At 40.8% G+C, this 54,197-nt stretch carries 74 protein-coding genes and 6 pseudogenes (2 of these 80 running past the window's edge); 3 read left to right on the top strand and 77 right to left on the bottom strand.

Annotation, left to right across the window (positions count from 1 at the left end; all coding sequences use genetic code 11):
* The 17 genes and pseudogenes from DWY07_RS10545 to DWY07_RS10625 all read right to left on the bottom strand — a co-directional run.
* Positions 1-250 carry the 5' portion of a glycoside hydrolase family 32 protein gene (locus DWY07_RS10545; protein ID WP_117823047.1) on the bottom strand. Its footprint begins 1,229 nt before the window's first position, so only the first 250 of its 1,479 coding nucleotides appear in the window; the start codon lies at positions 248-250; its stop codon lies off the left edge, out of view.
* 21 nt (positions 251-271) lie between these two features.
* On the bottom strand, positions 272-1,291 hold the full coding sequence (gene rbsC, locus DWY07_RS10550; RefSeq protein ID WP_008402271.1) for a ribose ABC transporter permease: 1,020 nt from the start codon (positions 1,289-1,291) through the stop codon (positions 272-274).
* Between the two features lies 1 nt (position 1,292).
* Positions 1,293-2,792: a sugar ABC transporter ATP-binding protein gene (locus DWY07_RS10555; protein WP_008402270.1), complete on the bottom strand. Its 1,500-nt coding sequence runs from the start codon at positions 2,790-2,792 to the stop codon at positions 1,293-1,295.
* Between the two features lie 168 nt (positions 2,793-2,960).
* On the bottom strand, positions 2,961-3,977 hold the full coding sequence (locus tag DWY07_RS10560) for a sugar ABC transporter substrate-binding protein (RefSeq protein WP_117808616.1): 1,017 nt from the start codon (positions 3,975-3,977) through the stop codon (positions 2,961-2,963).
* 473 nt (positions 3,978-4,450) lie between these two features.
* Positions 4,451-6,553, bottom strand: a complete 2,103-nt coding sequence (locus DWY07_RS10565) for a LacI family DNA-binding transcriptional regulator (protein WP_242997340.1) — start codon at positions 6,551-6,553, stop codon at positions 4,451-4,453.
* 232 nt (positions 6,554-6,785) lie between these two features.
* Positions 6,786-6,914, bottom strand: a pseudogene (locus DWY07_RS10570) (linear amide C-N hydrolase); the annotation flags it as partial.
* 32 nt (positions 6,915-6,946) lie between these two features.
* Positions 6,947-7,153 carry a GNAT family N-acetyltransferase gene (locus DWY07_RS13530; protein WP_226801024.1) on the bottom strand — a complete coding sequence of 69 codons (207 nt, stop codon included), beginning with the start codon at positions 7,151-7,153 and terminating at the stop codon, positions 6,947-6,949.
* Positions 7,154-7,228: 75 nt separating this feature from the next.
* On the bottom strand, positions 7,229-7,714 hold the full coding sequence (locus DWY07_RS10580) for a hypothetical protein (RefSeq protein WP_242997341.1): 486 nt from the start codon (positions 7,712-7,714) through the stop codon (positions 7,229-7,231).
* A gap of 4 nt (positions 7,715-7,718) precedes the next feature.
* Positions 7,719-7,874 carry a hypothetical protein gene (locus DWY07_RS13455; protein WP_242997342.1) on the bottom strand — a complete coding sequence of 52 codons (156 nt, stop codon included), beginning with the start codon at positions 7,872-7,874 and terminating at the stop codon, positions 7,719-7,721.
* 549 nt (positions 7,875-8,423) lie between these two features.
* Entirely contained in the window at positions 8,424-8,798 is a 375-nt protein-coding gene (locus DWY07_RS10590) for a desulfoferrodoxin family protein (protein WP_117823240.1), read from the bottom strand.
* Between the two features lie 27 nt (positions 8,799-8,825).
* Positions 8,826-9,770, bottom strand: a complete 945-nt coding sequence (locus tag DWY07_RS10595) for an L-lactate dehydrogenase (RefSeq protein ID WP_117823053.1) — start codon at positions 9,768-9,770, stop codon at positions 8,826-8,828.
* A 27-nt stretch (positions 9,771-9,797) separates the two neighbouring features.
* The gene (gene rbr / locus DWY07_RS13535) at positions 9,798-10,979 is read right to left on the bottom strand and encodes a rubrerythrin (protein WP_117823055.1); all 1,182 of its coding nucleotides are present in this window, start codon (positions 10,977-10,979) and stop codon (positions 9,798-9,800) included.
* A complete protein-coding gene (locus DWY07_RS10605) occupies positions 10,972-11,379 on the bottom strand; it encodes a transcriptional repressor (RefSeq protein WP_008402256.1) in 408 nt (135 codons plus the stop codon). The genes rbr and DWY07_RS10605 overlap by 8 nt, the downstream gene beginning before the upstream one ends.
* Before the next feature lie 127 nt (positions 11,380-11,506).
* Entirely contained in the window at positions 11,507-12,256 is a 750-nt protein-coding gene (gene yaaA / locus DWY07_RS10610; RefSeq protein WP_117823057.1) for a peroxide stress protein YaaA, read from the bottom strand.
* Positions 12,256-12,711, bottom strand: coding sequence for a thioredoxin-dependent thiol peroxidase (bcp, locus tag DWY07_RS10615; protein ID WP_117823059.1), 456 nt, complete (start codon positions 12,709-12,711; stop codon positions 12,256-12,258). The genes yaaA and bcp overlap by 1 nt, the downstream gene beginning before the upstream one ends.
* 3 nt (positions 12,712-12,714) lie before the next feature.
* Positions 12,715-12,924 (bottom strand): DUF6219 family protein, encoded by a 210-nt coding sequence (locus DWY07_RS10620; protein ID WP_008402252.1) that lies wholly within the window; start codon positions 12,922-12,924, stop codon positions 12,715-12,717.
* Between the two features lie 188 nt (positions 12,925-13,112).
* On the bottom strand, positions 13,113-13,886 hold the full coding sequence (locus tag DWY07_RS10625; RefSeq protein ID WP_008402250.1) for a DUF134 domain-containing protein: 774 nt from the start codon (positions 13,884-13,886) through the stop codon (positions 13,113-13,115).
* A gap of 118 nt (positions 13,887-14,004) precedes the next feature.
* Between DWY07_RS10625 and DWY07_RS10630 the strand changes: the two genes are divergently transcribed.
* A complete protein-coding gene (locus DWY07_RS10630) occupies positions 14,005-14,664 on the top strand; it encodes a Crp/Fnr family transcriptional regulator (protein ID WP_226801021.1) in 660 nt (219 codons plus the stop codon).
* Positions 14,665-14,785: 121 nt separating this feature from the next.
* Here DWY07_RS10630 and DWY07_RS10635 read toward each other — a convergent pair whose 3' ends face one another.
* The 44 genes and pseudogenes from DWY07_RS10635 to dinB all read right to left on the bottom strand — a co-directional run bounded on the left by DWY07_RS10635 (position 14,786) and on the right by dinB (position 42,338).
* Positions 14,786-16,477 carry an FAD-dependent oxidoreductase gene (locus DWY07_RS10635; RefSeq protein ID WP_008402248.1) on the bottom strand — a complete coding sequence of 564 codons (1,692 nt, stop codon included), beginning with the start codon at positions 16,475-16,477 and terminating at the stop codon, positions 14,786-14,788.
* 1 nt (position 16,478) lies between these two features.
* On the bottom strand, positions 16,479-16,799 hold the full coding sequence (locus DWY07_RS10640; protein ID WP_117808620.1) for a rhodanese-like domain-containing protein: 321 nt from the start codon (positions 16,797-16,799) through the stop codon (positions 16,479-16,481).
* 12 nt (positions 16,800-16,811) lie between these two features.
* Positions 16,812-17,117, bottom strand: coding sequence for a thioredoxin (gene trxA, locus DWY07_RS10645; RefSeq protein WP_008402246.1), 306 nt, complete (start codon positions 17,115-17,117; stop codon positions 16,812-16,814).
* Between the two features lie 92 nt (positions 17,118-17,209).
* Positions 17,210-17,428 (bottom strand): annotated as a pseudogene (locus tag DWY07_RS10650) (SDR family oxidoreductase); the annotation flags it as partial.
* A 15-nt stretch (positions 17,429-17,443) separates the two neighbouring features.
* Entirely contained in the window at positions 17,444-17,581 is a 138-nt protein-coding gene (locus DWY07_RS13470) for a hypothetical protein (protein WP_242997343.1), read from the bottom strand.
* A gap of 29 nt (positions 17,582-17,610) precedes the next feature.
* Positions 17,611-19,221, bottom strand: a complete 1,611-nt coding sequence (locus DWY07_RS10660; RefSeq protein ID WP_117500105.1) for a recombinase family protein — start codon at positions 19,219-19,221, stop codon at positions 17,611-17,613.
* Positions 19,222-19,332: 111 nt separating this feature from the next.
* Positions 19,333-19,521 carry a transposon-encoded TnpW family protein gene (locus DWY07_RS10665; RefSeq protein ID WP_002569233.1) on the bottom strand — a complete coding sequence of 63 codons (189 nt, stop codon included), beginning with the start codon at positions 19,519-19,521 and terminating at the stop codon, positions 19,333-19,335.
* A complete protein-coding gene (locus DWY07_RS10670; RefSeq protein ID WP_009255551.1) occupies positions 19,518-20,372 on the bottom strand; it encodes an ATP-binding protein in 855 nt (284 codons plus the stop codon). The genes DWY07_RS10665 and DWY07_RS10670 overlap by 4 nt, the downstream gene beginning before the upstream one ends.
* Positions 20,369-21,118 carry a phage replisome organizer N-terminal domain-containing protein gene (locus DWY07_RS10675; protein ID WP_006555734.1) on the bottom strand — a complete coding sequence of 250 codons (750 nt, stop codon included), beginning with the start codon at positions 21,116-21,118 and terminating at the stop codon, positions 20,369-20,371. The genes DWY07_RS10670 and DWY07_RS10675 overlap by 4 nt, the downstream gene beginning before the upstream one ends.
* Entirely contained in the window at positions 21,108-21,320 is a 213-nt protein-coding gene (locus DWY07_RS10680) for a hypothetical protein (protein WP_058966390.1), read from the bottom strand. The genes DWY07_RS10675 and DWY07_RS10680 overlap by 11 nt, the downstream gene beginning before the upstream one ends.
* Before the next feature lie 184 nt (positions 21,321-21,504).
* Positions 21,505-23,127, bottom strand: coding sequence for a relaxase/mobilization nuclease domain-containing protein (locus tag DWY07_RS10690; protein WP_117823242.1), 1,623 nt, complete (start codon positions 23,125-23,127; stop codon positions 21,505-21,507).
* Entirely contained in the window at positions 23,099-23,494 is a 396-nt protein-coding gene (gene mobC / locus DWY07_RS10695) for a plasmid mobilization relaxosome protein MobC (RefSeq protein WP_009255338.1), read from the bottom strand. Before mobC ends, DWY07_RS10690 begins: the two co-directional genes overlap by 29 nt.
* Positions 23,495-24,027: 533 nt before the next feature.
* Entirely contained in the window at positions 24,028-24,453 is a 426-nt protein-coding gene (locus DWY07_RS10705) for a hypothetical protein (protein ID WP_117823063.1), read from the bottom strand.
* A 42-nt stretch (positions 24,454-24,495) separates the two neighbouring features.
* Positions 24,496-24,693 (bottom strand): helix-turn-helix domain-containing protein, encoded by a 198-nt coding sequence (locus DWY07_RS10710; RefSeq protein WP_117465429.1) that lies wholly within the window; start codon positions 24,691-24,693, stop codon positions 24,496-24,498.
* Positions 24,671-25,171, bottom strand: a complete 501-nt coding sequence (locus tag DWY07_RS10715) for a sigma factor-like helix-turn-helix DNA-binding protein (RefSeq protein ID WP_003533431.1) — start codon at positions 25,169-25,171, stop codon at positions 24,671-24,673. Before DWY07_RS10715 ends, DWY07_RS10710 begins: the two co-directional genes overlap by 23 nt.
* Before the next feature lie 116 nt (positions 25,172-25,287).
* Positions 25,288-25,992 (bottom strand): zf-HC2 domain-containing protein, encoded by a 705-nt coding sequence (locus DWY07_RS10720; RefSeq protein WP_005946129.1) that lies wholly within the window; start codon positions 25,990-25,992, stop codon positions 25,288-25,290.
* Positions 25,985-26,497, bottom strand: a complete 513-nt coding sequence (locus tag DWY07_RS10725; protein ID WP_055185245.1) for an RNA polymerase sigma factor — start codon at positions 26,495-26,497, stop codon at positions 25,985-25,987. Before DWY07_RS10725 ends, DWY07_RS10720 begins: the two co-directional genes overlap by 8 nt.
* A gap of 240 nt (positions 26,498-26,737) precedes the next feature.
* A complete protein-coding gene (locus tag DWY07_RS10730; protein ID WP_008402226.1) occupies positions 26,738-26,998 on the bottom strand; it encodes a Maff2 family mobile element protein in 261 nt (86 codons plus the stop codon).
* A 129-nt stretch (positions 26,999-27,127) separates the two neighbouring features.
* Positions 27,128-28,030, bottom strand: a pseudogene (locus tag DWY07_RS10735) (TraM recognition domain-containing protein); the annotation flags it as partial.
* Between the two features lie 147 nt (positions 28,031-28,177).
* A complete protein-coding gene (locus tag DWY07_RS10740) occupies positions 28,178-28,624 on the bottom strand; it encodes a hypothetical protein (RefSeq protein ID WP_226801020.1) in 447 nt (148 codons plus the stop codon).
* 112 nt (positions 28,625-28,736) lie between these two features.
* Positions 28,737-28,901, bottom strand: coding sequence for a transposon-encoded TnpW family protein (locus DWY07_RS10745; RefSeq protein ID WP_004853612.1), 165 nt, complete (start codon positions 28,899-28,901; stop codon positions 28,737-28,739).
* A 266-nt stretch (positions 28,902-29,167) separates the two neighbouring features.
* The gene (locus DWY07_RS10750) at positions 29,168-30,391 is read right to left on the bottom strand and encodes a virulence-associated E family protein (RefSeq protein WP_008402223.1); all 1,224 of its coding nucleotides are present in this window, start codon (positions 30,389-30,391) and stop codon (positions 29,168-29,170) included.
* Positions 30,392-30,407: 16 nt separating this feature from the next.
* Positions 30,408-31,043 (bottom strand): CHC2 zinc finger domain-containing protein, encoded by a 636-nt coding sequence (locus tag DWY07_RS10755; RefSeq protein ID WP_008402222.1) that lies wholly within the window; start codon positions 31,041-31,043, stop codon positions 30,408-30,410.
* Positions 31,044-31,313: 270 nt separating this feature from the next.
* The gene (locus tag DWY07_RS10765) at positions 31,314-31,982 is read right to left on the bottom strand and encodes a hypothetical protein (RefSeq protein WP_117808631.1); all 669 of its coding nucleotides are present in this window, start codon (positions 31,980-31,982) and stop codon (positions 31,314-31,316) included.
* A 165-nt stretch (positions 31,983-32,147) separates the two neighbouring features.
* Positions 32,148-32,732 (bottom strand): hypothetical protein, encoded by a 585-nt coding sequence (locus DWY07_RS10770; protein WP_117823065.1) that lies wholly within the window; start codon positions 32,730-32,732, stop codon positions 32,148-32,150.
* A 66-nt stretch (positions 32,733-32,798) separates the two neighbouring features.
* Complete coding sequence (locus tag DWY07_RS10775; protein WP_008402216.1) at positions 32,799-33,119, bottom strand: type II toxin-antitoxin system RelE/ParE family toxin; 321 nt, start codon at positions 33,117-33,119, stop codon at positions 32,799-32,801.
* Positions 33,119-33,421 carry a type II toxin-antitoxin system RelB/DinJ family antitoxin gene (locus tag DWY07_RS10780; RefSeq protein ID WP_172681925.1) on the bottom strand — a complete coding sequence of 101 codons (303 nt, stop codon included), beginning with the start codon at positions 33,419-33,421 and terminating at the stop codon, positions 33,119-33,121. Before DWY07_RS10780 ends, DWY07_RS10775 begins: the two co-directional genes overlap by 1 nt.
* 54 nt (positions 33,422-33,475) lie before the next feature.
* Positions 33,476-33,853, bottom strand: a pseudogene (locus DWY07_RS10785) (site-specific integrase); the annotation flags it as partial.
* 118 nt (positions 33,854-33,971) lie between these two features.
* On the bottom strand, positions 33,972-34,706 hold the full coding sequence (locus DWY07_RS10790; protein ID WP_008402212.1) for a MerR family transcriptional regulator: 735 nt from the start codon (positions 34,704-34,706) through the stop codon (positions 33,972-33,974).
* A 133-nt stretch (positions 34,707-34,839) separates the two neighbouring features.
* Positions 34,840-35,133 (bottom strand): hypothetical protein, encoded by a 294-nt coding sequence (locus DWY07_RS10795; protein WP_004853536.1) that lies wholly within the window; start codon positions 35,131-35,133, stop codon positions 34,840-34,842.
* A 222-nt stretch (positions 35,134-35,355) separates the two neighbouring features.
* On the bottom strand, positions 35,356-35,826 hold the full coding sequence (locus DWY07_RS10805) for a hypothetical protein (protein ID WP_015567916.1): 471 nt from the start codon (positions 35,824-35,826) through the stop codon (positions 35,356-35,358).
* 205 nt (positions 35,827-36,031) lie between these two features.
* A complete protein-coding gene (locus DWY07_RS10810) occupies positions 36,032-37,267 on the bottom strand; it encodes a site-specific integrase (protein ID WP_117823067.1) in 1,236 nt (411 codons plus the stop codon).
* A gap of 34 nt (positions 37,268-37,301) precedes the next feature.
* A complete protein-coding gene (locus DWY07_RS10815; protein ID WP_242997351.1) occupies positions 37,302-37,466 on the bottom strand; it encodes a DUF6290 family protein in 165 nt (54 codons plus the stop codon).
* A gap of 96 nt (positions 37,467-37,562) precedes the next feature.
* Positions 37,563-37,775, bottom strand: coding sequence for a DUF6462 family protein (locus DWY07_RS10820; protein ID WP_117823069.1), 213 nt, complete (start codon positions 37,773-37,775; stop codon positions 37,563-37,565).
* A complete protein-coding gene (locus DWY07_RS10825; RefSeq protein ID WP_117823071.1) occupies positions 37,768-38,199 on the bottom strand; it encodes a type II toxin-antitoxin system PemK/MazF family toxin in 432 nt (143 codons plus the stop codon). Before DWY07_RS10825 ends, DWY07_RS10820 begins: the two co-directional genes overlap by 8 nt.
* Before the next feature lie 3 nt (positions 38,200-38,202).
* Positions 38,203-38,571 carry a recombinase family protein gene (locus DWY07_RS10830; RefSeq protein ID WP_022204741.1) on the bottom strand — a complete coding sequence of 123 codons (369 nt, stop codon included), beginning with the start codon at positions 38,569-38,571 and terminating at the stop codon, positions 38,203-38,205.
* 11 nt (positions 38,572-38,582) lie between these two features.
* Positions 38,583-38,912: a helix-turn-helix transcriptional regulator gene (locus DWY07_RS10835; RefSeq protein WP_055062802.1), complete on the bottom strand. Its 330-nt coding sequence runs from the start codon at positions 38,910-38,912 to the stop codon at positions 38,583-38,585.
* Entirely contained in the window at positions 38,902-39,123 is a 222-nt protein-coding gene (locus DWY07_RS10840) for a terpene synthase (RefSeq protein WP_117823073.1), read from the bottom strand. Before DWY07_RS10840 ends, DWY07_RS10835 begins: the two co-directional genes overlap by 11 nt.
* Complete coding sequence (locus DWY07_RS10845) at positions 39,117-39,524, bottom strand: recombinase family protein (RefSeq protein WP_117823075.1); 408 nt, start codon at positions 39,522-39,524, stop codon at positions 39,117-39,119. Before DWY07_RS10845 ends, DWY07_RS10840 begins: the two co-directional genes overlap by 7 nt.
* Before the next feature lie 149 nt (positions 39,525-39,673).
* Positions 39,674-40,021 (bottom strand): helix-turn-helix transcriptional regulator, encoded by a 348-nt coding sequence (locus tag DWY07_RS10850; protein ID WP_117823077.1) that lies wholly within the window; start codon positions 40,019-40,021, stop codon positions 39,674-39,676.
* A 169-nt stretch (positions 40,022-40,190) separates the two neighbouring features.
* Positions 40,191-40,394, bottom strand: coding sequence for a hypothetical protein (locus tag DWY07_RS10855; RefSeq protein ID WP_242997344.1), 204 nt, complete (start codon positions 40,392-40,394; stop codon positions 40,191-40,193).
* 176 nt (positions 40,395-40,570) lie between these two features.
* A complete protein-coding gene (locus DWY07_RS10860) occupies positions 40,571-40,825 on the bottom strand; it encodes a hypothetical protein (RefSeq protein ID WP_004611568.1) in 255 nt (84 codons plus the stop codon).
* A 7-nt stretch (positions 40,826-40,832) separates the two neighbouring features.
* On the bottom strand, positions 40,833-41,075 hold the full coding sequence (locus DWY07_RS10865; protein ID WP_004611567.1) for a DNA-binding protein: 243 nt from the start codon (positions 41,073-41,075) through the stop codon (positions 40,833-40,835).
* A gap of 15 nt (positions 41,076-41,090) precedes the next feature.
* The gene (dinB, locus tag DWY07_RS10870; protein WP_117823081.1) at positions 41,091-42,338 is read right to left on the bottom strand and encodes a DNA polymerase IV; all 1,248 of its coding nucleotides are present in this window, start codon (positions 42,336-42,338) and stop codon (positions 41,091-41,093) included.
* A gap of 235 nt (positions 42,339-42,573) precedes the next feature.
* Here dinB and DWY07_RS10875 point away from each other — a divergent pair, with 235 nt between their 5' ends.
* On the top strand, positions 42,574-43,308 hold the full coding sequence (locus DWY07_RS10875; protein WP_117823084.1) for an XRE family transcriptional regulator: 735 nt from the start codon (positions 42,574-42,576) through the stop codon (positions 43,306-43,308).
* Positions 43,309-43,391: 83 nt separating this feature from the next.
* Complete coding sequence (locus tag DWY07_RS10880) at positions 43,392-43,592, top strand: helix-turn-helix transcriptional regulator (protein ID WP_004611564.1); 201 nt, start codon at positions 43,392-43,394, stop codon at positions 43,590-43,592.
* A 60-nt stretch (positions 43,593-43,652) separates the two neighbouring features.
* Here DWY07_RS10880 and DWY07_RS10885 read toward each other — a convergent pair whose 3' ends face one another.
* The 16 genes and pseudogenes from DWY07_RS10885 to DWY07_RS10965 all read right to left on the bottom strand — a co-directional run.
* Entirely contained in the window at positions 43,653-43,982 is a 330-nt protein-coding gene (locus tag DWY07_RS10885) for a helix-turn-helix transcriptional regulator (protein WP_117823086.1), read from the bottom strand.
* A 327-nt stretch (positions 43,983-44,309) separates the two neighbouring features.
* Positions 44,310-45,599 carry a DNA sulfur modification protein DndB gene (locus tag DWY07_RS10895; RefSeq protein WP_181983916.1) on the bottom strand — a complete coding sequence of 430 codons (1,290 nt, stop codon included), beginning with the start codon at positions 45,597-45,599 and terminating at the stop codon, positions 44,310-44,312.
* Positions 45,600-45,911: 312 nt separating this feature from the next.
* Positions 45,912-46,280, bottom strand: a pseudogene (locus DWY07_RS10900) (hypothetical protein); the annotation flags it as partial.
* A 247-nt stretch (positions 46,281-46,527) separates the two neighbouring features.
* Positions 46,528-47,046 (bottom strand): O-acetyl-ADP-ribose deacetylase, encoded by a 519-nt coding sequence (locus DWY07_RS10905; protein WP_117823094.1) that lies wholly within the window; start codon positions 47,044-47,046, stop codon positions 46,528-46,530.
* 20 nt (positions 47,047-47,066) lie between these two features.
* A complete protein-coding gene (locus DWY07_RS10910; protein WP_117823096.1) occupies positions 47,067-47,426 on the bottom strand; it encodes a YccF domain-containing protein in 360 nt (119 codons plus the stop codon).
* A gap of 1 nt (position 47,427) precedes the next feature.
* On the bottom strand, positions 47,428-47,646 hold the full coding sequence (locus DWY07_RS10915; protein WP_117823098.1) for an aspartate dehydrogenase: 219 nt from the start codon (positions 47,644-47,646) through the stop codon (positions 47,428-47,430).
* Positions 47,633-48,106: a YaiI/YqxD family protein gene (locus DWY07_RS10920; protein ID WP_117823100.1), complete on the bottom strand. Its 474-nt coding sequence runs from the start codon at positions 48,104-48,106 to the stop codon at positions 47,633-47,635. Before DWY07_RS10920 ends, DWY07_RS10915 begins: the two co-directional genes overlap by 14 nt.
* A gap of 149 nt (positions 48,107-48,255) precedes the next feature.
* Complete coding sequence (locus DWY07_RS10925; protein ID WP_347465496.1) at positions 48,256-48,501, bottom strand: VOC family protein; 246 nt, start codon at positions 48,499-48,501, stop codon at positions 48,256-48,258.
* Positions 48,498-48,932, bottom strand: a pseudogene (locus DWY07_RS13605) (DUF4186 domain-containing protein); the annotation flags it as partial. The pseudogene DWY07_RS13605 and the gene DWY07_RS10925, both read right to left, overlap by 4 nt.
* A 37-nt stretch (positions 48,933-48,969) precedes the next feature.
* Complete coding sequence (locus DWY07_RS10940; protein WP_117823102.1) at positions 48,970-49,323, bottom strand: hypothetical protein; 354 nt, start codon at positions 49,321-49,323, stop codon at positions 48,970-48,972.
* 18 nt (positions 49,324-49,341) lie between these two features.
* Positions 49,342-50,244 carry a hypothetical protein gene (locus DWY07_RS10945; RefSeq protein ID WP_117823104.1) on the bottom strand — a complete coding sequence of 301 codons (903 nt, stop codon included), beginning with the start codon at positions 50,242-50,244 and terminating at the stop codon, positions 49,342-49,344.
* Between the two features lie 2 nt (positions 50,245-50,246).
* Positions 50,247-51,239, bottom strand: coding sequence for a hypothetical protein (locus DWY07_RS10950; RefSeq protein WP_147340251.1), 993 nt, complete (start codon positions 51,237-51,239; stop codon positions 50,247-50,249).
* An 8-nt stretch (positions 51,240-51,247) separates the two neighbouring features.
* Positions 51,248-51,802 carry a hypothetical protein gene (locus tag DWY07_RS10955; protein ID WP_117823108.1) on the bottom strand — a complete coding sequence of 185 codons (555 nt, stop codon included), beginning with the start codon at positions 51,800-51,802 and terminating at the stop codon, positions 51,248-51,250.
* Between the two features lie 10 nt (positions 51,803-51,812).
* The gene (locus DWY07_RS10960) at positions 51,813-53,816 is read right to left on the bottom strand and encodes an AAA family ATPase (RefSeq protein WP_117823110.1); all 2,004 of its coding nucleotides are present in this window, start codon (positions 53,814-53,816) and stop codon (positions 51,813-51,815) included.
* Complete coding sequence (locus tag DWY07_RS13230) at positions 53,813-53,962, bottom strand: hypothetical protein (RefSeq protein WP_181983917.1); 150 nt, start codon at positions 53,960-53,962, stop codon at positions 53,813-53,815. Before DWY07_RS13230 ends, DWY07_RS10960 begins: the two co-directional genes overlap by 4 nt.
* On the bottom strand, positions 53,946-54,197 hold the 3' portion of the coding sequence (locus DWY07_RS10965) for a DEAD/DEAH box helicase family protein (RefSeq protein WP_117823112.1). The gene runs 1,914 nt beyond the window's last position; the window shows 252 of its 2,166 coding nt (coding positions 1,915-2,166); its start codon lies off the right edge, out of view — the gene reads right to left on this strand; the stop codon is at positions 53,946-53,948. Before DWY07_RS10965 ends, DWY07_RS13230 begins: the two co-directional genes overlap by 17 nt.

The following is a 54,197-nucleotide window of genomic DNA, read 5'->3' on the forward strand; positions in this document are numbered from 1 at the left end:
TGACTGATCCAGTCCATACTCCTGATGCATCCGGCTCGTCGCCCTCGCCCGGATAGAGCGCTGTAGGAAGCTCCTCCCAGTGCACCAGATCATCTGATACACTGTGGCTCCATGTTGTTCTGAGTCTTGCCGGGTACACTGTTGTTCCCGGAGGGGAAGTCAGTGAGAATATATGATATTTGCCCTCGTGGTAGAAAGGTATTGCATCTCCCGTGGAATCCGCGAAGGACATCTTTCTAAAAATCTCCATATTATCATTCCTCTCTTTCTACTAGTTTGCTGCAAGTTTCTTCTTTTTGAGGAGCTCAAGCTTGCCCTTCTGTCCATCAAGGAGTACCGCACATGCGATGATGAGACCCTTGATGATGAGCTGCCAGTATGATGACACTCCGATAAGGTTAAGACCATTTGAGATGATTCCGATGACCATGGCACCAAATACTGTTCCACTGATCCTTCCTTTACCACCTGTCATAGAGGTTCCGCCAAGTACACAGGCCGCGATGGCATCAAGCTCGTATCCGCTTCCAACTGAAGGCTGGCCTGAGTACATTCTTGAACAGAGTACAAGTCCTGCGAATGCTGAGAGAAGTCCTGATATTGTAAACACTATGATCTCTATCTTCTTGATAGGTACACCTGAAAGTCTTGCAGCCTCGCGGTTACCACCTATCGCGTATACGTATGTTCCGAACTTTGTCTTACTGAGGATGAAGCTGAACAGTATGATGAGCACTACCATGTACACTACCGGAAGTGGAATCACATTGAACAGATATCCTGTACCGATCTCGATGAAGAGCTTGTTTGTGATACGTGTTGACTGTCCACCTGTGTAGACATAAGCTATACCACTTGCTATGTTCATCATGGCCATTGTGATGATGAATGCAGGCACCTTGAAATTGGCTACTATGAAACCACTTACAAAGCCAGCCGCTGTGCCGACCAGAAGGCCTGCTGCTATTGCTACACCGAGAGGAAGTCCCTGATTAACTATAAAACCTACGGTCAGAGTTCCCGACATAGCTACTATCGATCCAACTGACAGGTCAATGTGACCAAGTATGATTATGAGTGTCATTCCAAGTGCTATGTATGTGTTGATCGATATCTGTCTAAGCACTGATATGATGTTGTTGGTCGTTAAAAACTTGTCTGTGGCAAGTGCTACGGCCACACACATGATTATCAGAACCACTATGATTCCTATGTTGCCCTTGACTATGGATGTCAGGGGATTGTTTTTTAATATAGAAGTTGCTTTTGAATTCTTCTTTGTCTCGCCCATATTATTCGATACCTCCTGCAGCGTATTTCATTATCTCTTCCTGTGAGAGCTCGTCCTTTGACAGCTTCTTCACGAGTTTTCCGGCTCTGACCACACATACGTTGTCGCACATGTTGATGATCTCAGGAAGCTCACTGGATACCATGATTATCGCTATGCCTTCCTTTGCCAGTTCATTGATTACTGTGTATATCTCAAATTTTGCATTTACATCAACGCCTCTGGTCGGCTCATCCAGAATGAGCACATCCGGCTTGGTTGCAAGCCATTTGCCCAGAACTACCTTCTGCTGATTTCCACCTGACAGGCTGCCCGCCTCGATCTCAGGTGACGCCGCCTTGATCCGCAACCGCTTTGAATAATGGTCTATGACCTCACCGCGCTTTTTCTCGCTTATGGCGATTCCATTCATATAGAATCTGAGGGATGAGAGTGTAAGGTTGAACGCCACGCTGTTGCCGAGCACCAGTCCCTGCTTCTTTCTGTCCTCAGGAACCAGGGCTACGCCTGACTTAATCGCCTGCATCGGATTCTTGAAGTGTACCAGCTTTCCGCCGAGTATCACCTCGCCTGATGTAGGCTGTGTGGCACCAAATACCGCCTCCATGATCTCGCTTCGTCCGGCACCGACCAGACCTGAGAATCCCAGGATCTCACCCTTGTGTACCGAAAAACTTATATCTTCAAAGACACCTGTCTGCGAAAGGTTCTTTACCTCCAGAGCAACCTCTGCCTTGTCCATGTCACAGTAATCCCTGGCATAGAAGCTCTCCAGATCTCTTCCTACCATCATCGCAACCAGCTCATTCGGGTTGGTCTCAGATGTCTTTTTTGTTCCTACGTATGCACCATCCCTGATGACGGTAACTCTGTCAGATATCCTGAAGAGCTCCTCCATTCTGTGGGAGATGTAGATTATACTTACCTGTTTCTTTCTGAGATTCTCAATGATCTCAAATAACTGCTCCACCTCTTCATTTGAGAGTGATGAGGTAGGCTCATCCATAACTATGATCTTACCGTTGAATGAGACCGCCTTGACGATCTCCACCATCTGCTGCTGTGCGATGGTCAGATTCTCTACTATCGTGTCTGCTTTTATATTCACACCGAGGGACGATATCATCTCCTCTGCTCTTCTGTTCATCTCTGCAAAGTCCAGCGTTCCAAGCTTTGTCCTTATCTCTCTGCCGAGAAACAGATTCTGTGCCACCGAAAGATATGGAACAAGTACGATTTCCTGATGTATTATTCCTATACCATTTTCTCTGGCAGCCGGAACTCCGTTGATCTTGACCTCCTTGCCATTTACCTTGATGATTCCGCTGTCGGGCTGGTAAATTCCGCCGAGGACCTTAATCAGTGTGGACTTTCCTGCACCATTCTCACCGAGCAGTGCATGTACCTCTCCCAGCTCAAGGGAAAAGTCGATGCCACTTAAAGCATATATTCCGGAGAAGCTTTTCTTTATCCCTATCATTTCCAGAACTGTCTGTCCCATATTAAACCTCCAAGTTTCTAAAATAGATCTTTTGTTATCCTGCTTTTTCGGGATCTCGGCCGGAGATCTAAGATCCCCGGTCTCTCCCGTGTTATATACACCTATGTTGTGTCATGTATGTCCAGCCGGGGGCAGCCCCGTGCTGTTACTGCCGGCTTCGATCCGGCCTTACTGCCAATCGTTAACTGTCTGCTCAGCCTCATCCTTGAGTACGAGGTGTGAGTCAAGATATACCTTCTTCTCGTCGATCGTTGTATCTCCGCCCACATACTTCTGTGCTGCGTTGAATGCGTACTCAGCAATCTGTACAGGAACCTGACATGCAACTGCTGTGAACTCGCCGTCGAGGAGTGCCTGCTTGCCATCTGGTGAAGCATCGATACTGTATACACCAATCTGGCCTGTCTTGTTGGCTGCCTTAACTGCTGCTGCAGCGCCAAGTGCTGAAGGATCATTGATACAGAAGAATGCCTGAAGATCTGTGTTTGCTGTGATGATATCCTCTGCAAGGCTCATTGATGCATCAAGTGCTGCCTCGCCATCCTGCTGTGCTACGATGTTGAACTTATCCTTGTTATCACCGAGTCCGTCAAGGAAACCATTTACACGGTCTACACAACTCTCATTTGATGGGAAGTCAAGGATCGCAATGTCTGCTCCGTCCGGATAATCCTTAGCCATCTGCTCACCGACAAGCTGTCCTGCCATGTAAGCATTTGTTCCAACGAACTGTGTTACGAAGTTCTCTATGTCATCCTCGATAACTGCTGTATCTACATTGAAGATTGGGATTCCTGCATCCTTGATCTCTGCAAGACCTGATGTGATACCTGCTGAATCAACCGGGATGATGAACACTGCGTCGTATCCACTATTTGCCACGTCTGATAACTGGCTGAGCTGTGTGTTCAGATCGTAGTCAGGATCAAGACATGTATATGATATTCCGTTCGCATCGCAGAGCTCCTTGAGCTTGGCATCAATTGAACTCTGGAATGTATTGTTGAGTGTGTTTGTACAAAATGCAAATGACAGGTCAGATGACTTTGTGCTCTCCTGCTTTGTACCTGAATCAGATGAACCGCTGCCCGAAGCGTTTCCTGATCCTGATCCACAACCTGCCAGTAAACTGAGTGACATGCACAGGCATGCTCCAACTGCTAATAACTTTTTAAATTTTCTCATAATTTTTACCTCCACTATCATGTGTTTTCTTTGCTAACTCGTTGTCGAAAAACTGTTTTTAACCGGTTTATTTACGTAATTTTTAAACTGTTTTTCGTCCCTTGCATGTTTTGATGATATAACCTTTGTCGGTTATTGTCAATATCAAGTGTTTTATTTATTGTTTATTCGTCATTTTGCACAAATGAAGCTCGATTGCATTATAGGGTTCGCAGGTCTTTTATAGTTTTTTTACGTAAATATTTTGCCAGATGTCATACTTATGGGATTTGTAGTGTATGATTGGCACCCGTTACTTGTCACCTTGTCTCTTGTGTATAAACGCAAAAAATCCGCCAGAAAGATACAATTTTCTCTCTAACGGATTCTTTTTTAGATAAAAAGATACAGTTTCTAACTCTGTCCGACACAGGCTAACTAAAGATGTCATATCACCTCAATCTGTCCGGCACGGACTAACTAAAGATGTCATATCACCTCAATCTGTCCGGCATGGACTCATGGAAGATTTCCTTCCATGCAAGCCTGAGCTGTTTTGGCTCAACCTGATACGGCTGAACTCCCACATACTTTGGAAGCTGTTCTTCACTTACCAGGGACTTGGCAACAACTGCCGCGGCCGCTCTTCCCTGCTCGTATGGTCTCTGCGTGCTGAGTCCCTTGACGATTCCTTCCTCCATGCACCTGGCAATTCCATGATCAAGGTCCGTGGTGAACACCGCCACATCCTCCCTGCCAAGCTCCTTGAGTGCCTTTATAACCAGAAGTGCCGGGCGATCCCAGCTCACATACATTGCCTCAATTTCAGGATTGGCAGTTATCACGTCCTGGGCTACCTGATATGCATTGGATATCTCTCCAAAACTCCTGATCGTAACTATGTCAATATCAGGATAACTGTCCTTGATTATCCTCTCAGCGGCGTTATCCCTGACTCTTGTTCCATAGAATGCCGCACCATGAATAATGAAACCTGCCTTTTTTTTCTTGTTCTCCTTGCAGTATTCCCCCAGCATTCTTCCCGTGTTCGTTCCATTCTCCGACTCATTTACTGATACACAGGACACATAGCTGTTCTTGGACATGCCATCCGGAACATTGCTTATGAACACCAGCTTTGACACTTTGGAAAGTTCCTGAAACTTCTCTCTGGTACGGCTGTCATCCGCCGGAATAGCTATAACTGCGTCCGGCTTCTGAAGTCTTATTCCATCAAGCTGCGCATTCTGCAGTTCCGAGTCAAAGTGCGCATCCATAACCGACACCACGTCTATCCCGAACTGCTCAAGCTCCTCACGGATACCCTTCTCATGAAGCTCAGCCCATGACGTACCTGTGTAATGGAATGATATGGCAACTCTGAAATGTCCTGCCTTCAGCCTCTGTTTTTCCTCCTTCGTCAGCACCACGGAATCAGGGGCAGCTGCCTTATCTCCAAATGGTCCATTATCCAGCATCTTGGTGGATTTCCTGACAACCAGTTCCACATCGGCATAGCAGTCATGGGATATGACCGCCCCTGTGTTGATTTTCTCAAAAAGCATTCCAACTGCCTTGGTGCTTAACCCCTTCACATCTCTTCTGATTATGGTAAGCGGAGGATATGTAAGTTCTGACCAGCTCTCATCACCAAACCCAACCACAGATATCTCTCCCGGACAGTCGATTCCCATATCTCTCAGTGTCTTCATGAGGTAGAGCGTTATTCTGTTGCCCCCCGCAAGAACTGCGGTCGGCCTGTATCTGCGGAGCGCCTTCTGGATGACGAGCATACAGTCATCTTCGCCATTTTCCAGTGTCACATCCACTATATTCGCATCGTTTGTATTTATATTGTATTTCCGCAGAGCACTCAGGAAACCTTTTGTTCTCTCATCCCTGGTGGTACTGTCCGTACTCTCTCTGAAAAACAAAACATTCTTGTGTCCACTCGCGAGCAGATAATCTGCGCCCTTAAATATAGCCTCCCTGTCTCGGAACTCAACTGAGTCTATCCCTGATCCAAGTATATTTCTCTCCACGCAGACAAATGGAACGCCTGACTGTATAAGCTTTGTGTAGTTGGTTGCCACATCACTCACCGGTGCATGTATGATACCGGCAACCTTCTTGTTGACCAGAAGTCCGTCAAGCACCTGTGCCTCCTCCTTAAGATCATTGTCTGTTATCGCCACAAGGAACTGATATCCCTGTACACTGACAAGCTGCTTCACATAAGCTACCACATCTCTGTATATCGTACTTTCAATGTTCGGAATGACTGCAACGATCGTAGACTCTCGGCCAACCAGCAGTTTTCTCTCCTTATCTGCTATCTTATTCTGATATCCCGTCTCTACAATAATCTTCTCTATCTTATCCACAAGCTCAGGTCTTACATACCTTGTCCTGTTGATAACATGGGAAACTGTAGCTATGGACACCCCTGCCATATCCGCAATCTCTTTTATTGTAACCTTTGACTTGCCCATATCTCGTCCTTTCTCCTTTATCACAGATATAACTCTGGCTTCCGTACATTGCCACTGGCAACGCCCTTTTCCGATATTATAATCTACTTTTCTATGTTTGTGCAACCACTGTCATCATCCAGACTACTGGCTCTGCGATGTCTACTGGCACCATGCAGTTGCCGGCTCCACCATTACATAAAACAGCACAAATTTTTCACAAAATGCAGAAAAAAAGATAAAAACGCCAAGTTATTTCCTGGTATTTCCCGGGTCCCAGGGGCAGCAGATACTTAGTTCTGCCAGTTGATGTTCTCCCCCTGCAGCAACGGATATCTGGCAAGTTCTGTGCCGTCCTGCCCATATATCTGAATTCAAACGGATAATTTCTCGGAGTCACGGTGATCTCATCGCCGTACGAGAATTCATAATCCAGCGTTCTTCCAAAATAGAAATCCTTTGTCTTATATGTCGCCGCTGTACACATATTTTGTCTCCTTTCCAATCTCCTCAGATAATTTATATCATCAGTTCAAAGCCATAACAGCTCTTTTCAAATCCATAGTGTTCGTAGAAGCCATGTGCCCCTGTCCGCGGAAGACCGGAATCAAGGGTGACGGCCTTGCACCCCCTCCGCTTTGCAAGCTCCTTTGCATGATCAACTAAATTACAACCAATGCTTACATTATAAAATATCAAAGTGATTATTAACAGACCGCCACCCATAAATTTATTATAAAATATCCCGGAAAATACTTAGGCAATACTTACATGACTTTTTGTCACATTTTTCTAATTTATTTAGTATAATGTAAATGCTTCGGGCTTACTTTGGTCACATTTATGGCGCACAGCATATATCAAATAATATCGGGTGCTTTGCATTTGCCGGCACCTAAAATATGGAGAGAATCTTGACAGTGTTTCCACATCGTCCATATTTATCTCACCATTATTTACAAAGTCAGCCGACATAACCTCCTTGCCCTTATCATCGTAAAGTACAAGTGTCTTGGTCATTTTCTTCTGCTCCTCAAGTACCTGTTCGGAAGCCATCTTCAGTAATGCTGCCATCTGGTCTATGCTTTTCACTTCACAGAATGCAGTATGCGTGATGGAACCATCCGCTCTCGTTACTTCTTTCATATCCATTGGAATATGACTTTTCTTACAGGTTTTCTCCAAAAGCTCCGCTGTTCGCTCATCATTCACATCAATATGCGTGACATCTTTGCCCTCTCTGTTGAATCCCTTTAATGAGCCATGCGTTTCCTTATAATTCGACATTACCTTATCGACAACCTTGCCGCTTCTGTTTCTCGCTCATACCTGGATTCTGCTGTTCAGACCGCTTACACGCATCCGCAATAGCAGTAATCAGATCTACGCTGACAGTCACAATCGCCTTTCCTGTCTGGAACGACTCCTGCGTCAATTCATCGACCATTGTTCTGTCCTCCTGTTATATATTTTCCTGCTGCTTCTGTCTGTGGGTGCTCTCACCCATAAGATACACATTTTAATGCACATCTCGTGTTCCTCCTTGATTTCCTCTATCTGAACTTCTGGACAAAATGTCCTAAAGTTACATTCATATCCATTGCCCAACTGGCACAAAAAAGAGCATCTATGTTTCAATCACATAAATGCTCTAACGCTGTTGTTTATAATAATATGTAATATCGGTTGAAACTGCATTACTACTAGCTAGTATACCATAAACATACTGTTTTAGTAAGAAATGTCCTATTTCATCCATGTATGCATATTGTCAAGTGTATGTGTCATATTTTATATTCAAAATAAAAAAAGCTGCTACTCTCTAAAAAATAACAGCCTTTCTTACTATATCAGCCTTTTGGAATTTGACCATCGACATACAGAATGTGATTAACTAACCGCTATGTGAGATATTTTAAAGTTCCCATAATCTGTTCATCTTGATCTTCTACCTCATCATTGTGTTGTTCTGTAACCTTAATATGTATAAATGCTTTTAGCATTTCCATAATCCATGCAGGTTACAATATGCATATACTTCTTCTACCTGTTCACCATCGCAAAGACTAAAATCTGCTGCCGGATCCTGCCCTGGATTTAACTGTTTTCTATATATTCCCTGGTTTGTATTTAATGTAATCCACTCAATGAAATGCTCTTCAAGCATTGGATGTTTTGTCTCCCCGACCACGACATGAACATGACTGCCTTCTATCGTATATACAGGTACATGCTTCTCGACAGCAGCATCTGTCACTCCGGCTTTTAATTCCTGCATAGGTTCTCCGCAACAAATTACAGGTACACCCTTATCCTTTACCTTTTCAACAATGTTTCCACAATGCTTACAAATATAATACCTTACTTCCATGACTTTTTCCCCTTCCATGTGTAAAATTTATAATTCAATTGTCTCCATAATCTTTTTCAATGAATCTGCAGATTCCTTAAGCTTTAACGCTTCCTCGCCACTTAAATTAATAGGTATATCAGACTCAATACCATCTGCACCTACAATAGCTGGCATACTTAACGATACTCCGTCAATGTCATATACTCCATGAATCATGTGTGATACAGGAAGTATTGATTTTTCATCTCTCATAATCACTTCGCAGATTCTTTTTACAGACATTGCAATTCCATAATATGTAGCGTGCTTTTTGTTTATAATCGCATAAGCACTGTTCTTGACTTCTGTAGCTATTTCTGCCGTGTTTTCCCTGTGCTTGTAATGTCCACGCATTTCACACATTTCACTTAATGGAACACCAGATACATTGGCTGATGACCATGCTACAACTTCGCTGTCTCCATGCTCACCTATTATAAATGCATGAACACTCCTGCTGTCCACAGATAAATGCTCACCAAGCTTATATCTTAATCTGGCACTATCTAACACAGTACCCGATCCAATAACCCTGTTTTCTGGAAGTCCTGATAACTTTATGGCTACCTGAGTCAGGATATCTACCGGATTCGCAACTACAAGCATGATACCTGCAAAATTTCTCTTTGCTATTTCAGGAATGATTGACTTAAATATTGCTACATTTTTATTTACGAGATCAAGCCTTGTCTCTCCCGGTTTCTGTCCCGCTCCGGCAGATATGACAACAATTGCAGCATCAGCCACATCATCATAATCTCCGGCATATATTTTCATCGGACTCGCAAATGGAATACCATGACTGATATCCATCGCTTCTCCTTCTGCCTTGTTCTTATCTGCATCGATAAGGACAATCTCTGTAAACAAGCCACTCTGCATCAGAGCAAATACCGATGCAGAACCAACAAAGCCACAGCCTATCATTACTGCTTTTTTTGAATTAATCACTTTCTTCTTCGTAATAATCTCATCTCCTTAATAATTCTCTTCATGTACTTCAAAATAGCTCTGTGGATGATTACATACCGGACATACTTCAGGTGCCTTAGTTCCTACCACAATATGTCCGCAGTTACGGCATTCCCATACCTTAACTTCGCTCTTTTCAAATACTTGTGCAGTTTCAATATTCTTAAGAAGTGCACGATATCTTTCCTCATGGTGCTTCTCAATCTCACCTACTGCCCTGAATTTTGCTGCAAGCTCAGGGAATCCTTCTTCCTCAGCTGTTTTAGCAAAGCCATTATACATATCTGTCCACTCATAATTTTCGCCTTCTGCCGCTGCCGCCAGGTTTTCCTTTGTATCACCAATTCCTGCTAATTCCTTGAACCACATCTTTGCATGTTCTTTCTCATTATCTGCAGTCTTTAAAAACAATGCTGACATCTGCTCGTAACCTTCCTTTTTCGCTACAGATGCAAAATAGGTATACTTATTTCTTGCCTGTGATTCCCCTGCAAATGCCTCCTGTAAATTCTTCTCTGTCTGTGTTCCTGCATATTTGTTTTCTGCCATCTCTTTTGCCTCCGTTTTCTTTACTACTTTTTCAAAATCTGATGCCGGGTGCTTGCACAAAGGACATATAAAGTCATCCGGTAATTTCTCGCCTACATATTCATATCCGCAAATTCTGCAACGCCATATTGTCTGACCATCCTCTGTTTTTCCAACCTCCTGTGGCTTAGGCTTAATATTATTCTGATAATAATCATATGTTACTGAAGGAACATTGCTTAAAACTTCCATATCGGTTATCTCACCAATAAACATCGTATGTGAACCCAAGTCCTCTGTTTTAGTAACTGTCACAGAAATGTATGCATTTGTACCTTCTGTAATATAATAAATACCATTCGTGCCCCTGGCACACTGCTCAAATGTTCCAAACTTATTGGTATCTCTTCCTGATTGGAAGCCAAAATGTTTGAACAATTCAAATTGTGCCTTCTGACTTAAGACTGATACAGTAAATTTTCCGGTTCTTTGAATCATATCATGCGTATAATTTGACTTATTTACACAGATACTTAGCTGGTTTGGTTCCGAAGCTGCCTGAATGGCTGTATTAATGATGCATCCGTTATCTTTTTCTGCTTCTTTAGCGGTCAATATAAACAGTCCATAACTCAACTTATACATTGCTTTCCTATCCATGCTGTTCCTCCTTTACCTTCTCCCTGCATTTCGGGCAAATGCCTTTAAATGAAATATCGTAATCCACAAATTCAATTCCATGAGTGTTATGAATTCTTTCCAGCAAATCCGGTATTTGATCCATATCCACATCAAAAATTTCACCGCACTTTATACATCTTACATGGTAATGATTTTTCAATGTAAAATCAAATCGGTTCGGTCCATTCAGAACTTCAACCTTTCTTAATGCACCTTCCTCTACCAATATATCAAGATTTCTATATACAGTTCCTTTTCCAATTGATGGATATGCTTCTTTTATAAATTCATACACTTCATTTGCCGTAACGTGTCTTCTCATTTCGTATACGGTATTTCTTACGAGATCTTTTTGAATGGTATTTCTCCTTCTTGTCATTCATCCTCCTTATTAGGATTAGTTCTTAATAAGGATTATATGTCACTATCATCCTGTTGTCAATAAAAATAGTAATAATTCTCATTATTATAAAAGCTGCCAAACTGAACATCTTTTAGCTGAATAACTATTTTATTTTGCGTTCAAATACATATTCTGAATCTGAAGATAAATCAGACCTAAACGAGTATCCGAGTCTGTCAAATTTCTGAATCTCCACCAGATTTTCAATATTATTTTCCGCTATGAATCTGACCATTTCACCACGAGCCATCTTGGCATAGGTACCTTTTGTTACCAATTTATCTCCGGATAACTCACAAAATACAATCGTAATATATCTGTCCTGTGGTGTCAGATACTTTTCTATACATTTTGAGTATTCTTTTGATGCAAGATTAATGATAATCCTACTGTCATCGATTACTGAGCGGTATAACAATTCTCCCCAGTACTCATACAGATTTTTTGCATCTCCAATTCCAACCTTTGCCTGCATTTCAAGACGATAAGGAGTCACACCATCCATTGGTTTTAAAATGCCATAAAACGCAGACAAGATTCTTAAATGATTTTGCAAATACTCAAACTGCTGGATTTCAAACACAGATGGTGCCATATATTGAAATGCAATCCCTTCATATGCTAAAACAGCCGGAGTAAGCCTGTTATAAAGATTCATATTTTCCAATCTGTTAAAGTTTTGCTCTGCAATCTTGTCATTACATTTCCAGATAGCTTTCAGTTCTTCTTTTGATTTGCTTTTCATCCAGTTTAATACTTCTGCTGTCTTATCAATATAGGCAGGCAGTTCAACCGGTGCTAAGTTATCGGTATCTACAATCATCTTTTTTGCAGGTGATAAAATAATCTTCATTATGCCAATTCCTTAAGCATATTTTCAGGATCATCTGCCGCCTTGACTTTATCATTTGCCTTTATAATGATTCCCTGCTCATCAATAAGATAAGTAGTTCTTACTACACCCATAGATACTTTTCCATAATTTTTCTTTTCTTTCCAGACATCATATACTTCAATAACTTTACGATCCGGGTCTGCTAATAGCGTAAATGCCAGTCCGTATTTTTCTTCAAATCTCTTGTGAGACGCTACAGAGTCCTTGCTCACTCCGAGAATAACAGCTCCCTTCTCATTAAACTGTGGATAACGCTCAGAAAAGCCACATGCCTGCTTCGTACATCCTGGTGTATTATCCTTTGGATAAAAATATAGGATCACTTTTTTTCCTGCATAATCGCTTAATTTATGCATTTCTCCATTCTGATCCGGCAATTCAAAGTCCGGTGCTTTTTTTCCTACTTCTAACATATTTTATTCCTCCACTTCTTTCATTCCCATCTGTTTTCTTGTCCTCTTATTGCCAGAAATCATTTTATGACCAGAATAGACTGCCATAATCAAGCATATCAGAGAGCCAAATGCAAAGTATTTGTGTGCTGCTTTTAACCCTTTATATCCTGTATAAAAAGTTCCAACCATTGTAACTATTGCTCCGATTGACCAATATTTATGTGCTTTCATTTTATACCTCCAAATTGATTAAGCTGTTTCCAAAATAAATATCTCTGGATCATTAACAATATTGTACATTCCATCCATTACTTTCGACAAGTAGTGAAAGAAAAATAATCATTCCAAATACAAAAGGATGTATCACGATAATTCTGGCATTACCTTGACGCATCCTTTCGTGTTGTATTTTTTTCTTCTTAATGACAGCTATGGCTTCCGCATCCATGCTCACCACACGTATGTCCTTCCTCATGGTTGTGCTCATGGTGAGAACACTTCACATCCGAATTATAATCAAGCGTATCATTGATAAAAGCTTCTACTGCTTTATCCGCATCTCCTGAAACTCCGCCAAAAAGCTTAATACCCGCTGCCGCTAACGCAGTCTGAGCACCTCCTCCGATTCCGCCGCAGATCAAAACATCGGCATTTAATGCATTAAGAACTCCTGCCAATGCACCATGTCCGCTTCCATTCGTATCTACTACTTCTGAATGTAGCACTTTTCCTTCCTCTACATCGTAAATCTTAAATGTCTCTGTGTGTCCAAAGTGTTGGAAAATCTGTCCATTTTCATATGTTACTGCTATTCTCATGATACCTTCTCCTTTTTCTACTGCATATTTTTGATAAATCTCATGATTGTAACATCCTCCAAAGCTACAGTCGCTGCTCTGACCGTCACAGATTATGAAATCCCCACCCTCAATTTTAAGCGGATGTCCATCAATGAGAGCATCTGCTATTTTCTTTCTGGCAATCTCGTAAATCCGTTGGACCGTCGTTCTTGCGATCTGCATAGATTCCGCACACTGCTCCTGACTGTAACCTTTCTTGTCCAAAAGACGGATTGTCTCGTACTCATCTACCGTCAGAACAATGGGCATTTTTTTCTCAGTATCATCTGCCGGAAGGAATTCTAAAACATTTGGGAAATGGCAGACTTTTCTGCATTTTACTGGTCTCGGCATGAAATTGCTCCTTTCTCGCTTTTCTTATATAATAGTCCTATAAAGGGCATATGTCAATTATTCGATTGACGCATCTTAAAAAAGCAAGTATACTATGTTCATAAAGGAGATAACTATTATGAGCTTCGAAAATTATTTTCCACTATGGAATGACTTAAATACAGCACAGAAAAAACTAATTTCAGACAATTTGATCACACAGCATGTGAAAAAAGGAACAATCATTCACAACGGGAACATGGATTGTACCGGATTATTACTGGTTAAATCCGGGCAGCTTCGAACTTATATATTATCAGATGAAGGACGAGAGATTACACTCTACCGTCTGTTCGATATGGATATATGTCTTTTATCTGCCTCATGTATCATACGATCCATTCAATTTGAAGTAACCATTGAGGCAGAAAAAGATACTGATCTTTGGATCATCCCTGCTGAAATCTATAAGGGCATCATGAATGAATCTGCTCCTGTCGCAAACTATACCAATGAGTTAATGGCTACTCGTTTTTCTGATGTCATGTGGCTGATTGAACAAATCATGTGGAAGAGTTTGGATAAGCGTGTTGCTTCATTTCTTTTAGAAGAGACCTCTATCGAAGAAACAAATGAATTGAAAATCACTCACGAAACTATCGCCAACCATCTTGGTTCCCACAGGGAAGTTATCACTCGAATGCTTCGATACTTTCAAGGCGAGGGTCTCGTCAAACTCTCCCGGGGCAAAATCACAATCCTTGATCCAAAAAGACTGGAAACACTCCAAAGGTCATAAAACTGTTTTTCTGTAACATATAAAGAAGAATCCTCCATTTATCAGAATTATGAAAGTCATTCTAATAAATGGGGGATCTTTTTATGCTATAAGAAAATTATAAAAATATCGTGATTATTTTTTAATAATCCATACCACATGCATATGCCCTTTCAATCAGCGCACGGTCATTGACCACTGCATCATAGAATCGGAATCCGCCAGAGAAATTATACGTTTCATAACCGTTTCCTTCCAGAATACGGCTCGCAATATAACTGCGCAGACCACTCTGGCATATCAGATACACAGGCTTTCCTTTCTCAATTTCACTAATTCGTTCTCTCAGTTCATCTACAGGTATGTTTTTGAATCCATCTATATGCCCCCTGCTGAATTCACCTACAGTTCTCACATCTAGCAACTCCACATCTTTATCTTTAGAAATCTTGTCCATATCTTCCAAATGCCATTGCTTTAATGTCCCTTTTGCAATATTGTCTATCATAAATCCAGCCATGTTTACCGGATCCTTAGCAGAAGAATAAGGTGGTGCATATGCCAGATCCAGATCTTTCAACTGGGTTGCATTCAGCCCCGCATGAATTGCTGTTGCCAGCACATCAATACGTTTATCAACTCCTTCATATCCAATAATCTGAGCGCCAAGCAAACGATAGCTTTCTTTTTCAAAAACCACCTTCATGGTCATCACTTTTCCACCAGGATAGTAACCGGCATGACTCATAGGAGAAAGAATTACTGTATCTACCTCTAATCCTGACTTTTTGGCATTGGTTTCATTGATACCTGTAGTGGCTGCTATCATATCAAACACTTTTATAACGGAGCTTCCCTGACTGCCCAGGTAACGACTATCACCGCCACAAATATTATCAGCGATGATTCTGCCCTGTTTATTGGCCGGTCCTGCCAAAGAAATCAGCGCATCATTACCCGTAACATAATGTTTTACCTGAACTGCATCACCTGCAGCATAAATATCCGGTACAGAGGTTTCCATTCTGTCATTCACTACAATACTTTCCTTGATGCCAAGTTCCAGACCGGCTTCTTTTGCTAATACTGTGTCTGGTGTGACTCCGATTGCCAGAACTACCATATCAGCCTGAAGGGATGGATTATCTTTCAACAGAACCTCCACTCCGTTGTCATTTCCTTTAAATCCTTCTACTGTATAGCCCAGTATCAGTTTTATCCCATGCTTTCTCATTTCATTATGGATCATGGATGCCATATCCGGGTCAAAAGGGTTCATCAGCTGCTTAGGCCCCTGGACAATCGTAACATCCATGCCAAGCTCCCTCAAATTTTCTGCCAGTTCCAGACCAATAAAACCGCCACCTGCCAATACAGCCGATTTTGGATGATTCTTATTTATATATTCCTTTATCCGAAAAGTGTCTTCTACAGTACGAAGTGTAAAAAGTTTATCAATACCTACTCCGGGAAGTCTCGGCTGTGTAGGCTTTGCACCTGGAGATAGGATTAGCTTATCATAGTTTTCTTCAAATATTTCACCGTTTTCTAAATTCTTCACTGAAACAGTTTTACATTCGGGATGTATTGAGATAACTTCATGATGAATTTTCATGTTAATACGGAAGCGTTTAAAAAAACTCTCTGGTGTCTGTAGTGTAAGTGCTTCCGGATCTGTAATCACGTCTCCAATATAATATGGAAGCCCACAATTCGCATAGGATATGTATCCGGATCTTTCATACACAGTAATTTCTGCATGTTCATCCAGTCTGCGTATTCTTGCTGCGGCTGTAGCTCCTCCTGCTACACCTCCTACGATTATTACCTTCATCTTATTTTTCCACCTTTCCTGAGTAAGCTGCAATGCCACCGATATTATTTACTTTAGAATATCCCATTCGTTGCAACATCCCAGTTGCCTGACGGCTCCGGGAACCGGAATAACAGTATACAAACAGAGGGATATCCTTATTCTTCGCTACAGAAACAATATTGTCTAGTTGCTGCAACGGCACATTTTTACTTTCTGGTATATGTCCTTCCTGATATTCCTGCGGAGTACGGACATCCAGCAGAACTGCACCAGCAGTCCTTTTATATTCTTCTATGCCTTGATTAATATTCGACTGTTTAAAGAAATTAAAAAATCCCATTAGCACACCTCTCTAAAGCATTTCTAAAATCGCATTCTTAGATCTCGCCCCTGAAACCTGCTGTACAATCTTCCCATTCTTCATAACCACTAAAGTCGGAATGCTCATAATACTGAACTTATTTGCCAGTTCAGGCTCTTCATCTACATTAATCTTTCCAACTTTAATATCCCTACGCTCACCTGCAATCTCCTCTACAATAGGTACTACCATACGGCAAGGCGCACACCAAGATGCCCAAAAATCTAAAAGAACGGTTTTATCGGAATTCAGTACTTCGTTCTCAAAATTATTTTTATTGATATTAATAGCAGACATTTTACAGTCCTCCTTATCTTTTTCTTTTTGTAGCTTTATTATAGTCTTAATTTCATTTGTTTTCCGTGATTACATCACCATACAACATTAAATTAACTTCTTGCCATACCATCTACACTTAATATAACACCTGTAATGTAACTCGCCTCATCTGAAGCAAGAAACACAAACGCATTGGCAATATCTTCTGGCTGTCCAAGACGACGCAATGGAATTCTTTCAATCATAGGTTCGATAACTTCCTTTGGCACAGCTTTCATCATATCAGTTTCTGTAATCCCAGGTGCAACAGCATTAACACGAATACCTTTGCTGGGATAAGGTCCTTAAGTTTTGGTACAAGAAGCGCACCAATCAGCATAACACCGGCACCCGCCATAAACTGCTTCATGCCCTGTGACTTTGCTAATGTGTGATAAAGAAGCAATAGAAATGTAAAAAATTTTGCCGTTCCTATCCGGCACTTAGCTCTTGTGTCGGATAGGTCGGGCGGTTATTCGGGCAAGTCCACCTTGCCAACAAAAGAATAATAAATCTCAATGTCCTGCCTACGGGTCTTGTTCTCGTCATAGCTGCACTCATGCACAACGATTTTCTCTACAAACTCCCGCAACAGAGTAGGGGTAAGTTCTTCAAAGCTGGTATGCCGCCGAACAACATTCATAAACTTTTCTGCGTTCACGGTGGCTTCCTGTGCTTTGGAAAGCTCCGCTTGGATAGCAGCGGCTCTTTCTTTCAGCTCCCGTTGTTCTGCTTCATAGTCTGCCGACAGCTCTGTGAAACGCTCGTCTGATATGCGCCCGGTCACGCTGTCCTCATACAGCCGCTTGAAGATAGCGGATAACTCGGCTATGCGTTTCTCGGAGGCTTCCAGTTCCTTTTTCTTGGCGGCGTTCCTGCGTTTGCCCCCGTCCTCGTTCTGCTCAATCAAGAGTTTCATAAACCGGGCTTCATGCTTTGCCGCATAGCTGGTCACTTTCCGCAGATTGGAGAGTACACCAGCGGTCAAGAGGTCGGTGCGGATAAAGTGCGCCGTACAGTCATGGGTGCGTTTCTTGTAGTTGCCGCAGATATAACAGTCCTGCTTGCGCTTGTCCGTCTGGTATCGCTGCTGATACATCACGCTGCCGCAGTCCGCACAGAACAGTATGCCGGAGAACAAACCCACTTCATCATAGCGGTTTGGGCGTTTGCGCTGTTTGCGAAGCTCCTGCACCCGTTCCCATGTTTGGGTGTCTATGATAGGCTCGTGGTGGTTCTCGAAAATCACTTGCTTTTCCGGGGGATTTTCTACACTGTGCTTGACTTTGTAAGAAAGTTTTTCTGTCTTGAAATTTACCAGACAGCCTGTGTATTCCCGGTTTTCAAGCATATGCACTACGGTATTGGTCGCCCACTTGCACTCATAGCCGGGGTGGTAGCGGCGGGTGCTGCCCGTCCTGCGGTATTCCAGCGTTCCCGGCGTGGGGATTTGCTGCTCTGTGAGCATACGGGCTATCTTGGTCGGACCATTCCCGGCAAGACAGAGGTTGTATATCTGCTTGACTACGGGTGCAGCTTCCTCGTCAATAATGAAATTTTCATCCTCGTCCATGAGGTAGCCATACACAGGCTTGCTTGTGATGGGCTTGCCATTCATGCCTTTTGAGCGTTTTACTGCTTTGATTTTCTTGCTCGTATCTCTCACCAGCCATTCGTTAAAGATATTCCGCAGCGGGGCAAAGTCATTGTCGCCCTGTGCGCTGTCCACTCCATCATTGATAGCGATGAAGCGGACACCTTTCTGTGGGAAAATCATTTCCGTGTACATTCCCACTTGCAGGTAGTTTCGCCCTAACCTCGACATATCCTTTACGATAACTGTCCCGACTTTTCCGGCTTCAATGTCCGCAAGCATGGCTTGAAAACCGGGTCTTTGAAAGTTCGCACCAGAATAACCGTCGTCCGTGTACCAGCGCAGATTGGAAAAGCCGTTCTGCTTTGCATAGGTTTCAAGGATACGCTTCTGATTGGAAATGGAATTGCTTTCGCCTTGCAGCTCGTCCTCATGGGATAGTCTTGGGTAAAGGGCGGTAATTGGTTGTTGGTTGGTCTGTCTTAACATAAAATCCTCCGTTTCCGACAGCCAGCCCCACTATTCCGTACCTTGATTGTACCACATGGGGCGGCTGTCTGTATAGCGGCAAAAGCGTCAAATCTGCTTCTTTATGGTCGGTCAAATCGCCGTTTTTTGTGTAGCAGCTTCCGCTTCCAGCACTTTCATCATCTTGTCGGCTGCGGTGTCGGTTGCGCCCTGCTTGAAGAAGCCGGAAACGGTAAGGACGGAGTTGCCCATGCGGATTTCCGTCACACAGTCCGGGCGGCGGTCTGTTTTGGTGGTGCTTGTCTGTTTCGTTTCTGTCATAGGCTCTCCTTTCGCTGCTTCATCAGTTGCTTTAAGCGTTCCAGCTTTTCCTGTGCGGTTTCCTTTCGGAAGTTGCTGCCCGTGAAGCGGACGGGGGCGCACATGGAAGTCAGCCTGTCATAGATACGGGCGTGGGGCGTGTCCTGCGGGTGCTGCAATTCCTCCAGCGTGAGGTTGGTCGTGGCGATCAGCGGCTTGCCGCTTCGGTAACGGCTGTCAATCACGCTGTAAACCTGTTCCAGCCCGTATTCTGTCCCTCGCTCCATACCAAAATCATCAAGTATCAGCAGGGGGTAGCTGCAAAGGCGGGAAATATATTCGTTCCTGCCCTCAAAGCTGGCGGCAAGGTCACCCAGTATCGTTGCAAAGTTTGTCATGCACACCGGGACTTCCTGCTCCATAAGGGCGTTGGCGATACAGGCGGCAAGGTAGCTTTTTCCCGTCCCCACGCCTCCCCAAAACAGGTAGCCGATATTTTCAGCCTGCATGGTTTCCCAGCTCTCCACATAAAAGCGGGCGGTTTCGGTCTGTGGGTTTCTGCCGTTGTCATGCTCAAATGTCCAGTTCCGCATAGCAGGGTCAGTAAAGCCCCGGCGTTTCAAGTCCTCTACTTTTTCAAGGTGCTTCTGTCGGCTTTCGGCGGCTTGCTGCTTTTCACGGGCTGCCCGCTGGCAGTCGCAGTCTGTTGGGTGGCGGTCACGCCCGAAACAAGTCTTTCCCTCTGCAAAATAGGCTTCTTTGGGCGTATGGCACTTACCGCAGTATAAAAGCCCGTCCTCGCCTGTGTAATCCTCCGCTTCGGTGGTAGTGGTTGTAATGTCCGTAATCATAGCTTCAATCTCGTTTTTCATAAGCTCTCGCCCTCCTTGCATGAATAATCGGGTATGCCCTGTTTCGGGGCAGCCTTGCCTTTGGCAGCGTCCTCCTGCGCCCACTTGTAAATGGTGGCTGCATGGCTGTGGTACTGCTTCCCGGTGGAAGCGATATGGCAGGAAAGCCGGTCAAGGTAATACTCCCACTTGTCGGGCAGCTCTGTTTTCAGCCCGGAAAGCTCTGTATCGGTCAGTATCACATTGTTGTATCTGCCATAAGCAGCGGGGGCGGGGTGTCCCGTTTCTCCCTCTCTCTCTTTTTCTATCTCTATCTCTTTCTCTAACTCTATCTCTATCTCTGGTGGACGAATGTCGGACAAATGTCCGCCTTTTGTCCGGGGCGGTAAAAGTGCCTTGTTTTCCAGCCTTGCAGCCCGTTTCCTCTCGGCTTCGGTAGAGGACTGTCCTATCATCAGCTCAATATCGGTCATATAAAAAGCCCCGCTGTCAAGCTGCTCCACAAGCCCCAACTGCCGGAAAATCTCTAAAGCCCTCTCAACCGTCCCTATCTGGTGGCGGGTCAGTGTCGCTATCATCTGCGCTGTGTAGGGGATATGCTCGTCAAGCTGCAATTTCCCGCCGTTTTTCAGCGATTTTAAGTACAGCTTCAAGAGGATATTGGAGTATAAAATCCCGTCTTTCATATCTTCCAGCAGCACAATGGAGTCGCTGTCAAAAAAGTTCTCTTTCAGCTTGAGGTAGTAATACTTGCGGTTATCTGCCATTGTCCCTGTCCTCCTTTTTCCGGCGTTTGGAGTAGTAGTGGGGGCAGAGTATGATAACCGCCCGGAAGCTCTGCTTGCAGCTATGGGTACAGCCCCGGCAGAGGTCGTTGTATGTGATACGGTCGCAAGTGGTATTCCCGACTTTTACTTGCCGCAGGAAAAAAGACCATTCCAGCCGCCGTTTCTTGCTCATTCTTGGCATGGGTGCGCTCCTTTCTGCCGTTTCCGCTGGTGTGGCGGTATCGGCGGTAATTCTGTATCATCTCGGTATCATTTTCGGGGTTTTTCTGCCCTGTAAGCCCGTTAAAAAATCCTTTGGTATTGCGGATAGGGTGCGGGGCAGCCCCCTTGTTCTGTATGGGTTCGGGTACATTTTGGGGCGGTTTTTATCGCTCCTGTTCCTGCCTTTTCACAGGCTTGCGTTCCCGGCGTAAAATCTGGTCGATATTGCCCTTGACAGTCTGTAAGCGGCGGTATTCCTCCCGTTTTGCCCGGTAATCGTTGTAGCCGCTGTTTTTCTCTTTGATAAGGCTTTCAATCTCTGCTTGCAGGGCTTTATAGCTCGGCAGCTTGGAAATGCCGTTCTCCCTGAAATAGCGGGCGGCTGCGTCTGCTATGATAAAGTCGCTTTCATGCTTCTGTCGGTAGGCTGCTTTTGCCTTGGCGTTTTTCTGCTGTTTCAGCCCGTCCCGGACAGGGCGGGTCTTGGAATAGGCAAGCACCTGCCGTTGCAGCTCCTTTTTCCCGTTCAGTGTCTTTTCCACCTGCTTCAGCTCTGTAAGGCTTTCCTGCATGGCGGCATAGGCGGCAGAACAGGCTTCGTCCAGTTCCTCCGGGGAAGAAAAGCCGTACTGCTGGTAGGCGGTAACGGTAGCTGCCATTTGCTTTAGATTGTGCTTTGACGCCCAGCGGTCATAGCCCACGCCCTTGCCCTCGGCTCGCTTGGCTTCCCGGTCAACCATGCGCTGCAAGGTGTTGTCTGCCGGGGTGGTTTTTGCGGCTTTTTCCTCCTGCAAGCGTCCCTTTTGGGTGTGTGGGTATTCCGGTATGGCTTTGGTCTGTTCGGCGGCTCTGTGGGCGTTCTGCGTAAGCAGGGCAAGGACAGCAGCCTTGTCAAAATCGTCCCCCAGCTTCCGGGCTGTGATAGGCTTCGTCCTGTCCGGCGTGAGGTAGGAAAGCCGCCCCCGGCTCTCCTTGACGGTCACACCCTCCTGCAGCAAAAGGGAAGAAAACTCGTCAAAGCTGGCAGCTTGGGAAAGTGCCTGCCGTATCGTCCGGCGCAGCTTCGCCTTGTCCGTTTCAAACTTGGTGGGCTTGGTCGGCTGTCCGGTGGCTTCTCTGGCGGCGTTCTCTTTATCAAGGGCAAGCTGCCCTTTCTTCTGAGCCCAGTATTCACGCTCGGTCACTCGGTTCTTGCTGCCATGCAAAAGGTCAATCTGATACAGATTTTCCCGGTGGCACATCTCCATGACTTCGGACTTGAAATATTCCATAGCTGCGTCTGTGCAGCGGTGCTTGCAGCCGTCCTTCGTGTCCGCTGGTCTGTCCATGTAGGGCAGAAGCGGGACGGCTTCAATCCGCAAGCTGTTTATGACGATATGCACATGAATGTTGCCAGAGTGATTGTGCCCGTCCGGGTGGGTGCAGACAATGGCTTGGTGTCCGGGGAAATGCTCGTTGCAAAATTCCTCGCCCAGCGACTGCGCCTTATCAACGGTCAGACCGTTGTCCGTTCCGTCCCGTGGGTCAAAGCTGATGATATAGTGGTGGGATTTCACATCTTCCCGTTTTTGGTTCTTGCCATAGCGGAGATTGGAGCGCAGACAGGCAACAGCAAAATCTTCTTCGCCGCAGTTCAGCGTGGCAAGGCGGTAGCCCTCACGGGGAACAAGCCGCCCGTTTTCATCAAGGGTGGGTTTCATGGTAAACTCGTCATGCTCAAAAGTGAGGTAGGCTTCCGCTGCTCCGTAGTCGGCATTTTTAGAGCTGATATGTTTGAATGTTGCCAACAGCTTCACCCACTTTCTGCAAGACTTCAAACTTCAAGGCTGCAAGGTCGGAAATGGCGGCTCGGACTTCGCCGGACAGGGCGTTATACGGTACGCCGTATTCGTTCAGATACCGGGCAATCTGATTGAGGTTGCCGCCGATCCTGCCGTATTCGGCGGTCAGCTTCCCGACAGCGGCAAGCAATTCATCATTGACCGGGGAAACGGTAACAATGGGGCGTATGGTTGCCCGTGTAATGGCTTGCCGGATAAATTCGGACTGGCTCATACCATAAGGGGCAAGCCGGGCGGTAAAGTCGGCGTATTCTTCATCGGTCAGCCGGGTCTTGACTACCCTGCTGCGGTGGGGCATGTTATATCGTTTCATAGGTGGTTGACCTCCTTTCTGTGCGTGGTGTCCTCTCACTAATAGGAGAAAAACGGGGTGTGTAGCGGAACTGTTTTTGAAATAATCCGAAAAGAATTTGCGGGAATTTTTCAAGCGGCGTAAGCCGCATAAGCAGGGTTTGGGGAAGGCACTCCCCAACAAGATTCCCGCAAGGACAAAATGAGCGATAAGCGAAATTTGGTACTGCGGTAGAATCTTGCTCTAAAAAACTACCGCTTTCCTCGGCGGCTCTGGTTTGCGGATATACTGGCTTGCTCCACCAATATAGCGATTGCGGCGGCGTGTTCTGCCCGCTGTTCACCACTACAACGGTGAAAAGGGGGCGTTTTGGCAAACGCACGGAAATTTTTTTGTTTTCCCTGTCTGCTCCCTACAACAATCCGGTGGTGTGGTTTGCCAAAGATTTTTGAAAATGGGCGCAAAAAAAGCAGTAAACCTTTTCAAGATTTACTGCTTATCTGCCGCTGTGATGGGCGGCGGTATTAAATTGTCAGCCGTTTTTCAAATGGAATTTATCTGCAATCGCTTTCTTTCCGCTTTCCAATTCCTTTTCTGTAATCTTCCATAATCCTAACGCAATGATCTGCTATCTTTTGCATTCCGAGATCTTCAAAAAAGGCAATTTGTATTTTCATCAGTTCTTCACAAACAGTCAACTTCTGCTCATCCATATTGCTAATAGCAAGCCATGGGAACGCTTTATATTTCTTAGTGTCCCCAATGAGAAAATTGTACCCTATCAACTCATTTTCACGGAAAACGAAATAGAATTGTGGGCCTGAACCTGGAACTGACTTTTCCATAATTTGCTGCATTGTTCTCACGCCGCCGTATGCCGGAAAAAAACCTATTCGCTCAAGAGCATTTAATATGTCAATCCTTTTATCTGTGGGTATGTCTCTATAATTGATAATCTGTTCCATTTGCTCTACCCTCATTGAAGTTTAATTTGTCAGGCTCTAATTATACAACTTTTCTGTTTAGCGGTCAAAGCGGAACTTCAACAGGCTTTCTATCAGTTGCCTGACGATATGCTCCTGCACATCCGTGTTAATCTGTCCGTCCATTTTCGCACAAGAGCGGACATATCCCGCATAATGGGATAGGACGGCGGCAACAGCTTCCGGGTCGCCCTCGCTTGCCTTAACGATTGTCTCATAGGGAAGTATCTGGCTCATAGGACAAACCCTCCAACTCTGCCCGTAGCCGCCGTAAAATCATCTGAATACGCCGCCCGGTTGTGTTGCCAGCCCGTCCATATCTCCGTCCAATCTCCCTATGCGTCAATCGTTGGAAGTAGTACAAGAAAATGATTTCCTGTTCCATCTGTGATAGTGCGGACAGGGCTGCGGCAAGCTCTGGACTTTCCAAAAGCACCATCTGACCACAGACGAAAAGCGGATAGCTGGTCATGCCGGATTGCTCCGCAAAGTATTTATCTGTGGTACTGAATGGATAGTGTTTTTCTTCTATCAGATATTCAAGCGAGATTTCCCGCTTGCGGCGGCTCCGTATGCTCCGGGCTGCGTCTATGGCAGCGTGGCGAATAACAGTCTTGCAAAAGGCATCGTGTGTATGCCGGATATGTTCTTGATACTTTTCGTGTTCGGTCATGGAAAATCCCCCTTTCTGAATAATGGCAGAGGGCGGCAGCATCTTGTGCTGTCGCCCTCTTGATTACCGAACAGCAAAGACGGGCGGGGCTGTCAACGGCGGCGCATTTGCGCCGTTCATCTTGACCGTTGACAGGCTCGGCTGGGTTTGCTATCTGCTCACGGCAATTCACTCTCATTGATAGGAATTGCCTCAAGTTCCGTATTCAAATTGTTCCAATAAGAGCCGATATCCGCACTTGTGAAATACTTAAAACCGCCTGCTGCTGACTTCAATTCGCCGTTTTTAACCCCATAGCAGGCGTAAATCAAATCGTAGCTTGTTCCATCTGAGAGGTTAAATCTAAAGCTGGTCACATCTGCTCCGGCAGTTTCCTCAGTCGTTTTGTCTTTTAGGGATAAGCCCTTGAACTTATCATACAGGGTCTTTATATCATTTTCAGCAACAACTACTTTCTTTTCTGCTGATGCAGGCACTCCGTCATAGTGGTACATTTCAACGTTTTCGACATCTTCAACCTCAAATGGGAAGTCGATTTTGACAGGCTCATAAGCAATGTTTATAGGTAACAGAAAGAGAGCTGTAAAAATTGCAATGATACAAAGAGCGATGGAAACGAGAACAGCAATCGTTATCTTTTTTCTGCCTCTCTGCTTTTCTTTTGCCTCATGGCGCATAATAACGCTTTCGCTTTCTTCGTGAAGAACATCTTCGCTCGTGTGAGAAAGCAATTTCTGATAAATTGCGTTACAGTCAGCACAGGCGTTCAAATGCTCTTTTACCATCTCTGCGCTTGCTTCGCTGCAAGCACCGTCAACATACAGCGGAAGAATATCTCGAACAATATCGCATTGTTTACTCATGCTTTTCATCCATCCTTTCTTGAATTTTTAGCTTTGCACGATGATAAGTAACTCTCGCCCATGATTCTGTTTTTCCAAAAATTGCAGCGATTTGTGAAAAAGATAGTTCCCCGAATACGCGAAGCTGAAAGACTTCTTTGTATGGTTCTTCCAAACGGTGAAGAACGAGGTGTATGCGGAACGCCATGTCAGAATCTGTAACTGAGTTCTCAACATTTTCATTTGATGGCAAGTCATTGATTTCACTCACATCAGCTACTCGCTGACGGCTTCGCATTTCATCATGGTAAAGATTTTTTGCTATGGAGCAGAGCCATGTCAATTCATCTGACTTACCTTTGAATTGTGATGTTGTAGAAACAGCCTTATAGAATGTGTTCTGCGTGATTTCCTCTGCTATCTCACGATTTTTAGCAAGAGAAATAGTATACGAGTATACCTGTAAATAGTAGGCTTTATAGAGCTTTTCATAGTCCATACTTGTCATCACCTCCTTCAGCTTCATAGGTTAGACGGAGAAATCGGAATTTCGTTACAAAGAAGTTTGAAATTTTTATACCTTTACGCTACTCTTGCTTTCTGCGGACTATTGGTAGACGCGCATTAACGGCAAGCAAAGAGATTGCTGTGTCAGCTTGATATGTTCAAATGCTAATTAAGTATAGCATACAGCTATGAATTTTTCTATTGCGTTCCCCTGACTTCGGAATAGTGGCAGGGCTGGCTATCCATGTCTTGTGCTTCTCTACCGTACATGAGCATTTGCACCCGGGTTATCATTACCATAACCTTCAAGCAGATTTACAACGCCAAGAACTGCAAGACCACCGCCTACTGCAATGATAACGACCTTGAGTGCTGATACACCGCTTGTAAGGAACGATGTATAGTCAAGCAGGATAAGCAGGTTTGCAAGCAGCTTGTGTGAAGCAAAAAATGACGCAACACTTGAAAGTAAGTTAGAGCCTGACATGGCAGTCATGGCATAATTCATAAGTAAATTCATAATAAATAATCTCCTTTTAATCTCTTATTTTTCGACCCTCCGTGATATAATAAGAGCGGTCTATTGTGGTGATAGATCAGGAGCAGCGGCAAATACACACATGAAGGGTTCTCCCCTCATTTATTCTTTTTACTGTAAAGCCGCTGCTTCGTTTTGCTCTGCTTTCTTCATCATCCCGGCTTCCTCTATGGCAAAGTTCACCAGATCATCCGGATACTTCACTCCGGTAAGGTCAAGTTCTATGAACTTATCCTTCTTGGAAAACTTCGGTCTGCCATATTCGGAAACATATTTCTCAATATCAAATTGATTTTTCTTGTCAAAATCCGAAAGCTCTTTGTACATCTCGTGTGCGGTTATATCAACCTTATCTGAAAAGAACGGTCTTACTCCACGCACCTGCAATATACATTTGCCGCCATCCATAAGAGCCAGGCGGTCTTGGCTCATAAGCTCTCGTCCAAGTTTCTGATAGTTCAGACCATAGGACTGAGATGTTCCTCTGGTATCAGATGTGTTGTATGTGTCAATAGTTTCCTTACCCAGCACTTCCGACAGATCTTTTAATGTTGACTTTTCCTTGCCACCTAAAAACAGAAATGTATCGCAGTTACCCTCGATCGTCTCTGCGTTATCCTTATAAATTGACTTTAACTGTGCCTTAGACTGTAGGATAATGGAAGCCGATATCTCTCTGCTTCGTATGGTTGCAATCAGCTTGTCAAACTTCGGAATCTGTCCGATGTTTGTGAACTCGTCTAAGATACACCTAACATGTACCGGGAGCTTTCCATGGTATTCATCGTCTGCAATCGTACAGAGCAGATTGAAAAGCTGTGTGTACATGATTGATACCAAAAAATTAAGGGAATCATCTGTATCCGAAATAATGACAAACAATGCTGTCTTTCTTCTACCGATGTCCCCTAAGTCGAGTTCATCATATGCTGTTATCTCCCTGACTTCCTTGATGTCAAATGGTGCAAGTCTCGCACCACAGGAAACCAGAATACTCTTGGCTGTCTTACCTGAAACAAAATGTCAAAGACTTTTTAGTACCCATACATTTCATTGCATGAAAAAAGCCACTGTAGATTTCTCCACAATGGCTATAAAGTCATTTTTATTCACTTTTGATTTTCGGCAACCTCATGCCCAAACTGGAATAGGTTTGACACTTTATTCGGGACTGAACTCCTTATCGGTAATGACATAATGAAATTCATCTGCACCAAAGGTATCTTTGTCCAGATCTGTAATAGTAAATGTAGTTCCATCAAATTTCATATAGCCGCTGGTGCCGTCAACAACAACGCCATCTTTTACAATGTCCAGATAAACAATTCTATCGATGCTATTCAACTCATAGGCCTGCCAACCGTCCACACCCTGAAAATAGGCTGTAACATTGGCAAACGGTTCATCGTTTTCCTTCTTGCAGACAAGATAACTGGCACTGTCCTCCGATACCCAGGTGGCAGTCATTCCCCAAGGACCTTCCGTTGATACATATCTCCCAAATTTATGGTCGTTGGTACGGTTAATTATGAGTCCTACAAAAGAACCAACAACGAGTACAAGAATAAGCACAACGACACCAACAATGATTTTTACATTCTTCCTCATGATAAATTCCCCCTTCCATAAATTCATCTGTTAAGAATATTCTTATTTTTCGCTCTTATTGAACATACTAATTATACCACAATATATGCAAGTTTTCCATATGCTTTTCTACCTATGCCGTATGCTGATTTGCCCTAACATCATTCTCAATCAGCCTCTTTATCTTGTCCTTCATGCTTTCTTCGGCATCCTCATTGAAATGCACTCTCACAACATACATTGTGCCACCTATCTGCTTTCTGAGTGCTACCGGTGTGTGTGATTTTCTATTCTCCATTTGTGTTCTCCTTTATGTCTGCCTGGTAAGGAAGAGCCTCTTTCAGCTGACAACCGGAAGCTGACAACCGACCTCTAAAAACTCTCAATTCCTTTTATTTATAGTTACTTTTCCTAAATTTACTTTTTCTCAAATATTCCGTTGCTTTCGTTGTCAGAACTATATATATCCCTTAAAAACATAGTAAATATAAGGTTTTATAGAACATAGAACCGACAACGGGGTTGGCAACGGGATAGACAACCAGCCGACAACCTATCAGGCATTTATCTCTCCATCCACTCCGGTGGCAATGATAACTGCTCCATCTGCTCCTTGGTTATCGGTTGAAAATCCTGACCTCTGTTGTCAGGCTTCTCCCATCCTTTCTGCCTGCGGTATGGTTCAGGAAAATGTCTTGGATTACTAAAGGCAATCCAATCACTGCAGTTATTCATAATGTCATTAATCTCACGAATTTCCCATTGTGCCGGATTTCCGTCATTTCCCAATGCCTCAGAATATAACTGCCTTGAACATACCATGCTTCCCTCGTAATGCTCCAAATAGTCAAGAATCAGCTCTTTCTTGGTATCTTCCTGCATAAACTGCTTCTGATACTCACAAAGCTCTTTTTCCATCTCTTTCGGAAGCCTCAGCTGGCATTTGCCACTCCTGTAGATTTCCATAGCCTCTGCCCACATCTGGTCGATATATTCCCTTGATGTCTTTTCATCATCGAGTATATGAGTTTCCGCCTCTTCCATATTGCAAAGAATAGGCAGAAATCTTCGGTTTCCCGACCTGTCCATAGGCAGGAAATCCAGCGAATTTGATGAACCGGCAAACACGCACTGCCTCTTGTGGTCTTTGGGATGCCTGTCGTATGGGGTCTTGTAAGTGTCTTTCTGTCTGCTCATAAAGGACTTGGTATCTTCCACATTCTTGGCATTGAGAATTGCCACCATTTCAGGGAACTCTATAATCAGATGCCCCTGTATTTTTCGGTATACATTATCATCATCCATTTTCTTCAAGTCATCCGTAAACCAGTCATCTTCCATGGCAAGGAAACGCAGAAAAGTGGATTTACCGGCTCCCTGACCACCTACCAGGCAGAGCATTACTTCAAACTTGATGCCCGGGCATGAAATTCTTGCTATCGTCCCTATCATAAAAAGCTTCATTACCTCATAGGTGTACTCACTGACCTCTGCCCCTAAGAAATGATGCAGTGCATAGCGTATCCTCTCCCTGCCATCCCATGTTATGGAATTGATGCGGTCAAGAACCGGATGGTATCTGTTTTCATTTGCCACGACCTTTATCACATCCTCAATCCGCTTTTCGTTGGATAATCCATAATGCTTTTCAAGGTAGACAACAAGGAATTTCAAATCAACATCCGTCAGGCTGTCGCTTTCACGATACCATCCCAAATCCCTTGTAATGTCGATTTTATCCGTAAACATGTTCAGACGGAATGCACCCTGCAGATTAGGGTCATTCATCAAAATCAGACGATAGTTACCGACTGTTTTCCTGACTTCTCCCTTTTCTGTGCTCTCCAGCATCGCCCTGACTTCTCCGATACTCTTCAATTCTTCCTGCAATCGACTTCACCCCCTTTCCAATGTCAGAAACAACAGAAGCTCTGTCAGGGATATCCTTTTCAAGGAGAGTATCAAGCTGATATTCCACTTTACTGATATTCTGCAGAGCTTCTACAAAGCAGGGATGCCATTCCTCATCCATGCTCTTCAGTGCATATTCTGTTTTCCATTTCCTTAACAGATGATAATAGTCTGACAGAACACAAAAACACTGCTTCTGCTCTTCATCCAGTATCTGCTCCGGTGTTTTCTTTGGTGCCATCTTTTTCGGTGGTGCCCGGTTGGTTGCGTCATAATTCAGTCCAAAGTCAGATGCAATCTTCATTGCAGCTTCCTTTGGTGCAAGCCCGAAATATTTTGCCACAAAATCTATCGCATCTCCGGTATCTCCACAGCCGAAACAATAGTATCTCTTATCAATCTTCATGCTGGGAGTCTTGTCTTTATGAAACGGACAACAAGCCAGCCCACTCCGGTTGATTTTGATGCCATACTGCATAGCCACCTGCCTTGCAGTGACATTTTCTTTCACTACTGCAAATACATTCATGCTTATCCCAATTCCTCTCCCCTTGCTTTTTTGTGCTTTCTGTCATGTGTGGGTGGTCTTACCCACGGAATACCATTTTTGCTATACATCAGGTGTCCTCCTTCATTTTTATTTGAACTTCTGGACAACTTGTCCAAAAGCTGCTTTCCTGTTCTTTATCCATAAATGCACAAAAAAGAGCATTCATGCTTTTTACACATAAATGCTCTGACGCTGTTTTATTATAAAATTGTCTTATCTGTTGTTCCCTACAAACTGGAATTTGACTAATTATTGTGTTTTAATGATTCTATAAACTACCCCCAATTGAGCAGGGTATGTTTCTTGAATCATTCCATTAAACCATATTGTAACGATATCTCCCACCTGAACATCTTCCGCTAAATTTTCTGCCGATACATAATACTCTCCATCATTCATCTGACAAAAGCCTTCAGCTGTACTCACATGCGTTACAAGAAGTTCTCCATCATCGGTAATTTTTTTTACTTTTGCATTAAAATTGATAACCTCTATTGGAATAGACGTATCATCTTTTTCAATATCTCTAAATATGATTCGTTCGTCATCAATGACTACTATGAGCTGACCTTCAGAACTCCTTTGATAATGATATCCGCTTCCGAAATTTGATTGATTATTTTCAGATGGTAACTCTGTCCCTGCCACTGTTGACACAATTTCTCCATCCATTGTTCCACAACCAGGCATTGACGCTACATATCCTGTGTCTTTATATATAACACCATCAACCATAACACATGGAGGATATGAGCCAGTATCTGCTATTTGCTCATTTTGTACTACATCATCATTTTCTTTATTTTCTGTTTCTACGGACACATTTCCAGACACAGGTTCTTTATTTTCTTGATTCGTTCCACATCCAGCCATTCCCAGCACCATACATAATACAAGCAGATAGATTACTTTTTTCATAATACATGCCTCCTTAACTTATATTTTTTAACTCTATAAACTGGAATTGTATATTAATTTTTCTTATTTAGTCTAATATGGAAATCGTTGGCTTTAGAACATTCTTCATATGTAAGATTAGTTTCATTCATTAAAAAACCAACGGCTTCCTCCTTTGTATTGTAATTAGATTTTTCTTTCATATATCTTAACAAATTGGTCATATATATTCTTCCGTACTTTTTCTGACAAACCGGCGTATTTTGTATCCAACACCTTTTTTACGGCTTCGTACTTCCTATTTTTATCTTCTATATCCGGACCACGGTCATAATTAAACCTCACATCATAAAAAATGTGTTTCATATCGTTACTTAAAGCTTGTAACACTCGAAATCCTTTCATAGAAAACTTTCCTTCTTTTATACCATTCTCCACACAGGGCTGTATCGCCCAATCCATCATAAACCAATTCTCCATTGGCATATTTACACCATATCCGGAATCTGACAAAAAGTCATTTATCTCATTCCAATTTATCTGTAACGGCAAATCGTTTTCTTTCGCAAATAAATAGTCATCACGCTGTAATTCCTGTTTTTTTCGCTTTCTTGTATTTCTTTCATAAACAATCCAGTATATTACCATTGCTGCTATAATACACACGCTAAATATCTTTGTAATCATGGTATTTCCTTTATAAATAATCAAGTATACTACGGTTACTACCGCAATACTTATGCTGAGTACCTTTATAATCAAACCATTCATTGTGTATCTCCCTATCACTAAAAATTGGAAATTAACAAGTCGACAAATTCAAATAAACGCGTGCTTTTATAGCTCGCCTCTCAAACGTGCTTCTATATCAGATGCCGTGTATAACACATCCGTTACAATTACCCTTTCGTCACGGATTGTGTAAAATACTGAATAATTATCGACGAGCATTCTACGCAACTCCATTCTCTTTTCCGGCTCAGAATCCATAATCCTAAATCGTTCCGGGAAAGTGTCTAATGTAAGTATTTCATCAGCAATGCGATTATATTGTCCCATTGCATTATCCGGAGCAAGCAAATCTATAGCAATATAATTGTATATATCTTCCATATCCTGCAAAGCTTCTTTTGTAATCTCTACCTTATAGTGCTTCATTAATGCCTCTCTCTAAATGCCACAAACGCACTAGCTGCATCCTCAACATTTCCTTTCTCTATATCGGCATATCCTTTTTCTAACTTTTGATGAATCTGTGTAACAGACATCATATCTGCATTCACTGAATTAGCCGCTTTTGGTAATACAACAGAAAAAGGAATTCCTCCTACTAATGATATTTGTTTTAAATACATATCTATAGCAGTAGCCATTGGTATCCCTAATTGTGCCAATACACTTTCTGCATTTTCTTTTACATCTGGATTTACTCTTATATTTAATGTTGCTGTTTTTCCCATAGAATACACCTCCATCTTTCTTTTATTGTAACGTCTTTTGCGTTACAAATCAATCTATGAAATATATTTTCGATGCGATAGCTTCACATTGTTTTGATTAACCATTGCATATCTGAGCGTTGTATCTATTTGCTCATGTCCCAGAATTTTCTGTACCTGTTCAATCGGCATACCTTTCTCAATTGCTCTGGTGGCCATAGTCCTTCTGAACTTATGTGGGTGTACCTTTTCTACACCTAACTTCTTCCCCATTTCTCGTAATCGTAACTCCACACCGCTTTCAGTAAGTCTACTGTATGGTTTGTTTAACGACACAAATAACGCTATATTATTATCTGTCCTTGATTCAATATAATTCAACAAATGAATTTTGGTCTTAGCATCAAAATATGCTTTCCTCTCTTTGTCTCCTTTGCCATCTGCGATGCATTTAATACTTCCGCCATGTCATTGATGATGTCATAAATTTCTCTACCCATAAGAGCACACTCCTTTTTGAAGGAGTATATCGTAGAAAAATCAGCGTATCAACAGAGCGTATTACTGGAATTTACCTTCCGCTCATATAAAATATATCAATAGCTTTACTTGCAAACTCTGCTGTGCCAACTCCTCCAACATCATCAATATTTTCCGTAAGTTCTCCTCCACCGGCATACATTCTTCCAAGACCGCATAAAATCTTATCAGAACATGTATAAAAATGATCTGTAATGTAATCCTGAAGTTTCCTTACCTGCAACTGCACCTGTTCATCTTCTGGGTCCATTTCTTTCATTTGTCCGAATTCAACAAATAATTGCATAAACTCATTTGCAACAGTAGCTTCATCATCTTTCGTCCAGTTCTTTGTTTTCTCTTCAAACTCCTTATACTCAGAGGTTTGTCCCCATTGTTCTTTTGCTCGTTTAGAATACTCATCAATCTTTGTTGTATCAAATACTTTAAAATCCATATATTTCACTCCTATTCCTTTTATTCCTCGAGCGAAACTAATAAGATTTTCAAGATGCTCTTTTTTCATAGTAAGCAATTCAATCTGCTGCTCTAATGCTTTATTCCTGTCAAAGTTAGGGGCATCAATTATCTTTTTAATCTCCTTAAGCGGAAATTCCAATTCTTTAAACAGTAAAATTTGTTGCAGCCTTTCCAAGGATGTATCGTCATACAGCCTATAACCTGACTCTGTATATTCAATAGGTTTTAAGAGACCAATGGTATCATAATACTGCAGAGTGCGTATACTCATTCCTGTTAATTTACTTACCTCATTCACTGTCATCATTGTCATTTCCTCCTCTCGATAAACATATCGTAAACTATTACGTTGCGTAGGAGTCAATAGATTTTCAAAGAAATTTTCAAAATTAACAGCTTGATAAATTCCGATTTTCTTGATTCTACAAACTGAAATTTGCTTATTTTAACCAAATCGGACCGACAATAAATATTCCCCAAAAGAGAACTGTAATAATGACTAAGGCTTCAGATACAGACCAGTAAATGATTTTATATTTTTTTACCGTAAGAGGATATATAAAATATATCAGTACAACTAATAGCTGTAAAATGATAAATAGTATTGTTTCCTCAACCGTTGCAGATATGAAAAAGTCAGCAGCGCCCTTTGCTACACCCTTACCTATAAGCCAGATATTGACTGCCAAAAAAGAAACGATTGAAAGAATTAGCTTTACACCAAATCTATTCATGTTATTCCCCTCCAAATTCCGATTTGTATTTCTGTTTGTTTTAAAAATGGGCAACTCCGATTGGAATTGCCCACTCATTGCACTAATTATGCGATTTTTTCTTGCTTGCACCGATTTCTGCATCAAATGATGTAAGTTTGATGTAAATCGCTGTTTTTTCAGTTTTTTATCAAATGAAGTACGTCCCGTCTATTTGGTAAAACGGTACATCTTTACATCATCTTAATAGAGCTTTGCACCTGCCGGAATGTGGTCATCAACCATCAGAAGATGAAGCTTTTCTTCGCCTTCTTCTTCATGAATAGCACTGAGGAGCATACCGCAAGAGTCAATGCCCATCATAGCTCTCGGTGGAAGATTTGTGATAGCAATAAGAGTCTTTCCAACCAGTTCTTCCGGCTCATAAAAGCTATGAATACCGCTTAAAATGGTTCTGTCTGTGCCTGTTCCGTCATCAAGAGTAAACTGTAACAGTTTCTTTGACTTCGGTACTGCAACACACTCTTTAACCTTTACTGCACGGAAATCTGACTTGCTGAATGTATCAAAATCAACAAATTCCTCAAATAAAGGCTCTACCTTTACCTTAGAAAAATCAATCTTTTCAGACTCAGTTTTTACATTTTTTTCAGGTGCTTCAGAAGCTGTATTATTTACATCATTTTTCTTATTTACACCATCTAAGGACTTCATTGTCGGGAGCCTTTTCGCTCTTGCTATAAAGGTCTGTAAGATGATTTGTATTTCTTTAAATCATTACAATAATCTCTTTAGCAAGCTGTACTAAAACAACCAAATTTACAGCCTTTTTTGGTCAAATATTAGTCAGATTAAATTTTTTTGGTCAATTGTCTAGCCCTCAAATCAGAGGACTCTTTTCTATATTATATCGTTGTTTCTAAAATACATCCATGTTCTTGGCAAGTTTCTCCAAAGCCTCTCTAGTAACCTCTGGATTTGCCTCCGCATAAATGTTCATGGTTGTGCTGACATCAGCATGTCCCATTACTTCTTGAATAACTTTTACATTGGTTTCGTTCTCACAAAACCTTGAAGCAAATGTGTGTCTAAAAATGTGACATGAAAACCTGGGCAACATTATAGGTTCTCTCTTCTTTTTCTTTGCCTCTACCTCTTCTTCGGCATTGTGAGTATCAACGATTCTCTTGATTGCACGATTTACTGCCTGCGGATTATGTGGATTTCCAAACCGATTAGTAAATATAAAGTTTGTCATTCCATCAACCTCTGCAACACAAAAACCTTCTTCCTGCTGGCGCTGATATTCAGACTTGAGCACTTCATACACCGGTCCCATCATTGGAATTGTCCTTATTCCTGCTTCTGTTTTAGGTTCTGAAACCCGGAACTCACACTTGAATGAATTATCAGATCTTGTGTAATAGGTAAGACTATGGTTAATATTGATTGTTCGTTTCTTCATATCAACATCGTCCCATCTGATGCCTATTGCCTCACCGATTCTACATCCTGTTCCAAGCAGAAATACAAAAAACGGATACCAATGGAAGAAAAACGGATTCTTCGCAACATAGTCAATAAATTCTCTCTGCTGCTCTACTGTCAGTGCTCTTCGGCTCTTTCTAGCACCACCATTTCTTTTTTTCACCTCAGCATAAGCTCCATCTACAGGATTTCTTCTTATTATATCATCTCGTACTGCCAGCTCAAATGTAGGTCGCAATACAGTATTGATACTTTCCAAAGTATTTACCTGCAATCCCTTGTTCGTAATCAAATCCGTATAGAAAAATAAGACATCAGAATACTTCACATCCTTAATCTTTTTCTTTCCAAACGTATCCCTGATAAAATGATCCCATGTATATAAGTAATTTGCCTTTGTAGTGCTTCGCAACTCCGTCTTTGTAGAAATATATCTATCAAATAGGAAATTCACATCTGCACTTCCGGCAACATATACATTCAATCCGTCCATCTGATCACGGACAAGTTCATCTTCTCTCTGCCTAAGTGTTACAAGAGATTTCGCATATATCGTCCTTTTCTTCCCTAATGGATCAGTATAAATATATGAATACCTGCCATCAGATTTACGATAATGCTCTCCTTTTCGTAATACTCTTCCTTTACCATCTTTTCTACAAGCCATCTTTTCTCCTTTCTCAAAAAGAAAAGAGCCTGCATTACTTCTGGTCAGCCATTAGTTTCTCTAAGACCGCCATTTTAACTACTTGCGTCATAGTCATGTTATGATTTTTGGTGTATTCAAGCAGCAATTCATGTTCTTCACCATTCAGTCTGATTGTAATCCTCTTATCAGCAGGATTTTCAACCTTTGGTCGTCCCATCTTTGCCAATATATCACCTCCATCTGAACATAGTATACTTTATGTCAGACATAAAGTCAAGTATATTAATGCAAACTCTTTCATATTCTTTTTAATTTATTTGTAGAATTCCTCGTCTTCTATATGAAATGTCTCCAGATATTCATCAAGAATATCAAGGTTCACAAGCACCAGTCTATTCATCTTATAACATGCTTTCGCATCCTTAGCCAACTGCTGGAACTTTGATAAACTCATTGAGTACATCTCTGCACCTTCTGGATATCTGACAAATCTCTTATTATTTGTTTTCTTTGTTCTGCTATCCATTTTGTTTCACCTCCAATTCCTCTAATACCATCTTGCGTGCTACCGGTAACAGATTAAGCTGCATAATCATTGCTCTATCCATTGCTTCCCTAATCTCTGATTCTCCCGGAATATATCCCGACTTAAAGCGAACACAGCCTTTATTCAAGGTCTGAATATCCTCCGGCATAAAATCAGATCTGTTGCTTAATGCATACCCTCTTATTTCTGAAGGCTCAACTATCACATGCACAGGATTATCTTTCAATTTTGATGATAATGGAACAACTGAAATCTGAGGTGCACCGCCATGATTACTTGCATCACACGACACCACGATTCCAGGTCTGATTCCGCCCTGTACTCCATGCGGGTTACGACCAAAGTCAGCATATACAACATCAAACTTCTTATATTTGTCATAATGTCTCTTATTCTTTTTCATAATCTAAAACCCCCTTAACTGCATAGCCAGTCTTCCATCGTCTACTGTAACAATAACTCCTCCGGCAGCCTGAACCTGTGCTATTTTTATAAATGCGTCAATAAGATTGTCTGTAATAACACTCATGTTTGCAACTATTACACCATCTACCTGCTTTTTTCTAATCTTATCCACAATCTGATGCCACTGTCTGTCCACATCATTCTGTGAAAATCCATGTCGGCGTTCAGTGCCAACAATCATGTATTCTTTATTTTTTACATACTCATGGATATATTTACTCTGCTTGTCCTCTAAGCGATCCACTTTATCCAATGGTGCACTTACTGACAAATACTCTATACATTCAATCGTCTTTTTCTTTCTTCTCATAGCCAAACCTCCTATGAAACAAGCATCTCTGCATTATCAAGCATCTCGTTAAATATCTTTTGAAAATATGCCTTCCTGCTGCAATCCATTAATTCCAACCTAGAATCAATTGAAGTTTCTTTCTTACTCTCTGCCACATTTAGGATTGTATTGGCATCTACCTTGAAATAATCAATTATCTTAAATAGATTTGTGATACTTAATGCACGTTCTCCATTCTCATACTTTTTGATAGTTGACTCACTAATGCCAAGCTCAGCTGCAAGAGCTTCTTTTGTAAGATTTCTTTGGATTCGTAACGACTTAATCACGATTCCAACTTGATAACCATCATATTTCATCGCTATATCCTCCATTGTCATTTGCCATTTCTCTTAACATCTCTACAGCTTCACCTTCTGTCTCATACTGACCAAGCCACTTCCCACTTGAATCATGTACCACTGTTCCGAATGCAGTCTGTGTAAATCTGCAATCCTTCACAGCCGGGACTTGTTTGTCCCGACCGGAATGATTTTCTGTTGTCGCTCTACCAAAGGACTCCGTTAGCATCCAAAGTCCTCTGCATGAGATGCAGTAATTGGCACCGGACCGACTTCAAGAGAATAGAGCCATATGCCCATATCTGTGATGGTCTTTACAAATTCCTCCAAATCATAAATGTCATCGGTGATCTCATTCATGCTTCTGACTACTACAACCTCAAAATCTTCCTCTTTAAGTGTTGCAAAGAAAGCATTCAGTGCTTCTCTGTCATAGTCTCTTGTCATTGAACGGTCACAATATACATCGTTAATTATTACTCCGTTAGGCATTGCCTGATCACGCATATTCTCAACCATTTGGACTACATTAAGTTCTGCTCTGCGGGACTTTATAAATGCAATTCCCTTTGCAAGCTCCTGATTATCTGTACCTTCGTTTCCTACTACGTTAAAATCTCTTTTATTCATTTTGTTATCTCCTTTACGATTTCGTATTGGAGAGTTTTGGCGCCTCCACTCTCGTGGTGTGCTGTTCCTTAGCACATGATTATTGTATCCTGTCAGCCTTTAATTGCCGACCGTGTACAGGCGACAATTATGTCGTGTAAACACGACAATCACTTTTCAACTGACACGCTTTTCATCGCTTTCATCATTGCAAGGCACTGTCTTATCTGCAATTCATCCATATCTGAAAGAACATCCATTGCCTCAGATAACAGTTCTGATTTTTCCTCATTCTTTCCATAAATAATGAAATCAACAGACACTCCAAGAACGATTGCCAGATTATCTAATGTCTGTATCTTAAAATCTCCACCATTTTCAATAGCTGACAATGCCTGTCTGCCTATACCTACTCTATGAGCTAACTCATCCTGTGATAATCTTATCGCCTTTCTCCTGTCTGCAATTCGTATTCCTCTCTCATAATCCTTTTCTCTTGTCTGTGCTTTACTGCTCATAAATCCTCCTTGCCGCCCTTGGAAACGAACAAGTCGGATTACCTTTACAGCACAAAAAAGACGCACGAGGAAACCAGTATCATAAATACTGTTCGTTTCCCCTGCGTCTCTGGTGCTTCCATCTTTCGATGTGCCCTTATCAGGTGGGCTGTAATTTAATTTTCAATCGTTATATTCTGAAAGTCCCATTCTCAGAATGTTCCTTCATCATTCCCTCGGAATACTTCTTGAGTATCATCACTCGCTTGCATCTGTCACACTTAATTCCAATATTCTGAAGTGCTACAACAGAATCATCACCACATACAAAGTATTCCATCATTAACTTATTGCATTTTTTACATCTAATTTCTATAACATTTCCTTTGTTCAATTCAGTTCGCTCCTTATTCATACAAAATCATCAATCTACAATTCTGTACTCGTAAAGGAAAGGGAAATCACCTTTGCAAGCCTGTTGCCGGGAGTTCCGATGAATGTCTGCACATTCCCCGGCTTTGCTGATCTAAAGCCAACTGACATGTTGTGTGCTGTCAGCACACAATCACATCAGGCTCCGGCTCTTTCCATAAACCACATATTGTTATCTTCATAGAAAAGGAATATTTCCTTTCCATCTACCACACAGGTATAACGCTCTCCAACGCCACCAGCCCTTGTACTGGCTGCTCTGCGCTTGTCTTTTACTCGTGTAATCTCATACTTTCTGCCATCTTCCCATGTTATCTCTTTGGGAATGAGCAGTCCGTCCTTTGAGAACTCTGCAAGTACATCAACATATACCTTATTGCTCAATGTAATCACCTTCCTCTTACAAGATTGCTATTGCTCTGGAAGCATCCATCTTCCTTGCTATATAGCCTTTTTCTTCTAATATTTTCAGATGTGCATAAACACTTGAAGTCGATGCCACCCCTACCATCTTGCATATCTCCCTGATAGTAGGAGCATAACCATTCACACGCTGATATTGCATAATGCTTTCATACACATTCTGCTGTTTCTCCGTCAATGGTGCTCTGTCTACCAGATCAATTCTTGCTGCTTCGCTCATGTTCCGCCTCCCTCTTTATCCAAAATACCCATGTGGATGTACTGTGTGTTCTTCTTTTGCATTGACTGCCGATAGAATCCTGTCCCGGTACATGAGTCCCCTCTGGATACTGTAAAATCCAAACCTCTTTCGTATCTCATCCACCGCTGAATCCATCTTCATCTGCTTTTCACGCTTCTCCACACTTGAGAACAAATCAATCTGTTCCCAATAATTATCTGTTACTAGGTCTGCACCTCGGACACCAACACTGCGGATTGGTTTGCTCCAGTTATAGTTTTCCTTAAATATATGATAAGCGTATGCAGCTATCTCTCCGGTGATATTCGTTGCATGGTCAATCTTTTTCTGACGGGTAAAAGAGAATAACTCATTATCTCTGACACTTATCTCAACCACTCTGCACCGGAATCCATTCTCACGAAGTCTTGCTGCAACACTCTCAGCCAGAATATAAAGAACAATCTTTACATCCTCATCGCATACTAAATCCTTTGGTGTCGTTGTGCTGTTTCCCACCGATTTGATTGGAGCGTGGGTATTCTCCAGCTTGACAGGTGAATCATCATAGCCATTAGCAAACGACCATAAGATACTGCCCATCTTTCCAAGGTGACTGTTAAGCACTTCTTCATCTGCCCTTGCAAGATCACCTATGGTTTTGATACCAAATAATGCAAGCTTTCTGTTCGTACTTTTGCCAACGTATAGAAGATCTGCCACCGGAAGTGACCAAGCCTTCTGCTTAAACTCACTCTTATACATAGTTGTGATTGCATCAGGCTTCTTATAGTCTGAACCAAGCTTTGCAAATATCTTATTGAAAGAAACACCAACACTCACTGTAATTCCAAGCTCTGACTTCATTCTCCTGCTGATTTCCTTTGCAATGAGCAATCCATCTCCTTTAAGGGAGCTGCTCCCTGTCACATCAAGCCAGCACTCATCAATCCCATATGGCTCCTGCCTGTCCGTATATTCTGCATATATCTCATGTGCCATCCTTGAAAATCGAAGATATAAGTCCATTCTTGGTGATACAAATGTTATGTCCGGACAGACCTCCTTTGCCTGCCAGAGTGCCATTCCTGTTTTCACACCGTACTTCTTGGCAATATAGTCAGCTGTTAAGACAATCCCATGTCTTGCCTCCGGATCACCGCCTACTGCCAATGGCTTTCCTGCAAGCTCCGGATGATGCAGATGCTCAATCGAGGCATAGCAACAGTTTATATCTGAATGAAGTATTACCCTGTCTCCCATCTTCATCACCTCCTGCATTTAATCTGTCACTACCATAACCTTTAGTCCAAGTATATGAGTAATGTTTCTTACAGGGCATAGTATAACCCCAAGAATAATCGACTGTCAACGGACACATGTGTCCTTTTTCTCATTATATTGGATTTTTAACTTGAATAATTGCTACTATTGCTATATACTATGGAGTGAAAAGAAACATTTGAAATCAACAAAATGAAAGAAAAGAGGCGTATGTATGTACTCAATCGGAGAAATCATTTCATCATATAGAAAAAAGAAAGGCTTGCTCCAGCAGGATCTCGCTGATGAACTGGCAAAGGAAGGCATCACTATTTCCTATAAAGCCATATCCAACTGGGAGAGAAATCTTGCTGAACCAAGCGTTACCATATTTTACAAAGTGTGTAGAATCCTTGGTATTACTAACATGTATGAAGCATATTTTGGAGTAAATCCTGCTGATCCATTCTCATCACTTACTGATGAGGGCAGGGAAAAAGCTATGGATTATATCAATCTGCTTCACGCATCCGGAATGTATGAAAAGCAAACCGCTAAGATAATTCCATTCCGAAGCATTGATATTTTTGAAAATGCCGTATCAGCCGGAACCGGTAACTTCCTTGTAGACGGACCGAAAGAGACTGTACACATAGATGAATCTATCCTACCGGAAGATACTACTTTCGGTGTCCGTATTAGTGGTGACAGTATGGAACCTGAATTCCATGACGGTCAGATTGCATGGGTATTACAACAGGAATCTGTTGCTAATGGAGAAATCGGCATATTCGCTCTTAACGGAGAAGCCTATATTAAGAAATTACAAAACGATAAAGACGGAATTTTCCTTATCTCACTCAATGAAAAGTATGCACCTATCAAGGTTAGTGAAAATGACCGCTTAGACATATTTGGAAAAGTTCTTGGAAAATCTGATGCTTCTGCTATCACAGGACATTGCCGATAAAATTGCAAGTCCTTTTTATTGGACACATTATTTTGCATAATGACAATAAGAAAATATCTATAGAATTGAAAGAAGGGATCTTTATGGCGGTTACCAATAATATCAGAGAAATCCGGGAACAGCGAGGCATTTACCAGGATGACCTTGCCGCTGCTATCGGATACAGCACCAAAACTGTCGGCAGGATAGAACGTGGGGACAGTACCCCATCTGCCGAATTTATGCTGCGGATATCAAAGTACTTTAATATGCTGGTGGAAGATGTATTCCATGTAGAGGATTGAGCTGGTGAATAACATCCAACTCATTTATATATTCAAAAATAACCAAACATTCTTTGTCTCTTAAGCTGATAATCTTTTAGAGACTTGAATCATTGCAAGACATTTTTTTAATTCTACTTCCTCCATGCTTTCTAATTCAAAATTTATGGCTTCAATTAAGTTTTTCTTATTTTCATTTTTGCAGCTGCCTTTTAAAATATAATCTGTAGTAACCCCCAAAACCGAAGCCATACGGACTAATGTTGAATGCTTAATCCCATGACCATTTTCAATACAAGACATAGACTGTCTGCAAATCCCTACACGAGAGGCAAATTCATCCTGATTCCAGCCATGTTCTTTTCTTAGCTTAGCAATTCGATCCCCCCTTTGCATATCAACATCAGCCATCCGAGTTCACCTCCTCTCTGTAATTCACCAATAAAAACAAGCCGAATAAACTTCACATATGCAATGCATATATTTAGTCTATCCGGCTTTGATACTCAATGAACGGCACTTCTGATAGTATTATTAATCTTGTATTGGTTGGCATTCAACTAAGCATGGACCATTTGTTAATTTTGAATACAAATACTCCGCTTCAATTTTGCCAAGGCACTTATCCTTTTTAAAAAGAGCAAGATATCGTTTTCCATCTTTTTCCAACGCATATCCTAGTAATTTGTCTTGATCATTTCTTATTTCACACCTTCGATCCAATTATCATCACTCCCTTTATTTCTCAATAACATCCGGTAACTTTGCATTCTCATCGTCTGTTGCCTCTCTTAATACACTTAGTAATCGTTCTCTCTCAACCAAAGGTACTTTATCGCCAATCAACATATAGGCAATAATTCCTCCGGCATTTCTTAATGCTTGTGCACCTGCAATCATTTTTCTGTTAGCTGTATTGGTCACTAAAATATTTGTCCATACTGGATTTGAAATATTCCAATCAATCATATTAATTTTAGGAATCATGTCTTTAAATTCATACCCTGCATCTAGAATAATTGATGCTGCATGTGCTAATGCCATATGTGTAACTGGCTTTAGCAAAAGATTTTCTTTTCTTAACTTTTCTAATGGTTTTCCCTTTTCCAAACACTCTATATATGTCTTAAATACATCAATTTCAGTTATACATAAACGCCAGTATTCCTTCATAACTTGATTTGCCTTTGCTAAATCAGAATCATTTCGCATGGTCTTAGGTGTGATGCCGTAATGTCGCAATATCATTTCGCACGACGAATAAATTGCACTAAGTGTTGTAAGCTGCTTACTCCTTGCAGGAATTGTATTTGATTTCCAATTTACAATTTCAAATTCATTTACAGGTTTTAATGGTCCATCATCTGAACTAAATAACGCTCTTGCAACAATAGCAACCATATCATCTTCTGAGGTAATAATATTGTCGCTCTTTGATGTCTGTTTAGCATAACGATTGACCTTGTTAAATATTTTTCTTATCTTAGCATTGTCATCTGTATGTTTTATAAAGATAACACTAATATCTGCTTTTCCAATCTCAGGATGCGGAACCAATGTTTCTCTTACTGCATCTGATAGTTGTACACTTCCCGGTATACCATTTTTACCTCTAATTGCCATATTTAATGCTGCCAATCTATGCTGACCATCTAATGCAATCAAACTCTTATCATCTGGCAAAGTAAGAAAACCAGCATTATCCAGAGTATTATCATAAGCATCAAACTTTACTTCAACTACATCCTTTATGCCCTGAAATTTCACTTTTTCCCAGCCTTTATATATGTCTACAATCAAGGCTCCAAAAAACCAGTCAGAATCATTTACAATGTATGGTACAATTTCTTCAGCAACTCTATCGCCTTTAATCTCTCTTTGCATTCTCTCATCTATTGTCATATCTGACCAATTTTCCATTTCACTTGCATACCCAACATTTTGTATAAGAGTATTTGCTTTAACATTTGCCAAATAATATGTAGTACTCCCTATCTTGCATTCTTGAGCTAATAATGTTAATCCCATTTTATACCTCCATATTGTTTTGTAAAATATATATAATGTTTTGTAAAACATTTCTTTAACTAGGAGTATAATTACTTTTTTTAGACTTGTCAAGTGTTTTATTGAAATATTATATTGTTTTGCAAAACATCGCACAAAAAAAAGAGGATTTTCCACTCTACGTGAAAGATTCTCATACTATAACATTAAATCATTTGCAATCAACTTATTTATTTTACGGCTCTCCCTCTGTTTTGGACAGCTTTCATGTCCTTATCAACAACAACGAAAAAATGCCACACAGTTATTAACAACCATGTGACATTTATACTCTTAATACAATTTTGCACCTGCTGGGATTGCGTCATCTAACATTACCAGATTCAGTTTTTCTTCTCCATTTACATTGTGAATTGCAGAAAGAAGCATACCACATGAATCTATTCCCATCATAGAACGTGGTGGAAGATTTACGATTGCAAGTAAAGTTTTACCTACAAGTTCCTCCGGCTCGTAAAATGCATGTACTCCTGAAAGAATAGTTCTTTCATTCTCTGTACCATCATCAAGTGTAAATCTAAGAAGTTTCTTACTCTTAGGTACTGCCTCACAATTTTTTACCTTTACAACACGGAAGTCTGACTTTGAAAATGTATCAAAATCAACCTGCTCCTCAAATAATGGCTCAATCTCAATACCTGTATTATTTTCAACAACTGCTGCCACTTCTTCTGCTACTACTTCATTATTATCCATTTGATTGTAACTCCTTTGCATTAATTTCTCATCATAATATGTAATGTCGGTTGGAACCGCATTACTATTAGCTAGTATACCATAAACATACTATTTTTAGGAAGAAATGTCCTATTTCATCCGTAAATAGATTGCAGCTTTTTAAATCAGTTAAATTTGACCCTATTAAACCAATCTTAAACCGATTAATCTTTTAATATATCTTATCAACCTCATCTTCATACACTGATTCAGTATGAGTATCAAATAGCACCCATTCCACCAGATCAAAACAATCCGGATTATCCTGCAAGAACCGGTTTACTGTATGTACCGCAATCTTTGCTGCCAACTCAACAGGAAAACTATATATTCCCGTTGATATTGAAGGAAATGCAATAGACCTTATTCCATTATCCATTGCCAGCTTCATAGAATTAAAATAGCAGTTAGCAAGAAGCTCCTCTTCTCTATCTCTGCCTCCATTCCATATCGGTCCTACAGTATGAATAACATAATCGCATGGTAAATTATAGGCTTTTGTTATCTTTGCTTCTCCAGTCACGCATCCGTGAAGTGTCCTACACTCAGCCAGAAGTTCCGATCCTGCGGCTCTATGAATCGCACCATCTACACCACCTCCGCCAAGAAGAGAGTTATTTGCTGCATTCACGATAGCCTGAACATCTGTTACTTTTGTTATGTCACCTTTTATTGTCTTAATCAAATACATCTTTCTTACCTGCCTGTTTATTATATTACCTCTGCCCCAAATGGCATCAGAGACAATTTAGCAATTTTGAAAAACTGCTTTCCGAAAGGAATTCCGATAATTGTTATACAACATATCAGACCTGCCACAGCATTTCCAACTGCCATAGGGATTCCTGATACAATCAGCCAGATAATATTTGCAATTAAGCTAACTGCACCGCCACCATATACCACTTCTTTTCCAAACGGAAAAAATGCCAAACCTGCAAACTTAAAACATTGTAAGCCTATCGGTATTCCTATTATAGAAATGCACCACAGGCAACCTGCCAAAACCCACGACAGTCCACTCAACAATCCACCACATATAAACCAAAGTATATTTCCTAATATGCTCATATCAATATTCCTTCTCTATCTCTCCATATATTCCATACATTTTCTTGAATACATCAAGGTCTGCCTGATTTTTAATCAGCATAACCTCCTCTATCTTACCTGTATGAATGTCCTTAAAGCCTGCAACCTGCTCACCATTACATATGCTTGCCTTGATTACTGGTTTCTTATTTTCTTTATCATATATCTTCGTAACTATCTTTTTCTTAAATAGCCCCACTCTGAGCACCTTCTTTTGACTTTGCCATCAGTATAAGTTTTTCAAAGGACTGTGCAAAACGTACATCATCTACTTCTGTACGCTTTCTCGGTCCTTTCATGTGATTCTTATGAGAGCTGCGTCTTGCCTTCTTGTTAAGATGTCGTTCCATAAGCATCTGATCTATGTTATCATTCGTGTACCACTTGCCAGATTGGTGAATAGCATATGCACCTTTTCCAAGAGCCATAGCAGCGACACCATAATCCTGCGATACTACTACATCCCCTTTATGACAAATGCTGATCAGTTTATAATCTACTGCATCTGCTCCTGCACCTACCACAATCACATCGCTGTAATCAGAATACAAAATGTGATTTGTATCACACAACAATGTGGTGGAAATATTGTATTTCTCTGCTATTGTCTCTACAATGTCCACTACCGGACACGCATCTGCATCTACAAATATCTGCATTTTCTCCTTAAATCCATTTCATATCAATTATAGTTAATTGGTGTGCGTACTTCTATAAGATTTCCTGACGGATCATAGAATCTTACAAGTTTCTGTCCACCTTCAAGTTCCGTTAATTCCGTAACATAACTCACAACATACTTACCAGACTACAGTTTTTCAATAATGCCTTCTATATCATTATCTTCAAAATAAAGTTCTGTCATATTGTTATGTGGAGTTGTATGTATTTTTGTACTATCATACCATACATCTACATCTTGTAACACAAGCCCCTCAGACATTATCACATTGCCTTCCAGCCTTGTAATCACACGCAGTCCAAACAGTTCTTCATAAAAATCAATTGATTCGTCAATGTTATCAACAATAATCAATACATTTTTCAAACTCATGATTTATGTACCTGCCTCTCCATTTCTCGTTGAATCCATGTCATAATTACATCTACAAGATAATCCTGCTGCACCTGACTCAATTCCTTGCCGGGCTGCATTTTATGCCACTTTCGAATGCACTCCCTACAGCATGTAGCTGTTGCGTGCTGAGCAATAAATACCGGATGACCACGCATTGGTGTCTGCTTGCCATCATTTGCTATATATGCCGGAGCTTCTCTCTTTGCAATAAAGTCCTTAGCATGTTGTCTTATTGTATCAAGGTCTCGTCTCCCGACTCGGTCGTTGCTCCTGCTACGCAGGGTCGTCCACTGGACGACCGCAACCTTTTTCATTTATGTAATCAATATCTTTCTGCTTCAGATTGAAACTGCTTCGGAACTTGGAATTATCCAGTCGTTCAAACAACTGCCTATACCAGTACTCATTCATATTCATTTATACTAATGTATAATCCACCTAACATTACTGATATCTGCTTATTATGGAAGCAGCTTCCAACTTTATTTTTTCAGGATTCTCTAGATATTCTTCTACAATTTCCTTTTGTAACTTAGTTCCTGTCATTCCATCATACTCTGTATCTGGATCTAAACAACGAATTCTACCGGATTGCATTCTTATACCACTATAATTTCTGAAAATATCAGACACGGGTTCACCCGTGATTTTCATTTCCCTTATTCTTAGAATAGAACTGATTCTATGGTAATTCTCATCAATTATCTCTGGCAACATCTGTTTTGTTCTAAAGTATTCTGCTACAAGCACAACCACTTCTTCTCTATCCCAGTTTCTCTGTTCATTCTTTTCGCTCATATAATTTACCTGCCTGACTTAAATGATGTTCCCAACACGTTTCTTTTTCATATTATTTATCAGTAAAATGGGATCTTGTAAATACTCTCTCATTTTTTCATATGAGCCATACATTTCATCTTCGTATTCATCCTCAGTTATTTGTGATTCTTCCGAATCTGTATCATATGATGAATGTGCTTCTGCAACTAACATTAATTCAATTGTATTTGGTAGCTGTTCCTTTTCTGCTTTTACAGTGGTTCTTTCAAATTCGTATGCTAACATAGCCCGATATATGGATTCATTTTTTCTTGCAAACCCATTGCTTAACAAAAAAGCCAACTTCTCTTCTGTTGCTTTATCATTGACTTGTTCATAAAATTTCGCCCACTTATAAAAGTTTAGATTCTCAATAATTCCTCGATTAACTTTAATAAACTGTACCATATTAGGATTAAATTCAATCCATTCTTCTTTCTTATTAAATGAATACAACAGCTCATTCATATCACTATACAAAGCGCCTACAACATATCTCTTGCAAGCACTTTTAACTTTCTTACACAGTTTGATTCGATCTTCATTCCAGATTTCATTCCAGGTAACATATTTATTTTCAAAAGATATCCTATAAAAATCATAAAGTATTTGTTCCAACACACATTCTTTGTGATCTGCAGTAATTGCTTTTTGTCGAACATTATATTTAACTACAATATTCCATGATATTTCCGTGAATCTTGAAAATACCTGTTCAAAACTGATTCTACCTTTTGAATCAACCTGATCAAGACAATCTATAAGCGACTTAAAGAAAAGAAATTTATAGCTTGTTTCATTTATTGAGTGTGTAGAAAACAACCAGTTCACGGTTTTCCACATCTCATCATCTGATAAAGGTCTTTTGCTATAAGTACCCTCTTTCAAATCATATCCCATAACTATATTCCTTTCTGTGCCTTGAGCATTTTTATCATAAATTCAGGGTCATTTAAATGTTCCTTCAGCATTGCATCATTTTTACTATCTCTGTTTGTTGTCTCTTCTTTCAATCGAAGGATCTGGTCGTTTTCCTGTTCTGTTTCATTTGCAAGTAATGCCATTTCCTCGGCTTCAAACAGCATCTCTAATGTATTCATTCTATTAGAACGAATATAGCTGAGTCCTTCTCTAACTATCGAGTAATCGCTATTATCAACGAGTCCTTCTTTTGCTTCAAATGATTTGTAATACATTTCTTTTGCATAACCAAGATTGACATGATAAACATTTTCAACATCACTCAGCATATCCAAGTATGCAAAATTAACACCGCGTTTCAATTTTATCTTTAAATCATAATCCAATAAGACAATATCTCTGTACTCAATGGCTTCAACTAACGAACTATAAAACGGAATGAATTCATCTGTCGATGGCAAAGAAATTAATCTGTCCATTAATTCTTCCAATTGTTCCTCAAACTGAATTGCTTCTGTCAAAGTGCAGTTTTTGCATATATCCTTATCGTACAATCTACACCCCACAAAAAATCCGTCTCCTGTTCGAAAAAGAAAAATATTAAAGCCATCATTTGCTTTATTGATTATCTTCATAAAGAAAAAGCAGCTTCTCACCCCATCTTCAAACTGGCACAAATCAGCTGCAAAGATTTTTGTTGCTATGGTTCCTCTATTAGTTTTTCTACTTATATCGTCATAAATATATACTGATCCTACACCTTCAATAAAAGAACGCTCATCAGCCCCATAAATTTCCTGCTCATTTCCAAATAAAAAAATATATCTCTCAAGGTCTTCTTCTCGGCATTTTTCTCTTCCATTAATCAACCCCATGCCAATTAATAAGTCCGATATTTCTTCCGTTGTGAAATCTATATTCTCTAATAATGGTTCTTCCGTGATGGCTGTCCAGTCTTCCAATACATTCTTCATATTCACCATCACTTATTGATAAATTTTTCAATACCTTCTTTCAATGCATCTCCGTCTTGCTCTTCATCAAAATGTCTTACATAATCAAACATTTGTTTCAGGTAGCTATCTTCATCAATACATTGATCAACAAATTCTTCGTGTAACACTTCTAGTCCACCTAAAAAATATGAATTATATATCTTCATATTGTCACTGATGAACTGTTTCTCTTCCTTCGTATTTTCCGCAAAGGTAAATGCTCTGTAAACTCTTTTTTCCAAATCTGGTTCAGAATCAGTATCCAATAACATTAATGTTTGATAAACGAATTTCAATTGTGCTCGTCTTTCTTTAAAAACATCAGCCATCATTCCGGCTTCTCCACTTACAGTATTATCAATAACACCTTTTCTATTATATTGATATCCTATCATTGGGCAGAGAATATATGCGTCAATATATGCATTAAATATTTTGAAGTTATTGTGCTGATCTCGATCTGGTACATTTCCTGCCAATTCACATAAATCTTTCCAGTAATTTGCATGTTTACCTGTTATCCTAAAGCTTGTATCAAACATAAGTTCCTCCTTATCTAAAGTGTGTAGATGTATCAATTTCCTTACCATTTGCATCTTTATCTTTCTCTATTATATAGCTTTTACCCACGTATTGATTCAAATTTGTAGATGCATATTCCCAGTCTTTTTGCATTACAGCCATAATAACCTGATTAGCTGTTTGTGGTAATATTTTGCAAATATTATCAATATGTATTTCATCAACATTAGAGAACGGTGCGTCCATTACAAGCGGATATACTTGTCCCAATTTCATTTCATTGTCATCAAGGATTTTATCCTTCGCCATAGATACTAAACTTGCAATAAATGCAAAACTCTTTACAGCTTTTAAACCATCAGATTCTTCTGTTGTAACATCACTGTACTTTACTCTATATTTATCATCAATCAGTATAGATCTTTCTCCATGATACATTTTCTTGAAATTCTCATTTACTCGAATCTGTAATTGTTCTCGTACAATTTCTTCCTTTCCCTTATAGGTTTCAAGAAGCCATTCATATACCTTCTGCGAATATGATATGAATCTTGCAACTCTTGCATTCTTCTTACTGCTTTTTGCATATTTATCAATTGCCGATTCACAATTCTTAATATTCGTATCACATCCTCCAATATTGGAAACACAAGTGTCATAATCTTGCTTTGCTTCAACATATTTTATATGTGCATCTTTTCTATCTGCTTCAATTTTTTTAGCATCAGTATCATCAATAATTAATTCTGATTGCTTTTCAAGTGCGTCATTTAAATCACCAATCGTTCTGACAATATATCGGATATTCTTGTATTTCTCTTCCATATTACTTTTATAATCTTCAGTTCCTGCAAGATATCCCTCAGCTTTGGATTTATATGATTGAACTGCTGCACTTAAAACTTCTGGCGGAAGAATTTTTCTTTCTTCCATTACTTTATCATATGGAATCGTACCTTTATCTAATTTTGTTCCACAGATACAACGTCCTCTCTTAATAAGAAAGTCTATCGCACCTTGTTCCATATCAGGTACACATTCAACATTTTTATCAGTTCCCTTAAGTGAATCTAATTCTTTTAGCACCTCACTAATTCCAGGCATTCCAAAATATGCAAATGCTCTAAATTTAGGATCACTAAAATAATTAACCATATCTTTCTTTGCACGTTCAAGTTTTCCTTTCTCTGAACGTAATGTAGTTTCGATACGATCTCTCTCTTTCTTCGCTTGCTTTACCTGCTCGATATTACTTTTCGCAAGCTGAGCATTGTATTCTGCTTCTTTCGATTTCCAATATTCCATTTGCTTTTCAGCATTATCTTTCTCAATAACCAATTGCTCTTTTTTCTTTTTAAAAGTTTCTAAACTATCCTTTGCTTTTTGTGCATTCGCATCTCCTGAGGTATCAATACTATTTTCAAAGCTTTTTACAACTCTTGATAAATGAGTGCTTGCATTTTCTAATACATCTAATCTCATTAATCCCCTTACCGCTTTTGATAAGTCCGTTCGATTTGCTATTCCAGAAATTCGCTCTCCACCGAAAAAGAAATAATCCGATAAATCCTTAGGTAATACTCTATCCATAGATTCAGTAATATTAGATTGATCAATAGGTGTTTTTGTTTGTCCATCACTTTGCAGATATTCCAGTGTAAGGTTCTCCTCTGGTTTTTTATTAAGCGTAACCGTCCACTTGCCTCCGTCAGATGTTCTATCGTTGCAAACATATTTATACTGTCTTTTAATCGTGTAAACCTTGCCATCATGAGTAAATGTTACAGCAACCCAAACATCCTGTGTATCTCCTACTTGCATATTGTCACGAACATCACTATTCAATAGAAATGGATCTTCAAATCCGTTTTTCCCATAAAGGCACCATTCAAACGCTCTTACAATAGTGGTTTTACCAGATGTATTTACACCAATCAAAACTGTTACATTTTTCTCAGGATCGGTAGAAAATTCAACTTCCTGATGACCAATATACTGTCTGAAATTATATAGTTCTAATGTATTAATAATCATTTCTTTTCTACCTCCTTCATTATCATTCCTTTAATCTTTTCTTCCATCGCAGGATTAGACTCTTTTTTTACTATATTATCAGTCTCCATTTCAAGAATGCGTAACTTTATAGTATCCAATTTTTTTTCATCAAAATTCTGTTCCATCGATATCTTCCTCCAAATCTTCTTCCGTGATTCTATATGCACTTTCTATATCATTGATTAATTCATCTGAATCTCTCGAATTCAATGCGATATCACCAAACTCTTTTATCCTTGCCAATTCACGTTTTGCCAAAGCCCTTTCGCAATTATAATCAACGCTAAATTCGTTTGCCTCTTCTAATGGCTTAACCAATGTGACAAAATCATAAATCACTGCAAATGGTTTGTCTTTTGC

It is taken from the genome of Clostridium sp. AF23-6LB (assembly GCF_003461085.1).
Taxonomy (GTDB): domain Bacteria; phylum Bacillota; class Clostridia; order Lachnospirales; family Lachnospiraceae; genus Coprococcus; species Coprococcus ammoniilyticus.

What these genes read in the sequence shown, in the direction of transcription:
- trxA (WP_008402246.1), bottom strand. Translation starts at nt 17,117, where the DNA reads ATGTCTGCTATTAATATCAATAAAAATAATTTTGAGAACGAAGTACTG.
- DWY07_RS10730 (WP_008402226.1), bottom strand. Translation starts at nt 26,998, where the DNA reads ATGAATTTACTTATGAATTATGCCATGACTGCCATGTCAGGCTCTAAC.
- DWY07_RS10850 (WP_117823077.1), bottom strand. Translation starts at nt 40,021, where the DNA reads ATGAGCAGTAAAGCACAGACAAGAGAAAAGGATTATGAGAGAGGAATA.
- DWY07_RS10925 (WP_347465496.1), bottom strand. Translation starts at nt 48,501, where the DNA reads ATGAGTTTGAAAAATGTATTGATTATTGTTGATAACATTGACGAATCA.
- DWY07_RS10905 (WP_117823094.1), bottom strand. Translation starts at nt 47,046, where the DNA reads ATGTATTTGATTAAGACAATAAAAGGTGACATAACAAAAGTAACAGAT.
- DWY07_RS10630 (WP_226801021.1), top strand. Translation starts at nt 14,005, where the DNA reads ATGAGCTTCGAAAATTATTTTCCACTATGGAATGACTTAAATACAGCA.
- DWY07_RS10830 (WP_022204741.1), bottom strand. Translation starts at nt 38,571, where the DNA reads ATGAGAAGAAAGAAAAAGACGATTGAATGTATAGAGTATTTGTCAGTA.
- DWY07_RS10795 (WP_004853536.1), bottom strand. Translation starts at nt 35,133, where the DNA reads ATGAATAGATTTGGTGTAAAGCTAATTCTTTCAATCGTTTCTTTTTTG.
- DWY07_RS10740 (WP_226801020.1), bottom strand. Translation starts at nt 28,624, where the DNA reads ATGAGGAAGAATGTAAAAATCATTGTTGGTGTCGTTGTGCTTATTCTT.
- DWY07_RS10560 (WP_117808616.1), bottom strand. Translation starts at nt 3,977, where the DNA reads ATGAGAAAATTTAAAAAGTTATTAGCAGTTGGAGCATGCCTGTGCATG.
- DWY07_RS13530 (WP_226801024.1), bottom strand. Translation starts at nt 7,153, where the DNA reads ATGGGTGGCGGTCTGTTAATAATCACTTTGATATTTTATAATGTAAGC.
- DWY07_RS10750 (WP_008402223.1), bottom strand. Translation starts at nt 30,391, where the DNA reads ATGAATGACCCTAATCTGCAGGGTGCATTCCGTCTGAACATGTTTACG.
- DWY07_RS10910 (WP_117823096.1), bottom strand. Translation starts at nt 47,426, where the DNA reads ATGAGCATATTAGGAAATATACTTTGGTTTATATGTGGTGGATTGTTG.
- DWY07_RS10660 (WP_117500105.1), bottom strand. Translation starts at nt 19,221, where the DNA reads ATGTTAAGACAGACCAACCAACAACCAATTACCGCCCTTTACCCAAGA.
- DWY07_RS10765 (WP_117808631.1), bottom strand. Translation starts at nt 31,982, where the DNA reads ATGAAAAAAGTAATCTATCTGCTTGTATTATGTATGGTGCTGGGAATG.
- DWY07_RS10635 (WP_008402248.1), bottom strand. Translation starts at nt 16,477, where the DNA reads ATGAAGGTAATAATCGTAGGAGGTGTAGCAGGAGGAGCTACAGCCGCA.
- DWY07_RS10715 (WP_003533431.1), bottom strand. Translation starts at nt 25,171, where the DNA reads ATGCTGCCGCCCTCTGCCATTATTCAGAAAGGGGGATTTTCCATGACC.
- DWY07_RS10835 (WP_055062802.1), bottom strand. Translation starts at nt 38,912, where the DNA reads ATGAAATATGATGGTTATCAAGTTGGAATCGTGATTAAGTCGTTACGA.
- DWY07_RS10670 (WP_009255551.1), bottom strand. Translation starts at nt 20,372, where the DNA reads ATGAAAAACGAGATTGAAGCTATGATTACGGACATTACAACCACTACC.
- DWY07_RS10580 (WP_242997341.1), bottom strand. Translation starts at nt 7,714, where the DNA reads ATGTCGAATTATAAGGAAACGCATGGCTCATTAAAGGGATTCAACAGA.
- DWY07_RS10940 (WP_117823102.1), bottom strand. Translation starts at nt 49,323, where the DNA reads ATGAGCGAAAAGAATGAACAGAGAAACTGGGATAGAGAAGAAGTGGTT.
- DWY07_RS10675 (WP_006555734.1), bottom strand. Translation starts at nt 21,118, where the DNA reads ATGGCAGATAACCGCAAGTATTACTACCTCAAGCTGAAAGAGAACTTT.
- DWY07_RS10710 (WP_117465429.1), bottom strand. Translation starts at nt 24,693, where the DNA reads ATGAGCCAGATACTTCCCTATGAGACAATCGTTAAGGCAAGCGAGGGC.
- yaaA (WP_117823057.1), bottom strand. Translation starts at nt 12,256, where the DNA reads ATGAAGATTATTTTATCACCTGCAAAAAAGATGATTGTAGATACCGAT.
- DWY07_RS10555 (WP_008402270.1), bottom strand. Translation starts at nt 2,792, where the DNA reads ATGGGACAGACAGTTCTGGAAATGATAGGGATAAAGAAAAGCTTCTCC.
- DWY07_RS10920 (WP_117823100.1), bottom strand. Translation starts at nt 48,106, where the DNA reads ATGCAGATATTTGTAGATGCAGATGCGTGTCCGGTAGTGGACATTGTA.
- DWY07_RS10865 (WP_004611567.1), bottom strand. Translation starts at nt 41,075, where the DNA reads ATGAGCGAAGCAGCAAGAATTGATCTGGTAGACAGAGCACCATTGACG.
- DWY07_RS10960 (WP_117823110.1), bottom strand. Translation starts at nt 53,816, where the DNA reads ATGATTATTAATACATTAGAACTATATAATTTCAGACAGTATATTGGT.
- DWY07_RS10810 (WP_117823067.1), bottom strand. Translation starts at nt 37,267, where the DNA reads ATGGCTTGTAGAAAAGATGGTAAAGGAAGAGTATTACGAAAAGGAGAG.
- DWY07_RS10950 (WP_147340251.1), bottom strand. Translation starts at nt 51,239, where the DNA reads ATGAAGAATGTATTGGAAGACTGGACAGCCATCACGGAAGAACCATTA.
- DWY07_RS10640 (WP_117808620.1), bottom strand. Translation starts at nt 16,799, where the DNA reads ATGGGATTTTTTAATTTCTTTAAACAGTCGAATATTAATCAAGGCATA.
- DWY07_RS10880 (WP_004611564.1), top strand. Translation starts at nt 43,392, where the DNA reads ATGGCGGTTACCAATAATATCAGAGAAATCCGGGAACAGCGAGGCATT.
- DWY07_RS10945 (WP_117823104.1), bottom strand. Translation starts at nt 50,244, where the DNA reads ATGGGATATGATTTGAAAGAGGGTACTTATAGCAAAAGACCTTTATCA.
- bcp (WP_117823059.1), bottom strand. Translation starts at nt 12,711, where the DNA reads ATGTTAGAAGTAGGAAAAAAAGCACCGGACTTTGAATTGCCGGATCAG.
- DWY07_RS10820 (WP_117823069.1), bottom strand. Translation starts at nt 37,775, where the DNA reads ATGGATAGCAGAACAAAGAAAACAAATAATAAGAGATTTGTCAGATAT.
- DWY07_RS10840 (WP_117823073.1), bottom strand. Translation starts at nt 39,123, where the DNA reads ATGCTAACGGAGTCCTTTGGTAGAGCGACAACAGAAAATCATTCCGGT.
- DWY07_RS10885 (WP_117823086.1), bottom strand. Translation starts at nt 43,982, where the DNA reads ATGGCTGATGTTGATATGCAAAGGGGGGATCGAATTGCTAAGCTAAGA.
- DWY07_RS10605 (WP_008402256.1), bottom strand. Translation starts at nt 11,379, where the DNA reads ATGACAAGAAGGAGAAATACCATTCAAAAAGATCTCGTAAGAAATACC.
- DWY07_RS10875 (WP_117823084.1), top strand. Translation starts at nt 42,574, where the DNA reads ATGTACTCAATCGGAGAAATCATTTCATCATATAGAAAAAAGAAAGGC.
- DWY07_RS10625 (WP_008402250.1), bottom strand. Translation starts at nt 13,886, where the DNA reads ATGCCGAGACCAGTAAAATGCAGAAAAGTCTGCCATTTCCCAAATGTT.
- DWY07_RS10805 (WP_015567916.1), bottom strand. Translation starts at nt 35,826, where the DNA reads ATGAAGTCCTTAGATGGTGTAAATAAGAAAAATGATGTAAATAATACA.
- rbr (WP_117823055.1), bottom strand. Translation starts at nt 10,979, where the DNA reads ATGGATAGGAAAGCAATGTATAAGTTGAGTTATGGACTGTTTATATTG.
- DWY07_RS10955 (WP_117823108.1), bottom strand. Translation starts at nt 51,802, where the DNA reads ATGTTTGATACAAGCTTTAGGATAACAGGTAAACATGCAAATTACTGG.
- DWY07_RS10725 (WP_055185245.1), bottom strand. Translation starts at nt 26,497, where the DNA reads ATGAAGCTGAAGGAGGTGATGACAAGTATGGACTATGAAAAGCTCTAT.
- DWY07_RS13230 (WP_181983917.1), bottom strand. Translation starts at nt 53,962, where the DNA reads ATGGAACAGAATTTTGATGAAAAAAAATTGGATACTATAAAGTTACGC.
- DWY07_RS10780 (WP_172681925.1), bottom strand. Translation starts at nt 33,421, where the DNA reads ATGGGAAAAACAGCAACATTAAATATAAGAGTAAATCCAGATGTAAAA.
- DWY07_RS10895 (WP_181983916.1), bottom strand. Translation starts at nt 45,599, where the DNA reads ATGGGATTAACATTATTAGCTCAAGAATGCAAGATAGGGAGTACTACA.
- DWY07_RS10620 (WP_008402252.1), bottom strand. Translation starts at nt 12,924, where the DNA reads ATGAAAGCACATAAATATTGGTCAATCGGAGCAATAGTTACAATGGTT.
- DWY07_RS10845 (WP_117823075.1), bottom strand. Translation starts at nt 39,524, where the DNA reads ATGAATAAAAGAGATTTTAACGTAGTAGGAAACGAAGGTACAGATAAT.
- rbsC (WP_008402271.1), bottom strand. Translation starts at nt 1,291, where the DNA reads ATGGGCGAGACAAAGAAGAATTCAAAAGCAACTTCTATATTAAAAAAC.
- DWY07_RS10825 (WP_117823071.1), bottom strand. Translation starts at nt 38,199, where the DNA reads ATGAAAAAGAATAAGAGACATTATGACAAATATAAGAAGTTTGATGTT.
- dinB (WP_117823081.1), bottom strand. Translation starts at nt 42,338, where the DNA reads ATGGGAGACAGGGTAATACTTCATTCAGATATAAACTGTTGCTATGCC.
- mobC (WP_009255338.1), bottom strand. Translation starts at nt 23,494, where the DNA reads ATGAAACGATATAACATGCCCCACCGCAGCAGGGTAGTCAAGACCCGG.
- DWY07_RS10680 (WP_058966390.1), bottom strand. Translation starts at nt 21,320, where the DNA reads ATGCCAAGAATGAGCAAGAAACGGCGGCTGGAATGGTCTTTTTTCCTG.
- DWY07_RS10745 (WP_004853612.1), bottom strand. Translation starts at nt 28,901, where the DNA reads ATGGAGAATAGAAAATCACACACACCGGTAGCACTCAGAAAGCAGATA.
- DWY07_RS10815 (WP_242997351.1), bottom strand. Translation starts at nt 37,466, where the DNA reads ATGGGACGACCAAAGGTTGAAAATCCTGCTGATAAGAGGATTACAATC.
- DWY07_RS10790 (WP_008402212.1), bottom strand. Translation starts at nt 34,706, where the DNA reads ATGATGACAGTGAATGAGGTAAGTAAATTAACAGGAATGAGTATACGC.
- DWY07_RS10775 (WP_008402216.1), bottom strand. Translation starts at nt 33,119, where the DNA reads ATGAAGCACTATAAGGTAGAGATTACAAAAGAAGCTTTGCAGGATATG.
- DWY07_RS13455 (WP_242997342.1), bottom strand. Translation starts at nt 7,874, where the DNA reads ATGGTCGATGAATTGACGCAGGAGTCGTTCCAGACAGGAAAGGCGATT.
- DWY07_RS10665 (WP_002569233.1), bottom strand. Translation starts at nt 19,521, where the DNA reads ATGACAGAAACGAAACAGACAAGCACCACCAAAACAGACCGCCGCCCG.
- DWY07_RS10770 (WP_117823065.1), bottom strand. Translation starts at nt 32,732, where the DNA reads ATGAATGGTTTGATTATAAAGGTACTCAGCATAAGTATTGCGGTAGTA.
- DWY07_RS10590 (WP_117823240.1), bottom strand. Translation starts at nt 8,798, where the DNA reads ATGGAAGTAAGGTATTATATTTGTAAGCATTGTGGAAACATTGTTGAA.
- DWY07_RS10705 (WP_117823063.1), bottom strand. Translation starts at nt 24,453, where the DNA reads ATGAGGGTAGAGCAAATGGAACAGATTATCAATTATAGAGACATACCC.
- DWY07_RS10720 (WP_005946129.1), bottom strand. Translation starts at nt 25,992, where the DNA reads ATGAGTAAACAATGCGATATTGTTCGAGATATTCTTCCGCTGTATGTT.
- DWY07_RS10755 (WP_008402222.1), bottom strand. Translation starts at nt 31,043, where the DNA reads ATGAATGTATTTGCAGTAGTGAAAGAAAATGTCACTGCAAGGCAGGTG.